Here is a 57,671-nt window from a genome sequence, read left to right as displayed (position 1 = left end):
AAATCCGGCGAGCCGCAGCCATTCGCAATATGGCCTGTCGTCCCTGCTGAAGCGGCTGAAGCTCACGCGCGCCGACATCGCGCTGCTCGACCGACCCGAAGCCGATCTCGACCGGCGTGCCGAAATCCTGTCACGTGCGCTCACCCCGGCCGAGGCCACCAGCGACTGGGGGGCATGGAAAAACGATCTTCCCGAAGGCGTCCTGTCCTCGGCCTTTGCGGATGTTTCGCTGATCGAAGCCGCCAACGAGCGCGAAGAGGCGACAGCGATTGCCATTGCGCTCCGGCTGGCGCTGGAAAGGCCGGGGCAGGACGGCGATAGCCGGGCAGCGCTCATCACACCGGACCGCAATCTCGCCCGGCGAGTGATGGCAGAGCTTTCCCGCTTCGGCATCCTGGCTGACGATTCGGCCGGCACGCCGCTTGCCGCCTCGCTGCAGGGCACCCTGCTGCAATTGCTCCTGGAGGCGGCGCTGCGGCCGGGCGATCCGGTAGCGATCGTCTCACTGCTCAAACATCCGCTCGCCCGCTTTGGGCTCGAACGCGATGCACTGATCTCCGCCACAGAGGCGCTCGAACTGCTGGCGCTGCGCGGCGGCGTGGCGGAGGTGGATATCAGCGCGCTCGGGCCGCTGCTCGCGCATCAGCTTGCCGAACAGGCCCTAGACAGGCATGCACCGCAATGGCGAAAAACGCTTCCGCCCGAGGCGGCCGATGGCGCATATGAGCTTGCGCGCCGGGTTCGACAGGCGACCACACCGCTCGCTTCGGCGCTGATGCGCCACCGGCCGGAAGATCGTGGTCGGACGGCAAGTTTCACCTTGTCCGAATGGGCGGAGCGTACCGGCCGTTCCCTCGAAGCCGTCGCCGCCGATCCGCAAGGCAATCTCGCCGATCTCTGGTCGAGTGAAGCGGGCGATGCGCTCGCCGCGCTGCTCAGCGAAGTGATCGATACCGAAGGCCAGATGGAGGCCGACGGACTGCAATGGATTGACATCATGGCGGCGCTTGCTGCCGGCCATGCGGTGAAGCCAAGGGCTCTCAGCCATCCCAGGCTCTTCGTTTTCGGCACCCTGGAAGCCCGCCTGCAGAGTGTTGATACTTTGATCCTCGGCGGCCTGAACGAGGGCTCCTGGCCCGGGCAGACCGCCAACAATCCCTTCATTCCCAGGATGATGAAAACGGAGATCGGTCTTGAACCGCCGGAACGGCGCATCGGCCAGCTGGCGCATGATTTCGAGATGGCGAACGGCACGCGCCATCTGATCTATTCGCGCGCGCTCCGCCAAGGCTCGACGCCGACCGTCGGCTCACGCTGGCTGCAGCGGCTTTTGGCGCTGGGCGGAGAGGCGTTCGAAGCGGAGTTGAAGGGACGCGGCAACCGGTACCTGCAATGGGCCGGTCTCATCGATCAGGGAGAGGCTCAGGCACCGGCGCAGCGACCCTCACCAAAGCCGCCGCTCGAACTACAGCCGAAATCCTATTCCTTCAGCGAAGTCGGCCGGCTGCGCCGTGACCCCTATACCATCTATGCCCGCCGCGTCCTCAGGCTCGACCCGGTTGATCCGTTCAATCGTGATCCGGGAGCGGCCGAACGCGGTACGCTCTACCACAAAATCATCGACCGGTTCATTCGCGAGGCGCATATCGCCGGCACGCCTGATGCGGCAGCAGCGATGGAGCGTATCCTTTCCGAGCTTTTCGACATGGAGCAGCTGCCGCCGCATATCGATGCCGTGTGGCGGCCGCGCTTTCGCGAGGTCGCCCGCGCCTTCCTCGAATGGGAGGCAGGCCGGCGGCCGGGCATCCGCAAAACGCTGACGGAGGTACGGGGCGGCGTCGAACTGGAGCCGATCAATATCCGGCTCAATGGTGTCGCGGACCGGATCGACATAACAGGTCCCAACGCCGCCGATATCATCGACTACAAGACCGGTTACAATCCTTCGCCGACCCAGGCGCGCGCGCTTCTCGACCCGCAGCTTGCGCTGGAAGCCGCGGCGCTCAGCGCCGGCGCCTTCCGCGATGCCGGCAGCCTCGTGCCGCAGGACCTGCTCTATGTCCGCCTGCGCCCGGGGCGGCGCTTCCAGGTCGATACCGTCAATAACGAGAATTCGGCACGCAGCGACCAGGCGAAATCGGCGATGGATCTCGCCGAGGAATCGATCGATCAGCTGGTCAAATTCGTGGGATTGCTGCAATCCGGTGAAAAGGGTTTCACCTCTCGGCTCATTCCGGCCCAGCAATTCGATTTCGGCGGCGATTACGATCATCTTGCCCGCGTCTCGGAATGGTCGACGGCCGAGACCGAGGAGGGCGGCGATGAATGATGCGACCGAGCTTCCCGATGATGACGATCCCGGCGCCTGGATCGGCTGGACGACGATTCAGCAGGCAATCGCATCCGACCCCGTGCGGTCGGCATGGGTTTCCGCCAATGCCGGTTCCGGCAAGACCCATGTCCTGACGCAGCGTGTCATCCGGCTTCTGCTCGCCGGAGCGCGGCCTTCGGCCATTCTCTGCCTGACTTACACCAAGGCTGCGGCTTCCGAAATGTCGAACCGCGTCTTTGAACGGCTGTCCGACTGGGTCGTGCTCGACGACGATGACCTTAGCCGGCGGATCACCCAGATTGAAGGTGCGGCGCCCGACAGAATCAAACTTGCCGAGGCTCGTCGGCTGTTTGCCAAGGCGTTGGAAACGCCAGGCGGATTGAAGATCCAGACGATCCACGCCTTCTGCGAAGCGCTGCTGCACCAGTTCCCGTTGGAGGCCAATGTCGCGGGACATTTCTCGGTTCTCGACGATCGCGCGGCGGCCGCGCTGCTGTCCGATGCGCGCCGGGCACTGCTGACAGCAACCGCACCGGCCGGAGACAGCGCGCTTGCCGAGGCATTTGCCTATGTGCTCAACCTCGGCGACGAATCCGGTCTCGAGAACCTGCTCGGCGACATCGTCGCCAATCGCAATGCCATTCGCCGTTTCACAGCGGCGGCCAACCAGCTCGGTGGCGTCGAGATGGTGCTGCGCAAAAGGCTTGGCCTCACATCAGACGACACGGAAAGAGGGATCGCGGCGCAATATTGGCCGCTGCCGGGGCTTTCCGGCAGCACCCTGGAGCTTTATCTCTCGCTTGCTGACCAAAAGGGCGGCGCGAAGGCGCATGAGGTTGCCTTTGGCCTTCGGCTCGCCGCTCGGGAGCGCGATGAGGCACGACGTGCCGAAATGCTCGAAAAGATCTTTCTGACGGCCGCAAAGGGCGAACCGAAGTCGGATTCGCAATTCTTCGTCAAAGCCATGCTCGCCGAAGCGCCTGAGTTGGCTGACGCCATCACCGCTGCCCGCGCCCATGTCGCTTCGAGCCGCGACCGGCTGAAACTCATGCGGATGTACGGCGCCACGCATGCCGCGCTCGTGCTCGCCGACCGGCTGAACCAGGATTACGAGGAGCTGAAGAAGCAGCGCAGCCAGCTCGATTTCGAGGACCTGATCACCCGCACCGCCGATCTGCTGACGAAAGGTGGGGTCGGACCCTGGATCCATTACAAGCTCGACCGCGGCATCGACCATATCCTGGTCGACGAGGCGCAGGATACCAGCCCGATCCAGTGGAGCGTCATCCAGTCGCTGGCGGAAGATTTCTTCTCCGGCGAAAGCGCCCGGCCGATCGTGCGCACCCTCTTTGCCGTCGGCGACGAAAAGCAGTCGATCTATTCCTTCCAGGGAGCGCGACCCGAGCGTTTTTCCGAGGAGAGCGACCGAACGCGCCGGCGCGTTTCCGACAGCGGGCAGAGCTTTTCCTCCATCCGGCTGCCGCTCTCCTTCCGCTCCACCGCCGACGTGCTCGAAGCCGTCGACCATATCTTCAAAGAGCCGGATAATGCGCGCGGCCTCAGCGCGCTCGGTGAACCCGTCGTGCATCGTTCGAGCCGGATCGGGCATCCAGGCGCCGTCGACTTCTGGGAAATGGTGGCGCCGGAAGCGGTGGTTAAGGAGGAAGACTGGACCGCGCCCTTCGACGCCACGCCGGAAAGCGCACCCGCTGCTATCCTGGCGCGGCGGATCGCACATTCGATCGGCATGCTCGTCGGCCGCGAAACCATCGTCGAAAAGGGCAAAGAACGGCTGATCGAGGCCGGCGACATTCTTGTGCTGGTGCGCAAGCGCGACGCCTTCGTCAACGCCTTGACGCGCGCGCTGAAGCGGCGCGGCGACATTCCTGTCGCCGGCGCCGACAGGCTGATGCTGACCAGCCATGTCGCTGTGCAGGATCTGCTGGCGCTCGGCCGTTTTCTGCTTCTGCCGGAAGACGACCTTTCGCTCGCCGCCGTGCTCAAGAGCCCGCTTTTCGATCTCTCCGAGGAGGACATCTTTTCGATCGCGGCACTCCGCGGCGACAACGAGAGCGTCTGGAGCCATCTCAGGAAATTCGCCGCCGACGGCACCGAGCGTTTCCGGGCGACAGTCGAAAAGCTCGAACTGTTCTTGCGGCAGTCCAGGAGCCTGTCGGTTCATGATTTCTATGCGCGTGTGTTGGGCAGCCATGGCGGGCGGCGGCAATTCCTGGCGCGTCTCGGCACCGAGGTCAGCGATATTCTCGACGAATTCCTGACTTTCACTCTCGACCACGAGAGTTCCGGCCTTCCCGGGCTGCAATCCTTTATCTCGACCCTGGAGCTCGAAGCGCCCGAGGTGAAGCGCGAGCAGGACAAGGGACGCAACGAGGTGCGGATCATGACCGTGCATGCCTCCAAAGGTCTTGAAGCGCCGATCGTTTTCCTCGTCGACGGCGGTTCCAAGGCTTTCACGCATACGCATATGCCGAAGCTTCGGCTGATCGAATCGGCGTCCGGCGAGCCGCCGATGCCTGTTTGGGTTCCCGTCTCAGACCTTGCCAATTCGCTGACGCAGAGCGATGCGGCGCGTGTCCAGAGACTGGCGGAAGAAGAATATCGCCGGCTGCTCTATGTCGCCATGACGCGCGCCGCCGACCGCCTGGTCGTCTGCGGCTATCGCGGGGTGCGGGAGAATAGCGACACCTGGCATAAGATGATCTCGACAGCGCTGCGTGAAGATCATCCCTATGTCGAGGCGGCCACGTTCTCAGGTCCGGACGGCGAATGGCCGGGCACGAGGTGGCGTGTGCCGCGGGTGGAACGCAGCTTCGAACGTCTCGACCGCAGCCAACACCACGAAAGCCAGGAAGCGCTGCCGGACGGGCTGTTGCGGCCGCTGCCGCCGCAGGCCGAGCTGCCCCGGCCGCTCAGCCCCTCCGGCGCCGGGACGATCGTCGACGAAGACGAAGGCGGTCTGCTCATCACTTCGCCGTTGTTCGCTGAGAAGGAGCGCAGCGATCGGTCGCTGGAGAAAGGCAGGCTGATCCACCGGATGCTGCAGGCTCTTCCCGACATTCCACCTGCCGAACGGCCGGATGCCGCGAAGCGTTATGCCGAGCGGGCGGCACGGTTCTGGCCCGAGGCTGAACGGCTGAGACTCATCGATTCGGTTCTGAAACTATTGGACGAGGAGGGTCTGCAACACATCCTCGGCCGAGAGGCGCGGCCCGAGGTCTCGATCATGGGCACATTGACCGTCGACGGCAGACGCTATGCCGTTTCCGGTCGCATCGACCGGCTCGCCGTGCTCGCCGATCGCGTCGTCATTCTCGACTACAAGACCAATCGCGTGCCGCCGGTGACCGAAGAGGCAATCCCCTTTGCGCATAAGGCGCAGCTCGCGATCTATCGCGAGATCCTGGCGCCGCTCTATCCGGGCAAGCGCATCGACTGCATGCTTGTCTATACCGAGAATGCTTCGCTCTACACGTTGGGCGAAAAGGCGCTCGGTTTGGCGCTTGCAGGACTCAAGACAAAGTGAAATACCGGACATTGAAAATTCGGCACCGCACCATCACATGTGGTTCAACACCAAATTCCGTTAAAGGAGCAGCCTATGGCTACCGTGAAAGTCGATATCAATAACTTCCAGTCGGAAGTTCTGGAATCTGCAGAACCCGTCGTCGTCGATTTCTGGGCTGAATGGTGCGGCCCGTGCAAGATGATTGCTCCGAGCCTCGAAGAAATCGCCGTCGAGATGGAAGGCAAGGTCAAGGTCGCCAAGCTCAATATCGACGAGAACCCGGAACTCGCCGCCCAGTTCGGCGTGCGCTCCATTCCGACGCTCGCAATCTTCAAGGGCGGCGAAGTGGCCGATATCTCGGTCGGCGCCAAGCCGAAGACGGCTCTTTCGAACTGGATTTCGAACGCCGCCTGATTGGTATCGCATACCTGAAAAAGCCCGGCTTCGACCGGGCTTTTTTCATTTCACATTTCTTCACTTCGCCCGCTTCACTTCGGAGGCGTGCCGTTGTCGGCAAGCACATCGCCGACGAGATAGAGGGAACCGCCGATCAGAATGCGCGGCGGCAGCGCTTCTGGATCGAGCGCGGATTTTATCGCTTCCAGCGCATCCCCGACCGTCGACATCGGTTCGGCGACCAGGCCGGCATCATAGGCGGCATTCGACAGGATCACCGGGTCGATTACCGCATCGCTGCCACGGATCGGCACGCAGAAAACCTTCTCGACCAGGCCTGCGAAGGCCTTGAAATAACCGATCGGATCCTTGGTGTTGATCATACCGGTGATCAAGAACAGCGGCCGTGGCTGGCGCTCTTCGAAATTGGCCATGGCTTCGGCGATCACTTCGCCGGCACCGGGATTATGCCCGCCATCGACCCAGATCTCGGCGCCGGCGGGCGCATGCTGCATCAGCCGGCCCTCGCTCAGGCGCTGCAGCCGGCCCGGCCATTCCACGCAATTCATCGCCTTTTCCATCATCGTCTCGGTGACATTGAAGCCGGCCGCCTTGACGGCGCGAATGGCAGCGGCGGCATTGGCATATTGATGACGGCCGGGAAGGCGCGGCAGCGGCAGGTCGGCAAGCCCGTACTCATCTTGATAGACGAGCCGGCCGTATTCCTCATGCGCCATGAAATCCTGCCCGAAGACGGCGCTCGGGCAATGCAGCCGCTCGGCCGTCGACATCAGCACGTCAAGCGCGGCATCATATTCCTGGTGGCCGATGACGACGGGCAGCCCCGGCTTCATGATGCCCGCCTTTTCGGCTGCGATCAGCTCGACCCTGTCGCCGAGATAGGGCTGGTGATCCAGCGAGATCGGCATGATGACCGAAACGGCCGGATCGGAAATGACATTCGTGGCGTCGAAGCGGCCGCCGAGACCAACTTCGATGATCGCGGCATCGGCCGGATGTTCGGAAAACAGAATAAAGGTGACCGCCGTCAGGATTTCGAAGACGGTGATGTGCTGCCCGGCATTGGCTTCGGCGACTCGGCGCACCGCCTCGGCAAAAACGGCGTCTTCCACGAGCTGCCCGCGTCCGCCCGCCACGCCGATGCGATAACGTTCGTGCCAATTGACGAGATGCGGCGAGGTATGGACATGGGCGCTGTAGCCGCCGGCCTCGAGCAAGGCGCGGCAGAAGGCTGTGACGGAACCCTTGCCGTTGGTGCCGGCGACATGGATCACCGGCGGCAGTTTCCTGTGCGGATTGCCGAGCACATCAAGAAGACGGGTGATGCGATCGAGAGACAGATCGAACCCCTTGGGATGCAATCCCATGAGTTTTTCGATCTCTTGCGCTGCCTCACTCACCGCGGTTTGGCCTCTGGGTATCATTTCGGCACCCCGCCTGCTTGTCGGTTATCAGGCGCTCGCCGCCAGAGCGATAGCGCCGCCATTCACGTCATTTGCCGCAGAAACGGGCTTCTTCGTCAGAATCTTCAGAAGACGCGCCAGCGTCTCCGGGATGTCGTGACGTTTGACGACCATGTCGACCATACCATGTTCCAGCAGGTATTCGGAGGTCTGGAAGCCTTCCGGCAGCTTTTCACGCAGCGTCTGCTCGATCACGCGCTTGCCGGCAAAGCCGATTTCGGCGCCGGGTTCTGCCAGGTGGATATCGCCGAGCATGGCATAGGAGGCCGTGACGCCACCGGTCGTCGGATTGGTCAGAACGACGACATAAGGCTGGCCGGATTCCTTGAGCAAATCGACGGCAACAGTCGTGCGCGGCAGCTGCATCAGCGAGAGAATGCCTTCCTGCATGCGCGCGCCGCCGGAGGCGGGGAACATGACCAGCGGGCACTTTTCGGAGGTCGCGCGCTCGAAAGCCTTGACGATCGCTTCGCCGGCGGCAATGCCGAGCGAACCGCCGATGAAGTTGAATTCATGCACGACGGCAACGAGCTTCAAACCTTGCACCTTTCCGACGCCGGCGAGGATCGTATCCTCTTGTTCGGTCTTCAGGCGGCTGTCGCGCAGACGATCGATGTACTTCTTCGAGTCGCGGAACTTCAGCGGATCCTGGGCGACCTTCGGCTGCGGCAGCGATTCGTACTCACCATTATCGAAAAGATCGGCAAGGCGGGCCTTGGCCGGCATCTTCATGTGATAACCGGACGCAGGAATGACCCATTTGTTGGATTCCAGATCCTTATGGAAGACCATCTCACCCGTTTCCGGGCACTTGATCCAGAGGTTCTCCGGCACTTCGCGACGGCCCAGCATGGAATTGATCCGCGGGCGAACGTAGTTGGTGATCCAGTTCAACTCGAATTCTCCTGGTTGAATAGCGCCAATGTGGGAAAACTATTCGGCAGCAACAAGGCGCGCCGAGCGTGTTCCCGAGGAAAGGCCGCGCACCAGCGTTGCGACCGCCTGAACCGTGTCTGCCGTCGCCTTGCCGTCTTTCGTCAAGCTCGTGGCGACCTGATTGACGATGGCGGTGCCGACGACGACGCCGTCGGCCGAACCGCCGATGACCTTCGCATGCTCCGCCGTCTTGACGCCGAAGCCGACACAGACCGGCAGCTCCGTATGCTGTTTGATGCGCTGGACGGCGCCCGACACCAGCGACGGATCGGGCAGCGCCGAGCCAGTAATACCGTTCATCGACACGTAGTAGACGAAGCCGGAGGTGTTTTTGAGTACGGCGGGCAGGCGCTTCTCGTCCGTGGTCGGCGTCGCCAGGCGGATGAAGTTGATACCTTTGCGGATTGCCGGAATGCAGAGCTCGTCATCCATCTCAGGCGGCAGGTCGACGACGATCAGGCCGTCAATGCCGGCGGCGATCGCGTCGTCGAGGAATTTCTCGACGCCGTAGATGTAGATCGGATTGTAGTAGCCCATCATCAAGATCGGCGTCGCATTGTCAGCCTTGCGGAAATCGGCCGCCAGCTGCAGCGTCTTCTTGAGCGTCTGGCCGCCTTTCAGCGCACGCTGGCCGGCCAGCTGGATCGCCGGGCCATCTGCCATCGGATCGGAAAAGGGCATGCCGAGCTCGATGATGTCGGAGCCGGCTTCCGGCAGTGCCTTCATGATGCCGAGAGAGGTATCGTAATCAGGATCGCCGCCCATGAAATAGGTCACAAGCGCCGGACGGCCCTCGGCCTTCAGCTCGGCAAAGCGTTTGTCCATGCGTGCGGTCATGTCTTACAGTCCCATTCCCAGAATCTTGCCGACGGTGAAGATATCCTTGTCGCCGCGGCCGGAGAGGTTCATCAAAATGATCTCGTCCTTGCCCATCTTCGGGGCGCGCTTGATGACCTCGGCGATCGCATGCGCAGCCTCGAGCGCCGGGATGATGCCTTCGAGACGGGTCAGGGTCTGGAAGGCCTCGAGCGCTTCATGATCCATGATCGGCACGTAATCGACGCGGCCGATATCGCTCAGCCAGGAATGTTCGGGGCCGATGCCGGGATAATCGAGGCCGGCCGAAATCGAATGACCTTCCTTGATCTGGCCATCACCATCCTGCAGCAGGTAGGTGCGGTTGCCATGCAGCACACCGGGTGTTCCGGCAGTGATCGAAGCGCAATGTTCGTCACCCTGCAGTCCCTTGCCACCGGCTTCGACGCCGACGATCTTCACCGAAGAATCGTCAAGGAAGGGGTGGAAGATGCCGATCGCATTCGAGCCACCGCCAACGGCAGCGACAACGAGATCGGGAAGACGGCCTTCGGCGGCCAGCATCTGTTCTTTCGCTTCCGTACCGATCACCGACTGGAAATCACGGACCATTTCCGGATAGGGATGCGGGCCAGCCGCCGTTCCGATTAGATAATAGGTATCCTCGACATTGGTGACCCAGTCGCGGAGCGCCTCGTTCATGGCGTCCTTCAGAGTGCCGCTGCCTGCCGTTACCGGCTTCACTTCCGCGCCGAGCAGCTTCATGCGGAAAACGTTCGGCGCCTGACGCTCGACGTCGGTTGCGCCCATATAGACGACGCAGGGAAGGCCGAAGCGAGCGGCAACGGTAGCCGAGGCGACGCCATGCTGGCCGGCACCGGTTTCGGCGATGATCCGGGTCTTGCCCATGCGCTTGGCGAGCAGGATCTGGCCGATGCAGTTGTTGATCTTGTGCGAGCCGGTGTGGTTCAGCTCCTCGCGCTTGAAATAGATCTTCGCGCCGCCAAGCTCGGCCGTCAGCCGCTCGGCGAAATAGAGCGGGCTCGGGCGGCCGATATAATGGGCGCCGAGATGTTTCAATTCCGCCTGGAATGCCGGATCGCTCTTTGCCCTGTTCCATTCGTCCTGCAGATCGAGGATCAGCGGCATCAACGTTTCGGCAACGAAACGACCGCCGTAGATGCCGAAACGGCCATCTTCATCGGGTCCGGAACGGAAGGAATTCGGTTTAGGCGTTTCGTTCACTCTCAACTCCCTGAGGCCATGGCAGGCGCATCCGCCTTTTCGACCGCATCGAAAAATTCATCGATCATCGCGACGCTCTTCACGCCGGGCGCGCTTTCGACGCCCGAAGAGACGTCAATACCAGGCGCTTTGGTGATCAATAGCGCGTCCGCGACATTGTCCTTATTCAGCCCGCCGGAAAGCATGTAGTCGATGCTGCCGTCGAGCCAGCTCAAAAGACTCCAGTCGAAGGAAATCCCGTTGCCGCCGGGCAGTTCCGAACCCTTCGGCGCTTTCGCGTCGAAGAGGAAACGGTCGGCGATGCCGATATAGGCTTCGACGCGCTTCAGATCGTCGGCCGTGCGCACGGAAAAGACTTTCATGACCGGCAGGCCATAGAGCGCCTTGATCGTCAGCACATGTTCGGGGCTTTCGTTGCCGTGAAGCTGCAGAATATCCGGCTTCAACAGCGATACGATCTCGTCCAGGTCGTCATTGGTGGGATCAACGACGACGGCGACGATCTTCGCCTTGCCGCGGGCGGGTTCGGCAAGTTTTGCCGCAATATCCGGTTCGACGTAACGCGGGCTCTTTTCGAAGAAGATAAAACCGATATGGGTCGCGCCGCGTTTCAGCGCACGATCGATCGCTTCGGGCGTCTTCAAGCCACAGATCTTGATATCGGGTTTCATGGCAGCGAAGTGACACGAAATGCAGCAAGAGTCGAGCCAATTTGCGTGGAACGCTGCATTTAGGGGACGCTCATCTAATCGAAATCAATGGCGTGCAATTGGCTGCCGTGCCGCTTCAGCCAGGATTTCGCTTCCTCCATGCCGGGGCAAAGCTTCTTGCAAAGCGCCCAGAAGCGGGGTCCGTGATTCATCTCCTTAAGATGGGCGACTTCATGAGCGGCGAGGTAATCGATCACCGAAGGCGGCGCCATGACGATGCGCCAGGAAAAGCTCAAGTTTCCCTCCGATGAGCAGGAACCCCACCGGCTGCGGGTATCCTTCATCGAAATCGAGCGGATCGGCGCCCGGATTGTTGCAGCATGCATCGCCGCCAGTCGCTCGAGATCGGCGCGCGCTTCCTTCTTGAGGAAGGCGGCGATGCGCCGTCCGACATGTTCCGGCATGCCGCTGACGCGCACCACAGGGCTGCCGTCCACGGTGACTACTTCCGTCAAGCCGCGCAGGCTGCCGGTGTGCTCGATGCGATGGGAAACGCCGCGCAGGAGAATCTTGCCGCCGTCGCGCAATCCGCTATCGGTCGAGAACTTGGCAAGCCTGGTGAGCAGCCATCCCTGGTGCCGATCGAGGAAGGCATTGACCTCGCGCGCCGCAAGACCTCTCGGCACCGTCATCTTCAAAGCCCGCCCGCCCGGCTCGATGCGCAGCGTGATGCGGGTCGCCTGATCGTGCTGTTTGATGGTCAGAGGCATGAGCCGGCCGGCGACATCGAGCGTCCGCATTTCGGGCGGAGCCGGCTTTCGCGCCTTTGGCCGTGTCTTCAGAAGCGGAAACATGGGTGTTTTCTATACGATTCGCCGCAGAATCTAAACGATTTGCCCGGCGGCCAGACATGGAAAAACCGGCATCGGTGGGATGCCGGTCATCAATTCATTGCTTGAGCCTTCAGGGCGTCTGAAATTCCGCGACTGGGCCGCCATTGTCGTCGCGCTTGGCATTCTTGCGGTCACGCATGAAGCGGTCGAACTCTTCCTGATCCTTGGCGCGGCGGAGTTCGCGCAAATAGTCGTCAAATTCCTCGCGCATTTCATCGAGTTTGCGGCGCTCTTCCTCGATCCGGTCGAGCTCGGCCTTGCGCCAATCGTCGAAGGCGACGTTGCCGGTCGAGAAATGCGGGCGATGACGGCCATGCGGGCGGCGGCAAGAGGCAAAGAAGCCATCGGTCGCCTGGTTGACGTCGCGCTTGAAGCCGCGCAGACGCTCGCCGAAGATGATGTAGGCAAGCATGGCCAGACCCAGAGGCCAGAAAACCATGAAGCCGAGAATCATCAGGGCAATGGTAGCCGGAGTCCAATCCGGTCGAAGCAATGCTGACTGGTTCATCGTGCGGGTATCCTTGCTTTCCGCGCCCGGCAAGATGCCGAACGCTGAAATCGATGTGGTTACCGCAATAGGCGCCTTCAAGACGATTGCCCACGAAATCGGACAAGGCCTTGAATCCGTTTTTCTAATTCAGCTGTCGCTTACTCAGGCGGTTCGACCGCCCTTGATGACGCGCGGGATCGTCGGCTTGACGACGGAACGGGAATGCTGGCGGACAAAGTTGACGATGCGCGGCGCGATCTCACGGCGGAAACGCGAGCCGTTGAAAACGCCGTAATGACCGACATCCGGCTGGAGATAGTGCAGGCGCATATCTTCGGGAATGTTCACACAGATGGTCTGCGCCGCCTTGGTCTGGCCGACGCCCGAGATGTCATCGTTCTCGCCTTCGACGGTCAGAAGCGCCACCTTGCGGATCGCCCCCGGGTCGACCCGTTTGCCGCGGTGCATCAATTCGCCCTTCGGCAGGGAGTGCTTCATGAAGACCTGCTCCACCGTCTGCAGATAGAATTCGGCGGTCAGATCCATGACGGCGAGATATTCGTCGTAGAAGTCGCGATGTTTTTCCGGCTCGCCGTCGTTCTTCACGAGATGCATGAAGAATTCCTTGTGGGCGACAAGGTGGCGGTCCAGGTTCATCGACATGAAGCCCGAAAGCTGCAGGAAGCCCGGATAGACCGGGCGCATGAAGCCCGGCTGCGGCCAGGGCACGTTCATGACGACATTGTCGGAGAACCACTGCAGCGAGCGTTCCTGAGCAAGCTTGTTGACCGCCGTCGGATTGATGCGCGTGTCGATCGGGCCGCCCATCAACGTCATCGACGAGGGCGACAGCGGATCATTGGCTTCTTCCATCACGGCAGCGGCCGCCAGCACCGGAACAGAAGGCTGACAGACGGCGATGACATGGGTGTCATGGCCGAGGAAATGCAGCATCTCGATAACGTAATCGACATAATCGTCGAAATCGAAGGTGCCTTCGGTCATCGGCACCATGCGGGCGTCGATCCAGTCGGTGATGTAGACATCGGCGCTCGGCAGCAGCGCCTCGACCGTACCGCGCAGCAGCGTCGCATAGTGGCCGGACATCGGCGCGACGATCAGGATACGAGGGTCGCTGGCGCGGCCGGGCGGAACGTTTCGCGCGAAATGCAAGAGGTTGCAGAAGGATCGCGACCAGACGATCTCTTCACGGACGGAAACCGTCTGATCGCCGATCGTCGTGTGCTTTAATCCGAATTCCGGCTTTCCGTAGCGGCGTGTCGTGCGCTCGAACATTTCGAGACTTGCCGCCATCGTCCGGCCAAAAGGGGTCTGGGAGAATGGGTTCAGCGGATTGGCATAGGCAAATCGCATGATGTCTGCCGCGGCGCGAAACGGCGCCATGGCGGCATGATTCAATTCATAAAGCTGATAGAACATAAACGGCGCCACCTTTCTCTATCGAAAAGATGACGTCGATTGATAGACATCGAATCTTTCCGCACGCTGGCCCACAACGCAGACTAACAGGTTTTTGTTGCACAGCAACATGGACGTGCCGGACCTGAACAAGAAATGCCAGAGTGTTGATCTCTGGCATCACCATAGAACCGAAAGCTTAAGGTTCGGCTGAGGTAGCGTCGTTAACGATCAGCGACGAAGCTCTGCTTCTGGCTGCCAAGACCTTCGATGCCGAGTTCGACAACGTCGCCATCCCTGAGATAACGCGGCGGTTTCATGCCCATGCCGACGCCGGGAGGCGTTCCGGTCGAGATGACGTCGCCGGGATGGAGGGACATGAACTGGCTGAGGTAGGAAACGATGTGAGCGACCCCATAGACCATGGTTCTCGACGAGCCGTTCTGCATCGTCTGACCGTTGACCTTCAGCCACATGCCGAGGTTCTGCGGATCGGCGATCTCATCCTTCGTCACAAGCCAAGGACCGATCGGCCCGAAGGTATCGCAGGACTTGCCCTTGGTCCACTGGCCGGCGCGCTCCGTCTGGAAGGCACGCTCGGATACGTCGTGCGACACGCAGTAACCGGCAACGTAGTCGAGTGCGTCGGCTTCGCTGACATATTTCGCCGTCTTGCCGATGACGACGCCGAGTTCGACTTCCCAATCAGTCTTTTCCGAGCCGCGCGGGATGAGCACGGTGTCGTTCGGACCAACGATCGCCGACGTCGCCTTCATGAAGATCACCGGCTCGGGCGGCACGGTGGCGCCGGTTTCGGCTGCATGATCGGAGAAATTGAGGCCGATGCAGATGAATTTGCCGGTGCCGGCCACGCAGGCGCCGATGCGACCAGGAGCGAGTTCCGGAAGGCTCTTCGGATCGATCGCCGCTATCCGCGCAAGGCCCGCCGGCGAGATCGCCTCGCCGCCGATATCGGCGACGTGACCGGAAAGATCGCGGATCTTGCCCTCGGAATCGAGAAGCGCCGGTTTTTCACGGCCTGCTTCGCCAACACGCATCAGCTTCATGGAATGCCTCCTCATCGAAAACGGATTTGCAGCCACCTATGAACGAATTATTCATCGGTGTCATTACGGCTTTGTCGAGAAGCGGACGGCCTTCTAGAAAATTTCCGAGAGAATCGGCCCGGCAGGCACGATTTTCGTGGGGTTGAGGCTTTCGATCGAATAGTATCCGCGCCTGATGTGGTCGAGATTCACCGTTTCGGCGATGCCCGGCCAATCCAGCATGCGGCGGCAAAAGGCGCGCAACGCGGCATAATCCGAAAGGCGGCGCAGATTGCATTTGAAGATGCCGTGATAGGCGGCATCGAAACGCACGAGCGTGACGAAAAGCCGGATATCGCTTTCCGTGGGATGATCGGCAAAGAGGAAAGGCCGACCTTCAAGCTGCGGCTGGAGCCAATCGAGGCAGGAGAAGACATCAGCGAAGGCTTCCTCATAAGCGATCTGTGTGGTGGCGAAACCGGCGCGATAGACCCCATTGTTGAGAGCTGGGTAGATGCGCTCGTTGAAAGCATCGATCTCGGCGCGCCTTTCCATGGGATAAAGATCGATCGGATTTTTGGCCAGCGCGCCGAAGCCGCTGTTAAGCATCCGCAAAATATCGGCGGATTCGTTGTTGACGATGGTCTGCCTTTGCTTGTCCCAGAGAACCGGCACGGTGGCGCGGCCGGTGAAATCCGATGCTGCGCGTGTATAGATTTCATGCATGTAGACAGCGCCGTTGACGTGATCCGGCGTTGCTCCCGGATAGTCGCCGAAGCGCCAGCCCTGCTTCGTCAGCACCGGTTCGACGACCGAGACGGAAATGACATCTTCCAGGCCCTTGAGCTTGAGGCCGATCAGGGTTCGCGAGGCCCAGGGGCAGATATAGGCGACATAGAGATGGTAGCGGCCGGGGCTGGCTTCATAGCCGCCCTCACCCGTCGGCCCGGCCCCGCCATCCGGCGTCACCCAGTTGCGAAATCTGGAGACCTGCCTGACGAAGCCGCCCTTTTCATCCTTTGCCTGAACGGGCTGCCAGTCTTCCGTCCATTTTCCATTCACCAGCATGCGCAACTCTCCGATCGCTTTATCGAGGCAGTTCATTAGCCTGCTTCGACGCGCGCGTGAGGCCGCTTTTATGGCGACAGTCTGTACACTTGAAATGCGACGACGCTGCGCTTGCCAAGACTGCGAAGCAGGAAATATGACTGCGCTGCAGTCCAAGATGAAATGGAGTTCGACATGCACCTCTCCAAGGCCGTCGTGCGCACCGAACATGCAAGCCGCTATCTACAGCAGCTCTGCAAACATTGGAGCCACAAGTTCAGCGTCGATTTCGATCCGCACAAGGGTCGAGTGCCGTTCAGCGAAGCGGCCGAGGTGACATTTACCGCCGACGGCGCGGCGCTGACCATGACGCTTTCCGTTGCCGATCCCGCGCAGCAGGCAAGAATGCAAGGCGTCATCGACGATCATCTGAAGCGTTTCGCCTTCCGCGAGGAACTCGACATCGTCTGGACGGACTAGCCTCAACGATTTTTATATCTCAACCTCTGGAACAAGCATGACGAAGAGCAATAACCGCGAATCCGAATATTCGATTGATCCGATGTTTCTCGACCGCTGGTCGCCGCGCGCCTTCACCGGCGAAACCATCGAGGAAGCACAACTGCTCAGCCTGCTCGACGCCGCCCACTGGGCGCCCTCCTCCTCCAATCAACAGCCCTGGCGCTTCATCTATGCCCTCAAGGGCGCGGAGCATTGGGAGAAATTCGTCGCATTGCTCGTCGATGCCAACCAGGAATGGGCAAAGAACGCATCCGCGCTGATCTTCGTCGTGTCGCGCGCCTTCACCGGCGCTGCCGGTTCCGGCGAGGAAAAGCCGAGCTACACCCATTCCTTCGATGCCGGTGCGGCCTGGGGCTATCTGGCGCTCCAGGCGCGTCTTTCCGGTTTCTATGCCCATGGCATGGGCGGCATCAAACATGAGGAAATCAGCAAGACATTCGGCATTCCGGAGGGGTACCGTGTCGAGGCCGGCGTTGCCGTCGGCCGCCTCGCCGACAAAAGCGTCCTTTCCGAACGCTACCAGGCGCGCGAATTCCCGAGCCAACGCAAGCCGCTCTCCGAACTCGCCTTCAACGGCCGTTTCGTCGCGAACTGAGTGAGGTCAGAACAAGCGAAAGCCCCGCCATCCCAGGATGGCGGGGCTTTTTTGGGAGAGATACCGGTCAAATATCGAGATTGGCGACGCTGAGCGCGTTGTCCTGGATGAATTCGCGCCGGGGCTCGACTTCATCACCCATCAGGCGGGCGAAGAGGCCGTCGGCATCGGTGGCGTCGGCGACCTTGACCTGCAGCAGCGAGCGCACATTCGGATCGAGGGTCGTTTCCCAGAGCTGCTCGGCATTCATTTCGCCAAGGCCTTTGTAGCGCTGCATGCTGAGGCCCTTGCGGCCGCTGGCGAAGATCGCGTCGAGCAGGGCGCGCGGGCCTGAAATCTCGATATCGCCTTCGCGTCGGTGCAGCGACGGCGGCGTCTGATAGATTTCCTTGAGTCGCGATGTCAGCTGGTCGATATGCCGGGCATCCGAAGAACCGATCAGCGCCATGTCGAGAACGACGATTTCCTTGACGCCGCGTACCATGCGCTCGAGACGCAAGCCACCCTCGCTCGTCAGGTCGCCCTGCCACCCTCGCTCGGTCTCCTCGGCGATGATGTCAAGGCGTCCGGCCACTTCGTTCGTCAGCGTCAGCGCCCTTGCCTGATCGCTGACGAGTTCGGCGTTGAGGGCGCCGGCAATCGCCGCCTGCTCGACGACGGCGCGGTTGTAGCGTGAATGGAGATTGTCGAGCAGCGCGCGCATGCGCAGCGCATCGAGGATGACCTCGCGCAGATCCTGGCCGGTGCGGACCTCGCCGCTGCCAAGCTTCAACGCTGCGTCCTCAAGGCCCTGGGCGATGAGATATTCCTCGAGCGCCTTCTCGTCCTTCAGATATTGCACCGACTTGCCGCGCGCAACCTTATAGAGCGGCGGCTGGGCGATGTAGAGATGGCCCCGCTCGATCAGCTCCGGCATCTGCCGGAAGAAGAAGGTGAGCAGTAGGGTGCGGATATGCGCGCCGTCGACGTCGGCATCCGTCATGATGATGATCTTGTGATAACGCAGCTTTTCCGCGTTGAACTCGTCCTTGCCAATGCCGGTGCCGAGTGCGGTGATCAGCGTGCCGATTTCCTGGCTCGACAGCATCTTGTCGAAACGGGCGCGCTCGACGTTCAGGATCTTGCCGCGCAGAGGCAGGATTGCCTGGTTTTCGCGCGAACGGCCTTGCTTGGCCGAGCCGCCGGCGGAATCACCCTCGACCAGGAAAACTTCGGACTTGGCCGGATCGCGTTCGGAACAGTCGGCAAGCTTGCCGGGCAGCGAAGCGATATCGAGCGCACCCTTTCGGCGGGTCAATTCGCGCGCCTTGCGGGCCGCTTCGCGCGCAGCGGCCGCCTCGACGACCTTGCCGACCAGGATCTTGGCTTCACTCGGATGTTCTTCGAACCAGGTGCTCAGCGCCTCGTTGACGAGGCTTTCGACAACGGGACGGACTTCCGAGGAAACGAGCTTATCCTTTGTCTGCGAGGAGAATTTCGGATCAGGCACCTTGACCGACAGCACCGCCGTCAGGCCTTCGCGGCAATCCTCACCCTGCAGCGTCACCTTTTCCTTCTTGGTGATGCCGGAATTGTCGGCGTAGGAAACCACCTGGCGCGTCAGAGCCGCGCGGAAGCCAGCCATATGAGTGCCGCCGTCGCGCTGGGGAATGTTGTTGGTAAAGCAGAGCACGTTCTCGTGGTAGCTGTCGTTCCACCACATCGCCACTTCGACCGTGATGCCATCCTTTTCGCCGCGGATGGCGACCGGCTTGTCGACGAGCGGCTTCTTGGCCCGGTCGAGATAGGAAACGAAAGCCTCGAGGCCGCCATCGTAACGCATCTCTTCCTGCTTGATATCCGAGTGGCGCTTGTCGCTCAGAAGGATGCGCACGCCGGAGTTCAGGAAGGCGAGCTCGCGCAGGCGATGCTCCAGCGTGCCATAGTCGAACTCCGTCATGGTGAAGGTTTCGCTGCTCGGCATGAAGCTCACTTCCGTGCCGGTTACGTCAGGGGCATCGCCCGTGACCTTCAGGGGAGCGTCAGCCACACCATGGGTGAAGCTCATCTCATGGATCTTGCCATGGCGGCGGATCTTCAGCTTCAGCCAGACGGAAAGCGCATTGACGACGGAAACGCCGACGCCATGCAGACCGCCGGAGACCTTGTAGGAATTCTGGTCAAACTTACCGCCGGCATGGAGCTGCGTCATGATGACTTCTGCCGCCGATACCCCTTCGCCGGTATGGATGTCCGTCGGGATGCCGCGGCCGTTATCGGTGACCGTGACCGAACCATCCGGATTGAGAGTGACGGTGACGATGTCGGCATGGCCGGCGAGCGCTTCGTCGATCGCGTTGTCGACGACTTCGTAGACCATGTGGTGAAGGCCGGAGCCGTCGTCAGTGTCGCCGATATACATGCCGGGGCGCTTGCGCACGGCATCGAGGCCCTTCAGGACCTTGATGGAATCTGCGCCATATTCGGTGCTTACGCCGTTTTCCGTCGCGGATGTATCGCTCATTCTGTCGAGATTTTCCCTGTTGTCGTGAAGCGGCGGCGGTCCTTGCGAATCACCGGCTTTCTTCACTTTCGTATATAGGTTTTTTGACGTGAGTTCCCAATGGCAAGTCCCCTGAACAAGGCATAAAACAGGGGATTATGACGCTTTTCCGTCGCCTTTGGCGCCATTTTCGAGAAGAGCGGATAACCGGGCGATCTCGGCGCCGTCAAGGCTGCGAATCTGGCGGGCCAGCCGGTTGGCGAATTCGGTATATTCCGGCGGCAGGCCTGACGTATCGATGACGACGCGCGGGTCGGATGAGCGGGCAAGCAGGAACAGTTCCTCGGCCTCGTCCCAGATGATGTTGAAATAGCCGGCGATGCGCTGCAGCAGGTCGAATGTCGGCAGGCCGCGCTTTCCATGTTCGAGCGCCGAAAGATAGGCGGGCGAGACATTCAGCGCCTGCGCCATCTCCTTCTGCGAGACGCCCTTGCGGGCTCTCAACCTGCGGACCGCCTCTCCGAAGGGTGTCATGGCCTTTCCCCATGCCGCCGGGACAGGCGGATATAGAGCGCGCCCTCACCGCCATGGTGATGCGCGGCCGGCTCATAGGAGGAGATCAAGTAGCGGAATTCCGGCTTCGAGAACCAGAGGGGCACGGCTCGTTTCAAGGCCCCCTCGCTGCCCATCGAACTGCCCTTGCCCGTTATGACGAGCACATGGCGCATGCCGCGCTCGTGGGCGCGGATCAGGAAATCGAGAAGGATGACATGGGCTTCGCTCTGCACCAGCCCGTGCAGGTCGATGCGCGCCTCGAGCGCGAGCCGGCCCTTGGCGATCTTGCGCTTGACCGGCCGTTCCAGCGGCTGATGCATTCCACCCGGCCGTTTCGACGCCGAGGGTGCTGCCGGCTGTTCCGGCGCGGACAGGGCAGGCATCTGCTTTTCGGCTTTCTCCCGTTCGGCTGTCGCTTCGGTCTCGACGAGAAAGGCATCGAGTTCGCTGAGCTCACCGGCTTTGCCGGGCATCGGCCGCGTGCTGCGGGCCACCTTGCCCCAGAGTATCCTCTCATCCGCGCTGAGCTTGCGATCCCTGGCCATCAGTCGAATTGTCCGGCGGCGGCGTTGGGAATGAGGATGACGAAATCGGCATCGTTGCGGACGGTGCCGGCGCTTTCTCCCGCCGCGTCCCCCGAGCCGGTGAAGATATCGCCACGCGCCGGGCCGACGATCGCCGAGCCGGTATCGAGCGCCAGCATCAGCCGACGGAAGGGCCGGCCGTGATCGAGATGGGTAAGGCTCTCGGCACGGATGAAGAAAGGAAAGCCGAAGGTATGGATCAACCGGTCGACCGCGAGCGAGCGGCCGGCGAGAAGCGGTACCTTGGCGGCCGCGACTGGGCCGGCTTCAGAATCGGCGGTTCGCAGGCTGATAGCCCGCGAGGGCGTTTCCCTGAAGAAAATATAGGAGCGATTGTGCCACAGCACCTCGTCCACGCGCTCGGGATTGCGTGCCAGCCAGGCGCGGATCGACTGCATCGAAATCTCGGCCCGGTCGATTTCCCCGCGCTCGATCAGCAATTTGCCGATCGCTGAGAAAGCATGGCCAGCCTTCGCCGCATAGGTGATGCGGCCGATGCGGCCATCCCTGTAGCGGAGGCGCGCGGCGCCCTGGACATGCACGAAGAAGACATCGATCTTTGATTTCGCCCAGGCGATTTCGAGGCCGCGACCGTCAAGAAAACCCTCATCGATCGCGCGGCGATCCGGATAAGCGCTGATGCGACCTTGATGCAGACGGCCGAAGGCATAGCTCCCGTCGAGCTCGGCGGGACGATTGGCGTCATTGAGATCGATCAGATCGTCGGGACGGCGGTAGAAAGGAAACCGGAAAATCTCATCCGGCTCTTCCGACACCTCGATCTCCGGTTCGTAGAAGGCGGTAACGAAGCCCGGATTTCCATCCTTTCGACGGATCAGAAAGGGCCGACAGTGCGTCTCGAAAAAGGCGCGCGCCGATGCCGGCGACGAGGGAGTGAAATCTTCGGCGGCGGCCAACAGCGGAAGCAGGTCTTCCGAACTCAGACCGAGCGAGCCCGTACGATAGGGTTTGACATCGGTGATCTGCCGCCGGCAGTTTCGCATGACTTCAAAAAGGCCGGAGGGATCGTCATCCTTCCAGCCTTCCAAAGTGTCGAAACTTAGAGCCTGCAGGACGAAGCCCGATGCCTGATCACTCATGTTCCGATTCGGTCGCCACAAGTTTCCAGTTCGGGTCACGCGAGCGGGTGTCGCGGGCGAAGGTCCAGAGATCGTTGACCTCGGCGACATTCTCGGCGTCGCCCTCAATCAGCGCGTCTGCCTTGTCATAGGTGGCCGATATCAGCTGGCTGGCGATACGAACGGTGATCTGGGCCTCGCTGCCCTTCGTTTCCGCGTGAGTGATTTCGGCTTTTTCGATGCCGACGAAGGTGGACTTCACCTTCTCCCCGCGAGTTTCGCGCTCGCCGATGGCCGCTTCGAACCCGTCATAGACTTCGCGGGACAAAAGGTTCTTCAACGTTTTCCGATCGCCATCGGCATAGGCCATGACGATCATCTCGTAAGCCATACGAGCACCGTTCAGAAATTCCTTGGGATTGAACGAGGAATCGGCCTTGTTCAGCGCGCGCAGCGATTCGTTGAGCGGGGTTCCGGGTGCAGCGACGGCATCGATGGCGGAGAAGCGATCCTCATCCTCGGCCGTCGAGTCGCGCCGGGGCAGCGTCACGACCTTGCCGGCATCGGCAGCTTCGGCCGGAGCCGCATCCCGCGGCGTATAGAGATCGCGTGGCGGCTTCTCATTTCCCGTGCGGCGTCCGAGGACGGAGCGAAGCTGAAAGAAAATCAGCACCGCCGCCACCAGGAAGAATAAAGTGATGAAGTCGTTCGAACTCATATCGTATCGCAACCGCCGTTAACATCTCTGATTTGTACTCCCATATAGTCCGCCTATACAGATGATTCAAATGATGGCTGGCATCTTCGCCCGCCAGAGAGGAGACCGGCAAAGCCCGGGGAAATGACGACGATGCGTTTTTCGATTCTGCCAGCTTTCGTCCTGCTGCTGCCACTCGCCGAAATTGCCGGTTTCGTCGTCGTCGGGAGGGCGATCGGCTTGGCGCTGACGCTTGCGCTGGTCATGGCGAGCTTCGTCATCGGCGTGATCCTGCTGCGCCAGCAGGGCATCGGCATCCTGCGGCGCATGTCGGCCGAGGGACGAAATGGCGTGATGCCGGGCCGCGAGCTGCTGCAGCCGGCAATGAAGGTCATCGCTTCGCTGCTTCTGATCATTCCCGGCTTCCTCTCCGATATCGTCGCGATCCTCATTCTCATTCCACCGGTGCGCGACCTCCTCTGGCGGGTGATCGCCAAGCGCTTCGTCGTCGTCAATGCGGAAGGCGGCTCTTCTCGCGGCCCGCAAGGCGACTTCCGCGACCGCAAACCGAATTCGAAGGTGGTCGATCTCGACGAGGAGGATTATCATAGGGAGCCGAACCCCAACTCGCCCTGGTCCGGCAAACATCTCGGCGATTAAGGCTCTGCGGCGGATCAGCCGCGCCCAGCGCCCAGGGTTGTAACCCCTTGGCTGAAATGGTAGATGGCGGCACCATTCCATGCCCTTTGAGGAAAAGCCAATGGCAGACGATAACAACAACGGTGCGACCAGCCCCACTCTTTCGATCCTTGCGCAATACACCAAGGACCTCTCCTTCGAAAATCCGGGCGCGCCGCGTTCGCTGCAGGCCCGCGACAAGGCGCCGACGATCAACATCAATGTGAACGTCAACGCCAATCCGCTTTCCGATACCGATTTCGACGTCGTGCTGTCGCTGAATGCCGAAGCCAAGGACGGCGACAAGACGGTCTTCCATACTGAGCTCGTCTATGGCGGCGTCTTCCGCGTTGCCGGTTTCCCGCAGGAGCACATGCTGCCGGTCCTCTTCATCGAGTGCCCGCGCATGCTCTTCCCGTTCGCCCGTCAGATTATCGCCGACGTTACCCGCAACGGCGGTTTCCCGCCGCTAATGATCGACCCGATCGACTTCACGCAGATGTTCGCTCAGCGTGTTGCCGAAGAACAGGCCCGCGCCAAGGTTCAAGCCGTTCCGAACTGATCGAATCTTTCAGGTTTGAAATACGGATGCCCGGGCAAGTCCCGGGCATTTTCAATTGGAGGTAACTCAATTGGGATTGGCGTATTTCGCCCAGATGCCTTTTTCGCCGAGCTTGGCGACCAGCGCCTCGTGCGCCTGCGCTTCGGTCTGGCTGATGCGGGGCGCGAGCGGGCGCGGGCGCTGAAGCACCGCTGGCATCACCGCATCGTCGTCGCTCGCCGTTTCGCCGCGAGCCCCCTGGCCGGATTGACCTGACATGCCGAGGCCGAGGGCTGCCTGCCTGCCGCCGATCATCTCGATATAGACCTCGGCAAGCAGTTCGGAGTCGAGCAACGCGCCGTGTTTGGTACGGTGCGAATTATCGATGCCGTAACGTCGGCAGAGCGCGTCGAGCGAATTCGGCCCCATCGGATGTTTGCGCCGCGCCATCGAGAGGGTATCGACCACTCGTTCCGGCAGAATCGGCGGCAAGCCGATGCGTGCGAATTCGGCGTTGATGAAGCCCATGTCGAAGGTGGCGTTATGAGCAATCCACTTCGCGTCACCGAAAAAGGTGAGGATCTTTTCGGCCACCTCCGCGAAAGGCTGCTTGTCCTTCAGGAATTCATCGGTGATTCCATGCACCGCAAGTGCATCCGGGTGGACCTTTTGGTCTCCTGGATTGATGAAGATATGGATCGTGTTGCCGGTTGGGAAATGGTTGAAGAGTTCGATGCCGCCGATTTCGATGATGCGGTCCGTCCGGTTGTCGAGGCCGGTGGTTTCCGTATCGAAAATGATCTCACGCATTCCGGAAATCTCCCTTGGCAATCCGCAATTTCAGCTCGGCGATGATTTCGAGCACTCGTTCCCTCGTCTCAGCAATGCTGTGACTGGTATCGATCAGATAATCGGCACGGCGTCGCTTTTCCGCGTCCGGCGTCTGGCGGGAAAGAATCATGTCGAATTTTTCCTCGGTCATGTCTTCTCGCGCAAGCACCCTCTGACGCTGAATCTGTGGATCGGTGCTGACGACGACGATGACATCCACTCTTTCCCAGGCGCCAGTTTCGAAGAGCAAGGGAATATCGAGCAGAACCATCTCGGCGCCGGCAGCGCGCTGCCGGGCCAGAAATTCCTCTTCGCGTTTGCGGACCAGCGGGTGAACGATCGATTCCAGGCGTTTGAAACCGTCGGGATCGAGGGCGAGCTGGCGGCCGAGTTCATGCCGGTCGACCGCTCCATCCTTCATCGTGCCTGGGAAGGCGGCATCCACCAATGGCGCTGCCTCGCCGGCATAGAGGTCGTGAACCACGGCATCGGAGTCGTTCAACGGAATTCCGGCATCGGCGAAAAGTTTTCCCGCCGTCGATTTTCCCATGCCGATGGAGCCGGTGAGGCCAATCCTCAACATCTCAATGTGCTTCCATATCTGCGACGATGAGCGCGCGGAGCGCCGCATCGACCACCGGGCGCTTTCCGAACCATTTCTCGAAGCCAGGCACCGCCTGATGCAGCAGCATGCCGAGACCGTCGACGATGGAAAAGCCCTGCTCCTCCGCCTGCGTCAGGATGGGCGTCTTCAACGGGACATAGACGATATCGGTGACGACGGCATCTGCTGCAAGGGTCGTAAAATCAAGTTGCGGCGCAGCCTCGCCGTCCATGCCGAGCGAGGTGGTATTGATGAAAAGGCCAGCACCACTCATGACTTCGCCAAGCGCCCCGACCGGGTGAGCGCGAATTCTGGGTCCGAAGCGATCGGCCAGTTCGCGTGCGCGTTCGACGGTGCGGTTGACAACATGGATCTCCTTGAAGCCGCGATCGCGAACCGCCTGGATGATCGCACGGCTGGCGCCGCCGGCGCCGAAGACGACGGCGGTATCATGCCGATCCCAACTGGGGTGGCGTTCGTCGAGATTGGCGGTGAAGCCACGACCATCGGTATTGGTCGCGTGCAGGAGCCCGTCTTCCAGCCAGAGGGTGTTGGAAGCGCCGAGCTCGCGCGACAGCTGATCGGGCCGATCGGCAAGTCGAAACGCCATTTCCTTGTGAGGGATGGTGACATTGCCGCCGACAAAACCGGAACGGCCGTCCTTGAGCGAGGCAATGAAATCCGCAAAAGCATCCGGCGCCACCTCATGGGCGCGATAGCTGCCCGGCAGGCCGAGCGTCTTCAGCCAGTATCCATGGATCAGAGGCGAGCGCGAATGCTTGATGGGAAAGCCGGTGACAAACGCCTTCGGCCCGAGTGTTTCACGTGAATCATCCATCGATTGCCCCGAGATCTCGCAGTTCTTTCAGAAGCGGCAGCATCGGCAGACCGAGAATCGTGAAATAGTCGCCTTCGATTTTCTCGAACAGCTGAATGCCCTCCCCTTCCAATTGATAGGCGCCGACGCTGGAAAGCGCTCGTTCGCCGACCCGTGCGAGATGCCCGGCAATGAAATCCGCGGTCAACGCCCGCATCGTCAACTCCGCATGGGCAAGATGTTCCCACACGACCACGCCATCGCGGACGATCGCAACGGCGCTGTTCAATCGATGGGTTGCCCCCGAAAGAGTCACAAGATGGTTTGCAGCCTCGGCCATGTCCTTCGGCTTGTGGAAGACTCGCTCACCGAGCGACATCGTCTGATCAGAGCCGATGACCAGGCTGTCGGGAAAACGGCTACTGACCTCCTCGGCTTTGGCCTTGGCCAGGACGAGTGCGACCGCATCTGGCTCGGCTCCGGCATTTTCCATCGGGGCTTCCACTGCCCTTTCATCGATCCGGGCAGCGTGTGCCTCGAAGGACAGTCCGGCATTTTCCATCAGTGCCCGTCGAAAGGGGCTCGACGATGCAAGGATGAGTTTTATTGTCATGGGCTCCTCGGCGTGCCGGCGTTTCGTCAGCGCTTAGCGCAGCTTCGGGCGCAGAGCAACAATTGCCGCCGCCGTTTCCTCGATCGAGCGGCGGGTGACGTCGATCAGCGGCCAGTTGTGGCGGGAGCAGATCGAACGGGCATATTTCAACTCCTCGGAGATCGCGGCGCGATCCGTATAATGTTCGCGGTCGAAGCCTTGCGTCGTTCCGAGGATGCGGTTTTCCCGGACCTGGGAGATGCGGTCGGTGGTGGCGATGAGACAGACGATCAGCGGTTTCGTTGCAGCAAACAGGCTCTCCGGCAGGGGTACGCCATAGACGATCGGAATGTTCGCCGTCTTGATGCCGCGGTTGGCAAGGTAGATGCTGGTCGGCGTCTTCGAGGTGCGGCTGATCCCGATGATAACGACATCGGCGTCATTATAATCGTCCGGCATCTGACCGTCGTCGTGATCCATGGTGAAATTCAGCGCTTCGATGCGCGCGAAATAACCGGCATTCATCACGTGCTGCGCCCCGACGCGACGGCGCGACGGCGCACCGAGATAAATCTGGAACGCGCCCATGACAGGCTCCAGCACATTGACCGAAGCAACACCCATTTCAGCGCAACGCTCGTCGATGAGGTTCGCAAGCTCTCGATCGACGATCGTGTAGAGCACGATGCCGGGTGCTTCATCGATCGCCTGCAAAACCGGCAGCAGCTGCTTGCGATTGCGGATCAGGGGATAGACATGCTCGATCGGCTGGGCGGATCTGAATTGAGCCGATGCGGCGCGGCCGGCCGAGATGAGAGTCTCTCCCGTCGAGTCAGAAATCAGATGCAGATGAAAGAAGTTCGTTCTGTTCTCCACGCTATTTTCCGCTGCCTGTTGAAAAGACTGGATGATGGGGAGCTAAGGCGCCGGGTCGGTCCCGGGCAAGGGAAAACATGCCGCCTTATCCACATTTGGAATTTTGCAGATCGGTTTCATCGGGCCCTGTGGATGATGGGGAACAGCTCAGCTTCTTTAGATCAGGTCCACAGCCTATCCACAAGCAGGAACAAAATCATTCGTCCCGAAGAGGCTGGAATCATTTTCGGATTCGGCTTCTCCCCAAACTTTGCGTGCAACTGGCGAATCCTTTCGCCGATCTCTGCGCGCGCGCGACAAATGGCATCGGCGGTGGATGGATTTTAATCCTTGATAGACACCGACTCTAAGAAATAGAAACCTTTTAAATATCTTTGATTTTTTATAGGGAAGAAGCGCTTGAGCGACACGCGCCGAAAGATCATGAGGGTTCTCGATGGCGAAAACCTCTCCCCGCCTCCTCTCTGGCTGATGAGACAGGCAGGACGTTATCTCCCAGAATACAGAGAGACGCGGGCAAAGGCTGGGAGCTTTCTTGATCTCTGCTACACCCCCGATTACGCCGTCGAAGTGACATTGCAGCCGATCCGCCGCTACGGTTTCGATGCGGCGATCCTGTTTTCCGATATTCTCGTCATTCCCGATGCGATGAAGCGGAACGTTCGTTTCACAGAGGGGCATGGCCCTGAAATGGATCCGATCGACGAAGCCGGCATTGGAAGATTGGATGGAGAAGGGATCGTTGATTACCTCCAGCCCGTTCTGGAAACGGTGCGGCGGTTGCGCGATGCGCTGCCTGGGGAGACGACGCTGCTCGGCTTCTGCGGTGCGCCCTGGACGGTTGCGACCTATATGATCGCCGGTCACGGTACGCCGGATCAGGCTCCTGCCCGCCTCTTCGCCTACAAGCGCCCAAGGGCCTTCGAGCATCTTTTGATGCTGCTGGCGGATGTGTCGGCTGATTATCTCGTCGCTCAGATCGATGCCGGCGCCGATGCGGTGCAGATCTTCGATTCGTGGGCTGGCGTTCTTGGCGAGAAGGAATTCGAGGCGTTCGCAATCAGGCCGGTCGCGCGGATGATTGCTTCGATCAAATCGCGGCGGCCGCATGCCCGCATCATCGCTTTTGCGAAAGGTGCAGGTTACCAGCTGAAAACCTACCGACAAAAGACAGGCGCGGATGCGATCGGCCTCGATTGGTCGGTCCCACTGGCTTTTGCTGCCGAGCTTCAGAAGGACGGGCCAGTTCAGGGCAATCTCGACCCGATGCGCGTCGTTGCCGGCGGTCGGGCGATGGAAGAAGGTATCGACGACATTCTCCAGCATCTCGGCAATGGTCCGCTTATCTTCAATCTCGGTCACGGCATCACGCCGCAGGCGGACCCGGAGCATGTGCGTGTGCTGGTCGATCGCGTACGAGGCCTGAAGTGACGATGGAAAAGCAGACGGACCGGAAACAAGGCGCCTATGCCCGACGGCGCGCCCATTTTGCGCTGGCCTTCTTCGCGCTGATAGCGGTCGGACTTTTCGCCTGGAACCCTGACAATCTCTATCTCTGGATCAAGGCGCTGCACATCATTGCGGTCATCTCCTGGATGGCCGGTTTGTTCTATATGCCGCGGCTCTTCATCTACCACACCGATGCCGAGCCAGGATCGGTGCAATCGGAAACGTTCAAGGTGATGGAGCGCCGGTTGCTGCGGATCATCATGACGCCGGCGATGATGCTGACCTGGATTTTCGGTCTCTACCTCGCCTGGTCGGTCTATGGATTTCACGGCGGCTGGCTGCATGCGAAAATTGGCCTCGTCGTACTGCTGACCGGTGTTCATATGTTTTTCAGCCGTGCCGTCAGGGCGTTTGAACGAGATGAAAATCGCCGCTCCGCGCGCTATTGGCGATTCATGAACGAGGCCCCGACTTTGCTGATGATCCTGATCGTTATCCTCGTCGTGGTGAAGCCGTTCTGAGGGCAAATCGTCCTCAGGTTAAATTTGCTTCATTTTAAGCAGCCCCCTTGCGGCAGCGATAACGAGTCGCTATTTTCCGCGCATCTCATCTTCGTGGCATGTGTGTAGAGTTCAGTCGTCTGCGAGCCCCTTTCGCAGTACCGAAAACGACCCAACATCGCCTTTCCCCTTCGAAATTGAAAAGAGTATTGGTCACTTCATGGCTGAAATGAAGCTTCAGGAACTTAAGAGCAAATCCCCGACGGATCTTCTGGCTTTCGCCGAATCGCTCGAGGTCGAAAATGCGAGCACCATGCGCAAGCAGGAGCTGATGTTTGCGATCCTCAAGATGCTTGCCAGCCAAGATGTTGAAATCATCGGCGAAGGCGTCGTCGAAGTGCTGCAGGATGGGTTCGGTTTTCTGCGTTCCGCCAATGCCAACTACCTGCCGGGTCCGGACGATATCTATATCTCCCCGTCGCAGATCCGCCGTTTCTCGCTGAAGACGGGCGATACGGTCGAAGGGCCGATCCGCGGTCCGAAGGAAGGCGAGCGTTATTTCGCGCTGCTCAAGGTCAACACCATCAATTTCGACGATCCGGAAAAGATCCGTCACAAGGTTCATTTCGACAATCTGACGCCGCTCTATCCGAACGAGCGCTTCAAGATGGAACTCGATATTCCGACATCCAAGGATCTGTCGCCGCGCGTGATCGATCTCGTGGCGCCGCTCGGCAAGGGTCAGCGCGGATTGATCGTGGCACCGCCGCGCACCGGTAAGACTGTGCTCCTGCAGAACATCGCGCATTCGATCACGGCGAACCATCCGGAGTGCTATCTCATCGTTCTCCTCATCGACGAGCGTCCCGAGGAAGTGACTGATATGCAGCGCTCGGTTCGAGGCGAGGTTATCTCCTCGACCTTTGACGAACCGGCCGTGCGTCACGTCCAGGTGGCTGAAATGGTCATCGAAAAAGCGAAGCGACTGGTCGAGCATGGGCGCGACGTTGTCATCCTGCTCGATTCGATCACACGCCTCGGCCGCGCCTACAACACGGTCGTTCCCTCTTCCGGCAAGGTGCTGACCGGTGGTGTCGACGCCAATGCGCTTCAACGCCCGAAGCGCTTCTTCGGTGCCGCCCGTAATATCGAGGAAGGCGGTTCTCTGACGATCATTGCGACGGCGCTGATCGACACCGGCAGCCGCATGGATGAAGTCATCTTCGAAGAGTTCAAGGGTACCGGCAACTCGGAAATCGTCCTCGACCGCAAGGTTGCCGACAAGCGTATCTTCCCGGCCATGGATATTCTCAAGTCCGGCACGCGTAAGGAAGATCTCCTCGTTCCACGCCAGGATCTGCAGAAGATCTTCGTGCTCCGCCGCATCCTTGCGCCGATGGGCACGACCGATGCGATCGAATTCCTCATCGACAAGCTCAAGCAGACGAAGAACAATTCCGACTTCTTCGATTCTATGAACACGTAATCCTTAGCCGGATTCAATTATTGCAAGCTGGTGGCGTCGTCGTGATGCCGCCAGCTTTTCTATTTAAGAGAGACCGATTCGGACCCGAACCGACAGATCAGATGGCATGGCCATGATGAATGACACCATATATGCCCTTTCCAGCGGCGCGCCGCCCTCGGGTGTTTCGGTTGTTCGCATCAGCGGACCACTGACCGGAGAGGTATTGGCGAGCCTTATCGGCTCTGTTCCCGTCGGTCGAACGGCCGCCTATCGAACGATTCGGACTCGTAACAACCAGCCGATAGACAGTGGTCTGGCATTGTTTTTTCCCGCGCCCAACTCATTTACCGGCGAGGATGTTGCCGAATTGCAGATCCATGGCAGCAAGGCCGTGCTGGCAGCGTTGTTTCACGCGCTCGACGATATTCCGGGAGTTCGAATGGCCGTCGAGGGAGAATTCTCCCGCCGAGCCTTCGAGAACGGCAAGCTCGACCTCGTTGAGGTTGAAGGGCTTGCTGATCTCATTGGCGCGGAGACTGAAATGCAGCGCCGGCTGGCCGTCGAGCATAGTGCAGGCGGGCTTTCGGCAATTTACGATTCGTGGGCGGAACGATTGACGCGAGCCCGCGCTCTGATCGAGGCGGAGCTTGATTTCGCCGATGAGGACGATATTCCAGGTTCGGTATCGGACCTGGTCTGGGACGATATGGAAAAGCTCTGCCGCGATATCGAACAGCATTTGCAGGCCGCTTCGACGGGAGAGATCATCAGGGATGGTTTCAAGGTCGTCATCGCCGGTGCGCCAAATGCCGGCAAATCTAGCCTTCTCAACGCCCTGGCGCGTCGTGATGTGGCGATTGTAACCGATATCGCAGGAACCACACGCGACGTGCTGCAGGTGGACCTCGACATAGATGGCTACCTGATCAAGCTCTATGATACCGCTGGCCTTAGAGACGCGGACGACAGGGTTGAGATGGAAGGGGTGCGGCGCGCCCGTGTTGCGCTTCGCGACGCCGATCTTGTTCTGTTGCTCATTGATATGACTCGCCCCGAGATGCCTGCCGACTTGGAGGCTAGTTCTCACCATGTTACTGTTGGGACGAAGAGTGATCTCATCGATAGCGCCTCGGATCAATATGACCTGCAAATTTCGGCGACGACCGGTGAGGGTTTAGAGGAACTGCGGCAGCTGATCGGCGGCATCGTTGCACAGCGTTTCGGCGGCTTGTCCCTGGCGATCCCCAGCCGGCAACGTCATAAAGATTCGCTGGCGAAATGTTTAGCCGCGGTAAAAGCGGCAGTTTCACAAACGGATCTGAATCTTGAATTGCGGACTGAACAGCTTCGAATTGCCGCCGACTATCTCGGAAGAATTACCGGACGGGTGGATGTTGAACAGCTGCTTGGAGTGATCTTCTCGGAGTTTTGTATCGGCAAATGATTCACGTGAAACCTTTTGGCTCAGGCCACCTATAGGTTTCACGTGAAACGCCGGCCGGATCTGGAGTCTTGAAATGACCGATAAAGTCTATGATGTCATCGTGATTGGTGGCGGCCACGCGGGGTCCGAGGCCGCCAGTGCCGCCGCGCGTCTTGGTGCAAGAACGGCCCTGGTTACACATAGACGTGACACGATCGGCGTCATGTCCTGCAATCCTGCCATTGGCGGCCTTGGAAAAGGTCATCTCGTTCGCGAGATCGATGCCATGGGCGGCCTGATGGGCCGTATCGCGGATGCCGCGGGTATTCAATTCAGAATGCTGAACAAGAAGAAAGGCGCAGCCGTCCGGGGACCGCGGACGCAGGCTGACAGAAAGCTTTACCGTTTGGCGATGCTGGCGGCGATCGAGGCAACACCGGGGTTGGATATTATAGAAGGTGATGCATTCGACCTGGACGTCGTCGATGGTCGTGTCGCCGGAGTGATCATGAAGGATGGCCGTACGTTCAAGACGCCGGCGGTGGTTCTGACGACGGGAACATTTCTTCGAGGTCTCATTCATATCGGCTCGGACAAGACGCCAGCCGGCCGTGTGGGGGAAGCACCTTCGCTCGGATTGTCTTCCACCCTCGCGCGACTTGGTTTGCGGTTGGGTCGTTTGAAGACCGGCACCCCTGCCCGGCTGGACGGGAAGACGATCGATTGGCAATCTGTCGGCAGACAAGGCGCCGACGAAGAACTTGTTCCCTTCTCGTTTATGACAGATGCGATTACAACCCCACAGATCGAATGCGGTGTGACCCGGACGACTGAAGCGACACATCGCATCATTGTCGACAATATTATGCGTTCGGCGATGTATTCCGGACAGATCGAGGGCGTCGGGCCGAGATATTGTCCTTCGATCGAGGATAAGCTGGTCAAGTTCGGAGAGCGGGATGGACACCAGGTCTTTCTTGAACCGGAGGGGCTGGATGACGACACGGTTTACCCGAATGGGATTTCAACCTCGTTGCCGGCAGATGTTCAAGCCGACTTCATCCGGACCATCCCGGGTCTCGAGGCCGCAAGAATTCTGCAGCCGGGCTATGCGATCGAATATGATCATGTCGATCCGAGAGAATTGACGCCGTCGCTAGAGGTCAAGCGGCTGAAGGGGCTGTTTCTGGCTGGTCAAATTAACGGCACCACCGGCTACGAAGAAGCCGGGGCACAGGGGCTTGCAGCAGGCTTGAATGCTGCATTGCAAAGTAGCGATTCGGATCCGTTCCATTTCAGTCGGACGAATTCCTATATCGGCGTGATGATCGACGACTTGATTTCCCGAGGTGTTACGGAACCGTATCGGATGTTTACATCGCGAGCCGAGTACCGGCTGACCCTGCGTGCAGATAATGCCGACATGCGATTGACGCCGCTGGCGATGCAGCTTGGCTGCGTGAGCGAAGAGCGCGCACAGCGATTCACATCCTATCAGGCGGAAGTTGGAGCTGGTCGCGCGCTCTTGAAGTCGCTGACGGTGACCCCGAACCAGGCGCGGCATGCCGGCCTGAATATCAACCTGGATGGGCAACGCCGTAGCGCTTACGATCTCCTGTCTTATCCAAACTACGATTTTGCGGAGCTTCAACGGGTTTGGCCGGAGGTTCTTGGACCAGTTACGCCAAAGGTCGCGGAGGCATTGGAGATCGAGGCGGGTTATTCGGTCTATATGGATCGGCAGGCCACAGCGATCGCCGACCAGCAGCGTGACGAGCAGCGGCAGATTCCGCCAGACTTTAATTATGGCGCCCTCTCCGGGCTCTCCAACGAGCTGAAGGCCAAGCTTGACGCAGCCCGACCCTTTAATATCTCCCAGGCGGCCGTTGTGGAGGGCATGACACCCGCGGCGATTGCGTTGTTGCTGGTGCATTTGCGTCGACTAAACGCCTCCGACCGGCAGAGCGCCTGATACAAAATTTGAGAGTCCGTCATAATGGAATTAAACGGTTTGCGTGTTTCACGTGAAACACAAGAGCGACTTCAGCATTTCGCAGCGCTCTTTCAAAAATGGGCGAAAACGATCAATCTGGTGGCTCCGTCCACCCTCGACGATTTATGGCGCCGGCATATGGCCGATAGCAGCCAGATCTTCCAGATCTATCCGGAGCCGGTTACTTGGGTCGATCTGGGAAGCGGCGGTGGTTTTCCCGGCGTCATTACAGCTATTTTTCTGGCTGAGCTGCAGGGCGGATGGGTGCATCTGGTCGAGAGCAACCATAAGAAGGCGGCCTTTCTGCGGACAGCGCTACGAGAGACCGATGCGCGAGGCAGCGTGCACGCCGTTCGAATCGAAGATGCCCATGCCCAAATCGGCGAATGCGCGGCGATCTCGGCACGCGCGCTGGCCGATCTCGAGGGGCTCATTGGATATTCAGCGCCCTGGATGCTTGGCAAGGAAAATTGTCGTGCCTTCTTTCATAAAGGCCGGGATTACCTGAGGGAAATCGACAAAGCACGTGGTCGGTGGGAATTCGATCTGTTAGAACATAAGAGCGCCGTCGAGCAGGAATCTGTCATTTTGGAAATATCAAATCTCCGGCGCTTGGTTTAACAGATCGGATATTGCGGCAATGGCTGGCGAACGACATCGGATTATCACCATCGCAAATCAGAAGGGTGGGGTTGGAAAAACGACCACCGCCATCAACCTGGCAACGGCGCTGGCCGCCATTGGCGAGCGTGTCCTGATCGTGGATCTCGATCCCCAGGGCAATGCCAGCACCGGCCTCGGTATTGACCGCCGCAATCGCAAACTCTCTTCCTATGATCTGATGGTTGGTGATCACGGCATCAGCGATGTCACGCTGGAAACCGCCGTGCCTAACCTCTTCATCATTCCGTCGACGATGGATCTGCTTGGCGTGGAGATGGAGATCGCGCAGCAGAGCGATCGTGTTTTCAAGCTGCGGAAAGCATTGTCCTCTCCCGAAGCGATGGCATTTTCCTACATCCTTCTGGATTGCCCGCCCTCGTTCAATCTGCTGACGATGAACGCCATGGCCGCCGCCCACTCGGTGCTGGTGCCGTTGCAATGTGAATTCTTTGCGCTGGAAGGTTTGAGCCAACTACTGGAGACCGTCAGCCAGGTTCGCCGGACTGTCAATCCGAGGCTGGATATTCAGGGCATCGTCTTGACGATGTTCGATGCACGCAACAACCTTGCTCAGCAGGTGGTCAATGATGTGCGCACCCATCTCGGGGAGAAGGTTTATCATACGTTAATTCCGCGCAACGTTCGGGTTTCGGAGGCGCCGTCCTACGGCAAGCCTGCTATTCTTTATGATCTGAAATGTGCGGGCAGTCAGGCCTATCTGCAGCTGGCCTCCGAAGTCATCCAGCGGGAACGCCAGAGGCTGGCGGCCTGATATCATTGCATGAAGTGTAGGGTTTAGGTCATGAATGACGATGTATCGAAAAGACGCCTGGGGCGCGGCCTTGCGGCGCTGATCGGCGAAATGGATCAACCGGTTCCGGTGGAGGCCGAGCGGGCTGTCAGCGCCGACAGGATGATCCCGATCGAATTCGTCAGCCGCAACCCTCGCAATCCCCGTCGTTTCTTCGATGACACGGAACTCCACGATCTTGCCAGTTCTATTCGCCAGCACGGGATCGTTCAGCCGATCGTGGTGCGGACGATGTCGCGAGATCAATATGAAATCATTGCCGGTGAGCGACGCTGGCGCGCAGCCCAGCTTGCCGGGCTGATCGAGATCCCGGTCATTATCCGCGACGTCGATGACAAGACGGCACTCGAAATCGCCATTGTCGAAAACGTTCAACGAGCCGACCTCAATCCCCTCGAAGAGGCTTTGGGATATGACCAGCTGATCGCGGAATATGGTTATACCCAGAACGATCTCGGTGAAATTATCGGCAAAAGCCGGAGTCATGTCGCCAACTCTTTGCGCCTGTTGAAGTTGCCCGATCCGGTTCGCGATCTGCTTGCTGCGGGGAGCCTGTCGGCGGGCCACGCCCGTGCGCTTGTTTCAACACCGGATCCTGTTAGCCTGGCCCGCACGATCGTTGCCAAGGGCATGTCGGTACGCGACGCCGAAAAGCTCGCGCAGAACAACATCAAGGCGCAATCGGAACCCCAGCAGTCGGCCTTGCGGCGGGATCAGAAGGATTCCGACACGCTTGCTTTGGAGCGCACTCTTTCCGACGCACTCGGTCTTGACGTTGCGATCAATCACAAGGCAAGCGGCGGCCAGATTAAAATTTCCTACAAATCCCTTGAGCAGCTCGAAGAGATCTGCCGTTTGCTAGAAAGACGGTAATCAGGCTGATCTGCGGCCGGATTGAAGGGTGGTGGAAAGTAGCGTTTGCATCGCAACGCTATCTTCCAGCACCTGCCGCCGCCGGCTTTGCAGAATTGCCGCCTGCAGGCGATTGGATTCACGCGCAATGCTCTCGGCGGTCCAGTGGCGCAGCGCCTGCTCGATGATCGGCTTACGGCGGAAGTGAAGATGCCGGCCCATCGTCTGCATGATTTGCGGCACCTGTACGCGTTTTTCTTCCATTTCAGCGCGCATCATATCCAGTAGCTGGAATTGCTTCAGACATGCCTGCAGCACAAGAAAGATCGCGGTTTTTGAGCTGCTTATCTTCTGCATAGCGTGCAGAAAAGCGTTTAGGTCACCACCGAGAATAGCGTCCACAGCGTCATCGACCGAGATTGCGCTAGCGTCGCCAATTATTTCGGTAACGTGATGTTCCTCGATCGTGTTGAGACCGCGGCAATAAAGCGCAAGCTTTCGCACTTCGTTGCGGGAGGCGATCCGGTCGCCGCCGATCAATGCCACCAACGCCTGACGCGCGGCTGGTGTTATGGCAAGCTTTTCGGCGCCAAGTTCGGCGTCGATCAAGCCGTTCAGCGCGCGGCTGTCATCGGCATAAGAGGGGATCGTCATGATGGAGCGTGCCGCTTCTGCGGCCTTGCGAAGCAGGGAACCCTTCTTGAGGTCGCCCGCCTCGACGATCAGATAGGCGGCTTCGAGCGGCTTGTCGGCTAGCAGCGTGAGCGAATCGACTAGATATTTTTCGTTGGCGGCGCCGCGGACCCAAATCAACTTCTCGCCACCGAACAGACCGATCGATTGGGCTTCGTCGACCAGCCGCCCCGGATCCTTCTGCAAATCGCTAATGTCGAGTTTCGTCAGTGAGAACGGGTCATCCAGAGCGACGCCGGTCTTGCCGGCGAGCAGGCCCGCGCGTTCGGATACGAGGCCGCGATCCGGGCCGTAAATGACGAAGATCCGATAGTTCTGCGCGGATTTCTGCAGAAAGCTTTCGAATTCGTGGGATTTTATCTCTGCCACATCCCCGCCCTCAGCGGCTGAGGGCGGCGGCGATATCGGCTCCTACGAATTCCGCGGCCTGGTCCGCAGCGCGGTTTTCCGCATCGCGGATCGCCCTTTGCTTGGCGAATCGCTGTTCGGAGAAATCCACGAGCGCCGTGGCCTGGCGGCTGCCGGCTTTGATCACGTGTCCGTCGGTCGTGGCATGCAGCGTGTAGATGACGTTGACAGTCACGCGACCGGCTTTCGACGTATCGCCCGATTTCGCCAGCAGCGTTTCGGCCACAGCGGAAGCGGCGCGCAGCTCGACCTGATATTGCGGGTTGACCGCTTCGCCGGCGCCACGTGAGGCGAGGAAGATTAGCCGGTTGCGAACCTGCTGCTCGACCCGGCTTGTTGCCTCGGAAAACCCGACCGAGGAAAGCTTCTCAACGACGCCGGAGCTTTCGGAGTAAAGCGGCCGAACCTGGCAGGCAGAGAGAAAAGCCGCGGAGGCAAGGATCATGGCGATGCCGGCATTGCGGGCCAGCTTGCAAGCGATATCAGACGACAATGTTCACAATCCTTTGGGGAACCACGATGATTTTCTTCGGTGCCTGCCCATTCAGCGCGTTCTTCACCGCCTCCAGATCCAGCACGGCGTTGGTGACGGCATTCTGATCTGCGTCGCGAGAAATTGTCAATTCAGCGCGCTTCTTGCCGTTGATCTGCACGGGCAGGACGACGTCGTTTTCCATCACGAGCGTCTCGTCGTAGCGCGGCCAGCCAGTGCGGGCGAGCAGCCCGTCGTTGCCGAGTGCTGCCCAGCACTCTTCCGCAAGATGCGGGGTCATCGGTGCGACGAGCTGGATCAGGATTTCCGCGGCATCTCGCGCCGCCGCGCGATAGGCGGCATCACCCTCGCCGGCAGCGACCTTCGTCAGCGGCGCGGCGAGCGCATTGACCAGTTCATAAATGCGGGCAACGGCCTTGTTGAACCAGAGCTTGTCGTAGTCGTTCTGGACAGCCTTCAGAGTCTTGTGGGCGGCCTGGGAGATCGCCAGCGCTTCCCCTTCACCAGCAGGCGCCGGCGCAACAGCAGACAAGGCTTCCGCCGCTTCGGAAATCAGACGCCACAGGCGCTGGGTGAAACGATGGGCGCCCTCTACGCCAGCTTCCGACCAGATGACGTCGCGCTCCGGCGGCGAGTCGGAGAGAACGAAGAAGCGGGCGGTATCGGCGCCGTAGGAGGCGATGATGTCGTCGGGATCGACGACATTCTTCTTCGATTTCGACATCTTCTCGATCGAACCGATCGAGACTTCCTCATTGGTCGCCAGCAGGAAAGCGCGGCGTTTGCCGTCGATTTCTTCGATGCGGATGTCGGCAGGCGCTACCCAGTCACGGCTGGAGCCAGCGCCACGGCTGTAAGTCTCGTGGACCACCATGCCCTGGGTGAAAAGACCCTTGAAAGGCTCGGTAGCGGCTACATGCCCGGTCTCGCGCATGGCGCGGGTAAAGAAGCGGGAATAGAGCAGGTGCAGGATCGCATGCTCGATGCCGCCAATATATTGATCGACCGGCAGCCAACGGTTAGCCGCCTCAGGATCGGTCGGCTTTCCTTCCCAGGGCGCGGTGAAGCGAGTGAAATACCAGCTCGAATCGACGAACGTGTCCATCGTGTCCGTCTCGCGGCGGGCATCCTTGCCGCAGTTCGGGCAGGAGACATGACGCCAGGTCGGATGGCGGTCGAGCGGATTGCCGGGCTGGTCGAAGGTCACGTCTTCAGGCAGCTTGACCGGAAGATCCTTCTTCGGCACCGGTACGACGCCGCAAGCATCGCAGTGAATGACCGGGATCGGGCAGCCCCAATAACGCTGGCGCGAAATACCCCAATCGCGCAGGCGGAAATTGGTCTTCCGCTCGCCCTGCGGCGTATTGCCGAGCGAGGCGGCCGACAGCTGGTCGGCGACGATATTGAAGGCCTCCTCGGTCGTCTTGCCGTCGAGGAAGCGCGAATTGATCATCACGCCATCACCGTCATAGGCGGTGTCGCCCACGGCAAAGCTTGCGGCATCGCCATCACTCGGCATGACGACGGGCACGACCGGCAAGCCGTATTTCCGGGCAAAGTCGAGGTCGCGCTGGTCGCCGGAGGGGCAGCCGAAGATCGCGCCCGTGCCGTAATCCATCAGGACGAAATTGGCGATGTATACGGGCAGCTCCCAGGAGGGGTCGAGCGGATGCCGGACGCGGATGCCGGTATCCAGGCCCTTCTTTTCGGCGGTCTCGAGTGCAGCGAGCGACGTGCCGGCGCGGCGGCATTCCTCGCAGAAGGCTTCGATCTCAGGGGTCTTCGCCGCGGCATCCTTTGCCAGCGGATGATCGGCTGAAATCGCCAGGAAGGAGGCGCCGAACAGCGTATCCGGCCGGGTCGTATAGACCGTGATTTCGGCCTCGCCAGCAGGCGCCGTTTCCGGCACGATCTCCCAGCGGATCGTCAAGCCTTCCGAGCGGCCGATCCAGTTCTTCTGCATCAGGCGCACTTTTTCCGGCCACTGATCGAGCGTGTCGAGCGCGTCCAGCAGATCCTGGCTGAAATCGGTGATCTTGAAGAACCACTGCGTCAGCTCACGCTGTTCGACCAGCGCGCCGGAACGCCAGCCGCGGCCGTCGATCACCTGCTCGTTGGCGAGCACGGTATTGTCGACAGGATCCCAGTTCACCTTCGACTGCTTGCGGTAGACCAGTCCCTTCTCCAGGAAATCCAGGAACAGATGCTGCTGATGCTGGTAATATTCGACATCGCAGGTGGCGAATTCGCGGCTCCAGTCCAGCGAAAGGCCCATGGCCTTCAGCTGCGCCTTCATCGAGGCGATGTTCTGATAGGTCCAGGAGGCGGGATGAACGCCGCGCTCCATTGCGGCGTTTTCCGCCGGCATGCCGAAGGCGTCCCAGCCCATCGGATGCAGGACGTTGTAGCCGCGGGCGCGCTTGTAGCGGGCGACGACGTCGCCCATGGCGTAGTTGCGGACATGGCCCATGTGGATGCGCCCCGACGGATAGGGGAACATTTCGAGGACGTAGTATTTTTCGCGCGGATCGGCGTTGTCTGTCTCAAAGACCTTGTCTTCGTTCCATTTCTGCTGCCAGCGGGGCTCGGCATCGCGCGGATTATAACGTTCGGTGGCCATGGTATTCGAAATTCCGGAAAATCAGGGGAGTTGGCCGAGACCTTCACCATGAAACCACCGTAGCGTCAAGTTTTGCAGGCGCCGCAGGCGTCCGATCTCAATACTGGCCGGGCGATTTCGCCAAAGGCGGGTCTTGGCAAGCACAGAAGGGACGGTTAGTTCATTGCCAATTCTTTCATGCAGGTATGTCGAGACGAAACGATGGAACTTCAAGAGCGCTTGAACGAGGTATGGTCGCGGATTGCGGCAGGCGAACGCGCGGCAGGCCGCCCGGCTGGCTCCGTTCAGCTCGTCGCCGTGTCGAAGACCTTCGAGGCGGATGCGATCCACCCGGCGATCGACGCCGGCCAGCGCGTCTTCGGCGAGAACCGGGTGCAGGAAAGCCAGGGCAAATGGCCTGATCTGAAGGCTGAGCATCCTGACATAGAGCTGCACCTGATCGGGCCGCTGCAATCGAACAAGGCGGCGGATGCGGTGGCGCTTTTCGACGTGATCGAGACAGTGGACAGGGAAAAGATCGCCCGCGCGCTTGCCGAGGAGATGAAGCGGCAGGGCAAAACGCCGCGGCTTTACGTCCAGGTCAATACCGGGCTCGAGCCGCAGAAGGCGGGCATCGCTCCGGCCGATACGCCCGATTTCGTCGCTCTTTGCCGCAAAGTGCTTGGCCTATCCATCGACGGGTTGATGTGCATTCCGCCGGCCGAGGAAAATCCCGGGCCGCATTTCGCACTGCTGGCAAAGCTTGCCCGCAAATGCGGCGTCGAAAAACTCTCCATGGGCATGTCGGGCGACTACGAGACAGCGATCGCATTCGGCGCCACCAGCGTGCGTGTCGGATCCGCGATTTTCGGCGCGCGCTGATACCTGCTTTGGTCGGGCTTCCCGTCCTCCCCCACCCCGTCTAAATTGATATCGACGTTTGCGATGTCCTGGGGAGGAGCAGATGCAGAACGGTTATCATCAGGCCTATGCCGCCTGGAAACGTGATCCGGAAGCATTCTGGCGCGAAGCCGCCGCCGAAATCGACTGGTTCACGCCGCCGGAGCGGATATTCTCGCCTGAAGAGGGCGTCTATGGCCGATGGTTTCCAGAGGCCGAGACCAATACCTGCGCCAACTGCCTGGACCGGCATGTGATTTCAGGACGCGGTAGCGAAACGGCGATCATCTTCGACAGCGCGATGACCGGCGAGAAACGCCGTTACACTTATGACGAGGCGCTCGCCGAGGTGAGGGCCATCGCTGCGGTATTGCTCGAGCTTGGTATCGGCAAGGGTGATCGTGTGATCCTCTATATGCCGATGGTGCCGCAGGCGGTGTTCTCCATGCTCGCATGCGCCCGCATCGGCGCGGTTCATTCCGTCGTTTTCGGCGGTTTTGCCGCTAGTGAGCTTGCGGCGCGCATCGACGACAGCGGCGCCAAGCTGGTGATCACCGCGAGTTGCGGGCTCGAGCCCGGCCGCGTCGTTGCCTACAAGCCGCTGGTTGACCAGGCGATCGAGATCGCGCGGGTAAAGCCGGTGCACTGCCTGGTGCTGCAGCGGCCGCAGCTTCAGGCCGATCTCGTCAGCGGCCGCGATCAGGATTTCGAGATGGCGGTCGCGCGCCATCGCGGCGCAGAGGTCGCCTGCGTTCCCGTCAAGGCGACCGATCCGCTCTACATCCTCTACACCTCCGGCACGACCGGCCAGCCGAAGGGCGTCGTGCGCGACAATGGCGGTCATATGGTCGCGCTCAGCTGGTCGATGCGGAATATTTACGGCCTGACGCCGGGCGAGGTCTTCTGGACGGCTTCCGATATCGGCTGGGTCGTCGGTCATTCCTATATCGTCTATGCCCCGCTGATCGCGGGTGTGACGACACTGATCTTCGAGGGAAAGCCGGTCGGCACTCCCGATGCCGGTGCGTTCTGGCGGATCGTTTCGGAATACAAGGTGCGCGTGCTCTTCACGGCGCCGACCGCGTTCCGCGCCATCCGGCGGGAAGACGGTGAAGGCGAACTGCTGCGGAATTATCCCATGCCGGATTTCCGGGCACTGTTTCTCGCCGGCGAAAGGGCCGATCCCGAGACGCTGAAATGGGCGGAGCGCATGCTTGGCGTACCGGTCATCGATCATTGGTGGCAGACGGAGACCGGCTGGCCGATCGCAGCAAATCCGCTCGGTCTCGGCGCCCTTCCCGTCAAACACGGATCGCCGACGCTGCCAATGCCCGGTTACGAGATTATGGTATTCGACGATGCCGGCCATCCGATCGAGGCGGGAACGCTCGGCAATATCGTCGTGAAGTTGCCGCTGCCGCCCGGCTGCCTGCCCACCCTCTGGGAGGCGGACGATCGCTTCCGATCGGCCTATCTCAACGAGTTTCCCGGCTACTACAAGACGGCCGACGCCGGCTATGTCGATGAGGACGGCTACCTCTTCATCATGTCGCGCACTGACGACATCATCAATTGCGCTGGTCATCGGCTTTCGACCGGAGCGATGGAGGAGGTCTGCGCGCGCCATCCCGATGTCGCCGAATGCGCGGTCATCGGCGTGAATGACCCGCTGAAGGGGCAGGCACCCTGCGGTTTCCTAGTACTGAAACGGCATGTTTCCCGTGAAACGGCGGCGGTCGAATCAGAGGTCGTCGCGATGATTCGCGAATCAATCGGGCCTGTCGCAGCCTTCAAAACCGCCATCACCGTTAACAGATTGCCGAAAACGCGCTCCGGCAAAATCCTGCGCGGCACGATGCAGAAAATTGCCGACGGCATACCCTGGAAAATGCCTGCAACCATTGACGATCCGGCGATTCTGGAGGAGATCGCCGAGGCGCTTCGCAGGCGTGGTTTCGGCTCCCTGCCAATGTGAAATTAAGCTTTCGATAAGCCTGATTGAGAAATTGTTAACCATCTTGCGCAAGGATTTGTTAACGGCGATGGCTTGCATAGCAGGCTTTGCATGATGCAGTCGCCGTTACCGGCCTAGTCCGGAATGCCCCTTTCTCTCAGACTGTGGAACGGATCATGACAAGCATCCTCACAAACAACGCTGCCATGGCAGCGCTGCAGACTTTGCGCGGTGTAAACGATAGCCTCAAGGACACCCAGGGTCGCGTTTCCTCCGGTTATCGTGTCGAAAAAGCAGCCGACAACGCCGCCTACTGGTCGATCGCAACGACCATGCGCTCCGACAACAAGGCGCTTTCGGCAGTCTCCGATGCTCTCGGCCTCGGCGCAGCCAAGGTCGATACCGCCTATTCAGCCATGAGCAGCGCGATCGACGTCGTCAGCGAAATCAAGGCGAAGATCGTTGCCGCCACCGAAAAGGGCGTCGACAAGACGAAGATCCAGCAGGAAATCAGCCAGCTGCAGCAGCAGCTGCTGAGCATCGCCCAATCGGCTTCCTTCTCCGGCGAAAACTGGGTCGCCGGTGCTTCCGGCACCAAGAGCGTCGTCTCGTCCTTCGTTCGCGACGGCAGCAATGCTGTATCGGTCAAGATGACCGATTACGTACTGGATTCAGGAACACTCGGAAACGTGCTCTTCGGCATGACCTCCACCGGCGCGATCGAGACCACCAGCGGCATCATCGGTACGGCATTCAACGGAACCTACGGCGGCGTCGCAATCGTCATGCCGTCAATCTATGCCCTCGACATCAGCACTTTCACGCAGGGTCAGCTTGATGGAGCCTTGACCGGCGTCGAACTTGTTTTTGGCGCCATGACAGCGGCCGGCTCGGCTCTCGGTTCGATCTCGACCCGGATACAGCTGCAGGAAAACTTCGTCAGCGGCCTTCATAATTCGATCGATTCAGGCGTCGGTCGTCTCGTCGATGCCGATATGGAAGAGGAATCGAGCAAGCTCTCGGCGCTGCAGACGCAACAGCAGCTCGCCGTCCAGTCGCTCTCGATCGCCAATAGCTCCGCACAGAACATCCTCACCCTGTTCCGCAGCTAATTCGAAGCAGGCAACCCCAACAAAAAACCCCGCCGGTTCGGCGGGGTTTTGACGAGATGGCTGGTATCTCAGTACTGATCGTCTTCTTCTTCGTCCTTCGGGGCCGAACGCAGCGAGCTCAGCTTGCGGAAGACGGCGTCGGCGTCGATTTCCTTTTCCTCTTCGCGCTCGTAGCTCGGGGTCAGGCGTTCCGTCTCCTGAGCCGATTGCAGCGTTGCGCCGAGTTCGGCGGCGGTGGGCAGCGGACGGCCCTTGGATGCCTTTTCCACTTCCATATCGAGATCGATCTGGCTGCAGAGGCCGAGTGTCACCGGATCCATCGGCGCCAGATTGGCGGAGTTCCAGTGGGTGCGCTCGCGGATCTGCTCGATCGTCGATTTCGTCGTTCCGACGAGGCGGGAAATCTGCGCGTCCTTCAGTTCCGGGTGGTTGCGGACGAGCCAGAGAATGGCGTTCGGGCGATCCTGGCGCTTGGAAACCGGCGTATAACGTGGGCCGCGGCGCTTGGATTCCGGTACGCGCACCTTCGGCTCGGAAAGCTTGAGCTTGTGGTTCGGGTTGGCTTCGGCACGGGCAATCTCGTCGCGCGAAAGCTGGCCGGTCGAGATCGGGTCGAGGCCCTTGATGCCCTGCGCCGCTTCGCCGTCGGCGATCGCCTTGACTTCGAGCGGATGCAGTTTGCAGAACTGCGCGATCTGATCGAAAGACAGTGCCGTGTTGTCGACGAGCCAGATGGCGGTCGCCTTCGGCATGAGCAGTGTTTGAGCCATGGATATAGTCCTTCTATCGTCCGCGCCGGTCGCGGTCCGTGGATTGTCACCACAATGTCCGGGAAATATGCCGCTATATAACCGTACTGTCGCAGAATTGCAATTCTTCCGAAATGAAATGACCTTCGTCTAATTGCCGTGTCGATGCGACCTGCTATGAATTGCCCTGATTTGAATCCGGGCCTCATAGATCGCTTGGCCCGTCGCATGTCCTATGAGGAGGAGTTCCATGTCGGAGAAGATCTATCCGGTGCAGAAGCCGGTGAAGGCGCGTGCCCTGATCGATAAGGATAAGTACCTGAAATGGTACGAGGAAAGCGTCGAGAACCCGGACAAGTTCTGGGGCAAGCACGGCAAGCGGATCGACTGGTTCAAGCCCTATACCAAGGTCAAGAACACGTCTTTTACCGGCAAGGTCTCGATCAAGTGGTTTGAGGACGGCCAGACGAACGTCTCCTATAATTGCATCGACCGCCATCTGAAAACCAATGGCGACCAGGTGGCGATCATCTGGGAAGGCGACAACCCCTACGTCGACAACAAGGTCACCTATAACGAGCTCTACGAGCATGTCTGCCGAATGGCGAACGTCTTGAAGAAGCACGGCGTCAAGAAGGGCGATCGCGTCACCATCTACATGCCGATGATCCCGGAGGCGGCCTATGCGATGCTTGCCTGCGCCCGCATCGGCGCGGTGCATTCGGTCGTCTTCGGCGGTTTCTCGCCCGAAGCGCTGGCCGGGCGCATCGTCGACTGCGAGTCCACCTTCGTCATCACCTGCGACGAAGGCGTGCGTGGCGGCAAGCCGGTGCCGCTGAAGGACAATACCGATACTGCAATTCATATTGCAGCACGCCAGCACGTGATCGTGGAGAAGGTTCTGGTCGTTCGCCGCACCGGCGGCAAGACCGGCTGGGCGCCCGGCCGCGACCTCTGGTATCATCAGGAGGTCGCCAGCGTGAAGGCGGAATGCCCGCCGGTGAAGATGAAAGCGGAAGATCCGCTCTTCATCCTTTATACGTCGGGCTCGACAGGCAAGCCGAAGGGCGTGCTGCACACCACGGGCGGCTACCTCGTCTATGCCTCGATGACGCATGAATATGTCTTCGACTACCATCACGGCGACGTCTACTGGTGCACGGCCGATGTCGGCTGGGTCACCGGCCACTCCTATATCGTCTATGGGCCGCTTGCGAATTGCGCAACGACGCTGATGTTCGAGGGCGTGCCGAATTTCCCCGACCAGGGCCGGTTCTGGGAAGTCATCGACAAACACAAGGTCAATATCTTCTATACCGCGCCGACGGCGATCCGCTCGCTTATGGGTGCAGGCGACGAATTCGTCACGCGGTCCTCGCGCTCCTCGCTGCGCCTGCTCGGCACTGTGGGCGAACCGATCAACCCGGAAGCCTGGGAATGGTACTACAACGTCGTCGGCGACAAGCGCTGCCCCGTCATCGATACCTGGTGGCAGACGGAAACCGGCGGCCATATGATCACGCCGCTGCCGGGCGCCACCGATCTGAAGCCCGGTTCGGCGACGACACCGTTCTTCGGCGTCAAGCCGCAGCTGGTCGACAATGAAGGCAAGGTGCTGGAGGGTGCCGCCGACGGCAATCTCTGCATCACCGACAGCTGGCCGGGCCAGATGCGCACGGTCTATGGCGATCACGAGCGCTTCATCCAGACCTATTTTTCCACCTACAAGGGGAAATATTTCACCGGCGACGGCTGCCGGCGCGATGCCGACGGCTATTACTGGATCACCGGCCGCGTCGACGACGTGCTCAACGTCTCCGGCCACCGGCTGGGGACCGCGGAAGTGGAATCGGCGCTCGTCTCGCACAATCTGGTTTCGGAAGCGGCCGTCGTCGGTTATCCGCATCCGATCAAGGGCCAGGGCATCTATTGCTATGTGACTTTGATGGCCGGCCACGAAGGCACCGATACGCTTCGCCAGGAGCTGGTGAAACATGTCCGCGCCGAAATCGGGCCGATCGCTGCCCCCGATAAGATCCAGTTCGCGCCGGGCCTGCCGAAGACCCGTTCCGGCAAGATCATGCGCCGCATCCTGCGCAAGATCGCCGAAGACGATTTCGGCGCTCTCGGCGACACTTCGACGCTCGCCGATCCCGCTGTCGTCGACGATCTGATCGCCAACCGGCAGAACAAGGTGACTGCTTAAACGACAAGGCCGCTCCCTCTTGTCGGAGCGGCCTTATTTTTCCGCGCGGGAAATGCCGCTGCTTTTAAGCGGCGCTTTGGCTCCCCGAGCCGAATCAAAAATCGATCGCCCGGCCATTGATCTCATAGTCCCCGAAGCGCGCCGGTTCAGCTCCCCCGCGGCCGCCGGTTTCCGGCGGCAATTCGAGAGGCTTCTGGTTCTTCCGCCGTTCCTCGGCTTCGGCAAGGGCACGTTTGGCAGCCGGCGACAGCATCTTGCGCGGCGGCTCCGATCCCTCGGTTGCCGCGGTTTCGCTATTGTCGTTATCGGCTTCCTGCATTGGCTTCTCCTGCCGGAAAACATTGAAAATGGCCGGCGAATAACCAAATCATAATGCGCCGGCGCCGGGATTTAAAGCTTCTGACGCCGAAATCGGAGATGGAGATCAGCAATGAACCTCGTTCGCACTGCCATGTTGCTTGCCTTCATGACGGCGCTTTTCATGTTTGTCGGCTTCCTGATCGGCGGCCGGGCAGGCATGATGATTGCATTCCTCATTGCCGCCGGCATGAATTTCTTCTCCTACTGGAACTCCGATCGTTTGGTGCTTTCGGCCTATCGCGCCCAGGAGGTCGATGAGCGCAATGCGCCGGAATTCTTCCGGATCGTGCGCGATCTCGTCCGCAATGCCGGGCTGCCGATGCCGAAGGTCTATCTCTATGATAGCCCGCAGCCGAACGCGTTTGCTACCGGCCGTAATCCTGAAAACGCCGCGGTCGCTGCCTCGACAGGTCTTCTAAGGGCATTGTCTCCCGAGGAAGTTGCCGGCGTGATGGCGCATGAGCTTGCCCACATCCAGAACCGCGACACGCTGACCATGACGATCACCGCAACGCTTGCCGGCGCGATCTCGATGCTCGGCAACTTCGCCTTCTTCTTCGGCGGCAACCGCGAGAACAACAACAATCCGCTCGGCTTCGTCGGGGTCCTCGTCGCCATGATCGTGGCGCCGCTCGCCGCCATGCTGGTGCAGATGGCGATCAGCCGCACCCGCGAATATTCGGCGGACCGACGCGGCGCCGAGATCTGCGGCAATCCGCTCTGGCTCGCCTCGGCGCTCGGGAAGATTGCGCGGGGTGCCGCCCAGGTGCCAAACGAAGATGCCGAGCGCAATCCGGCGACGGCGCATATGTTCATCATCAATCCGCTCTCCGGGGAGCGCATGGACAACCTGTTTTCGACCCATCCGAACACGGAAAACCGCATCGCCGCGCTGCAGGAGATGGCACAGGGTGGCATGAATGTCTCGACGGGACCGGTTCGTGCTGCTAATCCGTCGCGCAAATCGCGCTCTGTTCCGAATACGGGTCGCGGTGGTTCGCAACCGCCAAAAGGTCCGTGGTCTTGAATTCAGACGGCACGAAGAAGCCATTCCGCAAACAGAAGCCCTCCGCTCCACGATCGGCGCCAGCCAAGCCCGGCCTGCAGGCGCGGGCCGCGGCGGCGAAAATCCTGGCGGCGGTCGTCGACCGCAAGCTGCCGCTCGATGGTGCGCTCGATCATGAGCATGGCAATCCGGCCTATAAGGCGCTCGGCGAAGGCGACCGGGCGCTTGTTCGCGCCATGCTGAACACGACGCTGCGCCATCTGCCGCGCATCGATGCGGCAATTGCCGCGCTCTTGGATTCGCCGCTGCCGGAAGGCGCGCGGGCGCTGCACCACGTTCTCGCGATCGGCGCGGCGCAGATCCTCTATCTCGACGTGCCCGATCATTCGGCCGTCGACCTTGCCGTCGAACAGGCCAATCAGGATCCGCGCAATCGCCGTTTTGCCAAGCTGGTCAATGCTATCCTCCGTCGTCTCGGCCGCGAAAAGGATGCGGTGCTGGAAGAGATCGGCAAGGTCGCGCCGATGCCGGCCTGGTTCATTGCGAGGCTGGAAAAGGCCTATGGCCGCGAAGTGGCGCTGGCGATTTCGGAGTCCCAGCTCGAGCCGGCGGCGATCGATCTGACCGTCAAATCCGATCCCGAAGATTGGGCAAAACGGCTGAACGGGGTTGTCCTGCCGACCGGCGGGGTGCGTCTTGCGACCTTTGAGGGCGGCATTCCTTCGCTCGAGGGCTTCGACGAGGGCGCATGGTGGGTGCAGGATGCGGCGGCGAGCATTCCGGCCAAGCTTTTCGGTGATCTCTCCGGCAAGAGAGCCGCCGATCTCTGTGCTGCGCCTGGCGGCAAGACGGCGCAGGTCATCCTTGCCGGCGCCACCGTCACCGCCCTCGATCAATCGGAAAGCCGGCTCAGACGGCTGCGATCGAATCTCGACCGGCTCGGCCTGAAGGCGGAGACGATCGCGGCGGATCTCACGAAATTCGAACCGGCGCAGCGCTTCGACGCGATCCTGCTGGATGCCCCCTGCTCCTCAACCGGGACGACCCGGCGCCATCCCGACGTGCTCTGGACCAAAGGTCCCGAGGACATTGCCAGGCTGGCCGCGCTGCAGGAGCGGCTGCTGCGTCACGCGCTGACATTGCTGAAACCGGGCGGCACGCTGGTTTTCTCGAATTGCTCTCTCGACCCCGCCGAGGGCGAGGAGGTCGTCGCCCGCGTTCTTTCCGATACGGAGGGGCTTGAGCGTGTGGCGATCGGCGCTGGCGACTGGCCCGGTCTTGAAGCGGCGATCACGCCGCTCGGCGAGTTCCGCACGCTTCCCACGATGCTGAAAATGCCTGACGGTTTTGCCTCCGGCCTCGACGGCTTCTATGCAGCCGTGCTGCGACGAACAGCCTAATCGCAGCTTCCAGTACCGCCGCATAATTTCCGGCGGTGCGCATGAATTTGAGTATATTCGAACCTTGTCACGAATTAATTCATTGCGGGCGATGAAATCGGCCACTTTTCACCTATTCTTAACCACGAGGGTCAATAGACAATAGAATATGCAGTCCGGTCGGCGTTTTGCGAGCATGTATGTTCGGGAAGCTTGGCGGCGCGCCTTGCGCCGCGTCGCGTTGCTGCGCCTGAAGCTCTCCCGCCATTCGATCAAGCCGCCCGAGCGCCTGATCGTCGCGCCGACCGACCTTCGCAGCATCGACCCGCATGTGGCCGACGAGATCCTCAACGGACGTTTTCTGCTCGCCGGGCGCATGCTCGAAACCGGCGGGAAATCACCCTTTACCTTCACCCTGCCCTCGCGCCCTTTCGCGATCCGCCTGCACAGCTTCGGCTGGCTGCGGCACATGCGGGCGAACAAGACGGAGCGCAGTTCGGCCGCCGCCCGCGCGATCGTCGACAGCTGGCTTTCCATCCATGCCGGCCGCATGGAAGGGATTGCCTGGGAAATCGATGTGACCGCTCAGCGCGTCATTGCGTGGTTGTCGCATTCGCCCGTCGTGCTGCAGAACGCCGATCGCGGCTTTTATCGCCGCTTCATGAAATCGCTGGCGTTCCAGGTCCGGTTCCTGCACCGCGTGGCGCCGTATACACTGGGTGGGCTGGAACTGTTTCGGCTGCGCATCGCGCTCGCCATGGCTTCCGTCGCCATGCCGACCCGCGCATCCACGCTCAAAAGGGCGGCACAGGCGCTCGACCGCGAATTCGATAGCCAGATTCTGGCCGATGGCGGCCATGTCTCGCGCAATCCGCGCGTCGGTCTGGAATTGCTGCTCGATCTGCTGCCGCTGCGGCAAACCTACGTCAATCTCGGCCATGACCTGCCGCAGAAACTGATCTCCGGCATCGACCGCATGTATCCGGCATTGCGGTTCTTTCGCCATCAGGACGGGGATCTGGCGCTCTTCAACGGAGCGACTTCGACGCTCGCAAACGAGCTGATGTCCGTGCTCAGATATGATGAGACTGCCGGCCAGCCGTTCAAGGCTCTGCCGCATTCGCGCTATCAGCGGCTGGCCGGGGGAAAGACGGTGATCATCGCCGATACGGGCACGCCGCCTTCGGGAGGCGCGCGGCGCACGGCGCATGCCGGCAGCCTCTCCTTCGAAATGTCGTCCGGCCGCCATCGCTTCATCGTCAATTCCGGCTCGCCGAAATTCGCCGGGCACCGTTACATCCAGATGGCGCGCACGACGGCGGCGCATTCGACCGTCATTCTCAACGACACGTCCTCCAGTCGTTTTTCGCCCTCGCCCTTCCTCGGTCACGCGATCATCGAGCCGGTCAAATCAGTCGCCGTCGAGCGGGCCGAAACCGAGGACGGACGCGATGGCATCAAGCTCAGTCATGACGGTTATCTGAGGGCGTTCGGCGTGCTGCACGAGCGGGAGCTGACCCTCAATGCCACCGGCTCGATCGTGACGGGCCGCGACCGGCTTGTCGTCCAGGATGGATATCAGAATGACGAGCCGCTGAAGGCAGTCGCCCGCTTTCATATCCATCCCGCGATCGTCTTGCAGCAGAGCGACAGCGAGTCCGTGCTGCTGATGGCGCCGGACGGCGAAAGCTGGCTGTTCTCCGCGCCCGGCAACGAAGTGCTGATCACCGAAGACATCTTCTTTGCCGATAGCTCCGGCATTTGCGGTTCGGACCAGATCGAGATCGACTTCGATCTCGCCGATAAGACGGAAATCCGCTGGTTCTTGTCCCGCAAAGGCTAGATCATATGCTGAGGCCTGTTTGCGCGGCGGCAAAGCTGTGCTAACGCGGCGCCAGCGTATAGACGTCCGTTGTGACGTCTCCCGAAGCCCGAACGGAGAAGGTTTCATGGCCGTCATTTCCAAGAAGATCCCCGCCCCCGACAAGGTCGAAATCAAGACCGCCCTCCTCTCCGTCTTCGACAAGACCGGGGTCGTCGAACTTGCGCGCTCATTGTCGGAGCGAGGTGTGCGGCTGCTGTCGACCGGCGGTACCTATAAGGCGATCGCCGCTGCCGGCCTTGCCGTCACCGATGTCTCCGAAATTACCGGTTTTCCCGAAATCATGGACGGGCGCGTCAAGACGCTGCATCCGACGGTGCATGGCGGCCTGCTGGCGATCCGCGACGACAACGAGCACCAGGAGGCGATGAAAAAGCACGGCATCGAGGGTATCGATCTCGCCGTCATCAACCTTTACCCCTTCGAAGAAGTGCGCGCGGCCGGTGGCGACTACCCCACGACCTTGGAGAATATCGATATCGGCGGTCCGGCGATGATCCGCGCATCGGCCAAGAACCATGCCTATGTGACGATCCTGACCGATCCGGCCGATTATGCCGAGTTCCTGGAGCAGCTCTCCGCTGGCGACGGCAAGACCGCCTATGCCTTCCGCCAGCGCATGGCCGCCAAGGCCTATGCACGCACCGCGGCCTATGACGCGATGATTTCCAACTGGTTTGCCGAGGCGCTGTCGATCGACACGCCGCGTCACCGCGTCATCGGCGGCGCGCTCAAGGAGGAGATGCGCTACGGCGAAAACCCGCACCAGAAGGCGGCCTTCTATGTGACCGGCGAGAAGCGCCCGGGCGTTTCCACGGCTGCGCTTCTCCAGGGCAAGCAGCTCTCCTACAACAATATCAATGACACCGATGCCGCTTACGAACTCGTTGCCGAGTTCCTGCCGGAGAAGGCGCCGGCCTGCGCCATCATCAAACATGCCAACCCTTGCGGCGTTGCCACCGGATCGAGCCTGGTCGAGGCCTATCGGCGGGCGCTCGCCTGCGATTCCGTTTCGGCCTTCGGCGGCATCATCGCACTGAACCAGATTCTGGATGCCGAAACGGCCGAGGAGATCGTCAAGCTGTTCACCGAAGTCATCATCGCGCCCGATGTAACCGAAGAGGCGAAGGCGATCGTCGCCCGCAAGCCGAACCTGCGGCTTCTGTCGGCCGGCGGTCTGCCCGATCCGCGCGCTGCGGGCCTGACGGCGAAGACCGTTTCCGGCGGCTTGCTCGTCCAGAGCCGTGACAATGGCATGGTCGAGGACCTGGAACTCAAGGTTGTCACCAAGCGTGCGCCGACGGCGCAGGAACTTGATGATATGAAGTTCGCCTTCAAGGTCGGCAAGCATGTGAAATCGAATGCCGTGGTCTATGCCAAGGACGGCCAGACGGCTGGCATCGGCGCTGGTCAGATGAGCCGGGTCGATTCCGCCCGCATCGCCGCGTTGAAGGCCGAAGAGGCCGCCAAGGCGCTCGGCCTTGCGGTTCCGATGACAAAGGGCTCGGCGGTCGCTTCCGAAGCCTTCCTGCCGTTCGCCGACGGCCTTCTGTCGATGATCGCCGCAGGCGCGACTGCGGTCATTCAGCCCGGCGGTTCGATGCGCGACCAGGACGTTATTGATGCCGCCAACGAACACGGCGTCGCCATGGTCTTCACCGGCATGCGCCATTTCCGGCACTGACCCGATACTTCATCACCTCCGGCCGTGCGTAGCGTTTTCTACGCGCGGTCGGCCGGATAGGGCGTGCGGACCAGCAGCACCAGGCCGCCGGCGAGGAACAGGATCAGCGTCGCCATTCCGAGCCGCGGCGATCCGCTCAGATAAGTTACCAGCGAGAAGAGCAGCGTCGCCATGAAACTCGTGGCGCGGCCCGAAAGCGCGTAGATGCCGAAATAGCGGCCGGCCTCCTCCAGGCTGACGCTGCGGGCGAGATAGGATCGCGACGAAGCCTGCACCGGCCCGAAAGCGAGCCCGATCAGCAGGCCGTAGAGGATATAGGCTTTTTCCGCCGCGGTGCCGAAGAGACCGCCGGAATCCGCTGTCGGCAGTGGCATCAGGCCGAAGAGGGTATAACCCGGTCCTGTCGAAATGATGCCGAGGGTGGCGAGAAGCAGCATGGTGAGGCTGATGACGACGGTCGTCTTCGAGCCCACAGCCTTGTCGATGCGGCCGGCCAGCAGGCAGCCGAGGATCGCGACGATATTCAGGATGATGCCATAGATGCCGATTTCGATCGTCGCCCAGCCGAACATGCCGGCGGCGAAAACGCCGCCGAGGATCAGCAGGCCGTTGACGCCGTCCTGGTAGATCATCCGGGCGATGAGGAATCTTAAGATCCCGCGGCGCTCCTTGAGTTCGCCGAGCGTGTTTCTCAGTTCCCGCAGGCCGAAGCGCACGGCACTGATGAAGGGAAGACCCCGGCGAACATCCGGTGTAAAGAAGAACATCGGAAGGATGAAGATCAGGTACCAGACAGCCGAGATCGGCCCGGTGATGCGCGCATCCTCGCCGGTCTTGGGATCAAGGCCGAAAAGCGGATCGAGACCGAGGATGGTCTTGCCGCTCTCGGGGTTTGCCGCCAAGAGCGTCACGACGGCGATGAGCACGATCATGCCGCCGAGATAGCCGAGCCCCCACGCCGTATTGGATAGCCTGCCGATCTCCTCCTTGGGGACAAGGCGCGGCATCATCGAATCGTTGAAGACGATCGAAAACTCGGCCGAGATCGAGGCGAGGATCATGAAGATCGCGGGATAAATGACCGGAGAACCGGGGGCTGCGAACCACAAGCAGAAAAGGCTCGCGATCTTGATGATGGCGAAAAAGCCGATCCAGGGTTTTCGGGAGCCGGACTGGTCGGCGATCGAGCCGAGAACGGGCGAGAGCAAGGCGATAATCACCGAAGAGATCGTCGCCATGTTGCTCCACGTCGTCTGGGCGGAAACCGGGTCAGCGGTCAGGCGCGAGACGAAGTAGGGCCCGAAGATGAAGGTCGTGACCACCGTGAAAAAAGGCTGGGCCGCCCAGTCGAAGAACATCCACCCCCAGATGCCCTTCTCCGTGGCTTTCGGGGGCTGTGTTCCTGTCCAGTCGATACGATTCAACATCCGCTCCTTTTTTCGCGGACTGTCTCACCTCGCCCGGTCGCGCGCAAGATCGGTCAGTATACCTGCGGCAACGGTGATCCGGGCAAGGTTGGGATCGCCGCCGTCGCTGAGGCTCGAAAGTTCCTCGACGATGCGGTTGATCCGGATGCGATCCTGCGCATGCCAGGCCTGGACGGGAAGCTTCTCCTTGCCGTGATCGGAAAGGGCGGAGATGACGATATCGCGTCTCGCGCTGGCGATCTGGTCGATGCTGCGGGCAAGCGCCAGGTTTTCGTAGTGATCGGAAGTGAGGATCCGCCCGCCGGCAGCCAGCAGCCTGGCAATACGGAAGGTCTGCGAAACCGCGAAGTAGTTTTCGGCGGCGCGCACCAATGGCTCACCGGTGCGCTCTGCGATCTGCATGATCTCGGGCACCAGCGCGAAGCTCGGGAGATTGGCGATCTCGGCGGCGAGTTTTTCCGGCACGCCGGCCTGGCTCAATTCCGCCTGTCGCGCGGCGGCGTCGCCGGCCGATTGTTCGGCGAAAGCGGGCTTGAGTTTCTTTAGCGCCGCCTGCAGCCGGCTAATCACTTCCGCCATATCGGCCTTGCCCATGCCGGTCTTCAGAAGCAGGCGCGTCAGTACGATGAAGCTATGGCTGATCTCCTCGTAGATGCGGTTCTGCATCTCACCGGAAACCTTGCCGTCGAGGCCATCCGTTTCGCTCCAAAGTCGGGTCAGGTCGAAACCGTCGCGGGCGACGATCGCGGCGCGCACCACTTCCGGCGCAGACGCCGCCGTCGCATCCATCATGGTGACGATGAAACTCGGTCCGCCGCGGTTGATAGCTTCGTTGGCAAGCACGGTCGCGATGATTTCCCGCCTCAGCCTATGGCTGGCGATATCGCCGCCATTCGACTTCTGCATCTTCACAGGGAAATAGTTCGAAAGCGTTGCGATGAAATAGGGATCGTCAGGAAGGTCGCTTGCGGCCAGAGCATCGAAGAGCACGATCTTGGCATAGGACAGTAGCACGCCGATTTCCGGCCGGGTCAGTGGCTTGCCGGCGGCATAGCGCTCGGAAAGCGTTGAGTCGTCAGGCAGGGTCTCGACCTTGCGGTTCAACTGTTTGGCGCCTTCGAGAACGGTCATGAAGCGCGCTAGCTCCAGGCCGTTTGCCGTACCCTTGCGCGATGTCAGCGAGATCGCCAGCGACTGCAGGTAGTTGTTGCGCAGCACGAGGACCGCCACTTCGTCGGTCATCGACGAAAGAAGCTGGTCACGTTTTGCGCGCGTCAGGCGCCCGTCATGCATGGCGGCCGCCAGCGCGATCTTGATGTTGACTTCGACGTCCGAGGTGTTGACGCCGGCCGAATTGTCGATGGCGTCGGAGTTGCAGCGTCCGCCGTTGAGGCCGTAGGCGATGCGGCCCTTCTGGGTGACGCCAAGGTTTGCGCCTTCGCCGATCACCTTGGCGCGGACCTCCGTCGCGGTAACACGGATCGGGTCGTTGGCGCGGTCGCCGACTTCGGCATCGGTTTCCGAGGGAGCCTTCACATAGGTGCCGATGCCGCCGAACCACAGCAGATCGACCGGGCTCTTCAGGATCGCCGTCATGATCTCGAAGGGCGTGGCGACCGCCTTGTCGATGCCGATCGCGGCAACCGCTTCGGGTGTCAGCGTGACCGATTTCGCCGAGCGGGAAATGATCATCGCCCCTTTCGAAAGCACGCCCTTGTCGAAATCCTGCCAGCTCGAACGCGGCAGGTTGAAGAGACGCTGCCGCTCGGCAAGCGTCTTTTCCATGTCCGGATCGGGATCGATGACGATGTCACGGTGATCGAAGGCAGCAATGAGCCGGATCTTGGGAGAAAGCAGCATGCCGTTGCCGAAGACGTCGCCCGACATGTCGCCGACGCCGGCGACGGTGAAGGGCGTCGTCTGAATG

50 protein-coding genes (2 of these 50 only partly in view) are annotated in these 57,671 nt (G+C 60.6%); 23 read left to right on the top strand and 27 right to left on the bottom strand.

What is annotated here, in order from left to right; all coding sequences use genetic code 11:
• The 3 genes from addB to trxA form a co-directional block, all read left to right on the top strand.
• Window positions 1-2,329 carry the 3' portion of a double-strand break repair protein AddB gene (addB, locus tag NE852_RS21905; protein WP_258156090.1) on the top strand. It extends 863 nt beyond the left edge of the window, so the window shows 2,329 of its 3,192 coding nt (coding positions 864-3,192); its start codon lies off the left edge, out of view; it ends in the stop codon at window positions 2,327-2,329.
• A complete protein-coding gene (gene addA, locus NE852_RS21900; protein ID WP_008528749.1) occupies window positions 2,322-5,876 on the top strand; it encodes a double-strand break repair helicase AddA in 3,555 nt (1,184 codons plus the stop codon). The genes addB and addA overlap by 8 nt, the downstream gene beginning before the upstream one ends.
• 75 nt (window positions 5,877-5,951) lie before the next feature.
• The gene (trxA, locus tag NE852_RS21895; RefSeq protein WP_008528748.1) at window positions 5,952-6,272 is read left to right on the top strand and encodes a thioredoxin; all 321 of its coding nucleotides are present in this window, start codon (window positions 5,952-5,954) and stop codon (window positions 6,270-6,272) included.
• 74 nt (window positions 6,273-6,346) lie between these two features.
• Here the strand turns inward: trxA and NE852_RS21890 are convergent, their stop codons facing one another.
• The 10 genes from NE852_RS21890 to NE852_RS21845 form a co-directional block, all read right to left on the bottom strand.
• Window positions 6,347-7,699, bottom strand: coding sequence for a folylpolyglutamate synthase/dihydrofolate synthase family protein (locus NE852_RS21890; RefSeq protein WP_258156089.1), 1,353 nt, complete (start codon window positions 7,697-7,699; stop codon window positions 6,347-6,349).
• 27 nt (window positions 7,700-7,726) lie between these two features.
• Window positions 7,727-8,632 carry an acetyl-CoA carboxylase, carboxyltransferase subunit beta gene (gene accD, locus NE852_RS21885; RefSeq protein ID WP_008528746.1) on the bottom strand — a complete coding sequence of 302 codons (906 nt, stop codon included), beginning with the start codon at window positions 8,630-8,632 and terminating at the stop codon, window positions 7,727-7,729.
• Between the two features lie 39 nt (window positions 8,633-8,671).
• Window positions 8,672-9,511, bottom strand: a complete 840-nt coding sequence (gene trpA / locus NE852_RS21880) for a tryptophan synthase subunit alpha (RefSeq protein WP_008528745.1) — start codon at window positions 9,509-9,511, stop codon at window positions 8,672-8,674.
• A 3-nt stretch (window positions 9,512-9,514) separates the two neighbouring features.
• Window positions 9,515-10,735, bottom strand: coding sequence for a tryptophan synthase subunit beta (gene trpB / locus NE852_RS21875; RefSeq protein ID WP_258156088.1), 1,221 nt, complete (start codon window positions 10,733-10,735; stop codon window positions 9,515-9,517).
• A 2-nt stretch (window positions 10,736-10,737) separates the two neighbouring features.
• The gene (locus tag NE852_RS21870) at window positions 10,738-11,406 is read right to left on the bottom strand and encodes a phosphoribosylanthranilate isomerase (protein WP_008528740.1); all 669 of its coding nucleotides are present in this window, start codon (window positions 11,404-11,406) and stop codon (window positions 10,738-10,740) included.
• A 74-nt stretch (window positions 11,407-11,480) separates the two neighbouring features.
• Window positions 11,481-12,239 (bottom strand): M48 family metallopeptidase, encoded by a 759-nt coding sequence (locus tag NE852_RS21865; RefSeq protein WP_258156087.1) that lies wholly within the window; start codon window positions 12,237-12,239, stop codon window positions 11,481-11,483.
• Window positions 12,240-12,348: 109 nt separating this feature from the next.
• On the bottom strand, window positions 12,349-12,786 hold the full coding sequence (locus NE852_RS21860) for a DUF2852 domain-containing protein (RefSeq protein ID WP_008528736.1): 438 nt from the start codon (window positions 12,784-12,786) through the stop codon (window positions 12,349-12,351).
• 144 nt (window positions 12,787-12,930) lie between these two features.
• Entirely contained in the window at window positions 12,931-14,208 is a 1,278-nt protein-coding gene (locus NE852_RS21855; protein ID WP_008528735.1) for a polyhydroxyalkanoate depolymerase, read from the bottom strand.
• A 203-nt stretch (window positions 14,209-14,411) separates the two neighbouring features.
• Window positions 14,412-15,254, bottom strand: a complete 843-nt coding sequence (locus NE852_RS21850) for a fumarylacetoacetate hydrolase family protein (RefSeq protein WP_008528734.1) — start codon at window positions 15,252-15,254, stop codon at window positions 14,412-14,414.
• 93 nt (window positions 15,255-15,347) lie between these two features.
• Window positions 15,348-16,301, bottom strand: coding sequence for a glutathione S-transferase family protein (locus NE852_RS21845; RefSeq protein ID WP_008528733.1), 954 nt, complete (start codon window positions 16,299-16,301; stop codon window positions 15,348-15,350).
• A gap of 174 nt (window positions 16,302-16,475) precedes the next feature.
• Between NE852_RS21845 and NE852_RS21840 the strand changes: the two genes are divergently transcribed.
• The gene (locus NE852_RS21840) at window positions 16,476-16,760 is read left to right on the top strand and encodes a DUF2218 domain-containing protein (protein ID WP_037172047.1); all 285 of its coding nucleotides are present in this window, start codon (window positions 16,476-16,478) and stop codon (window positions 16,758-16,760) included.
• 37 nt (window positions 16,761-16,797) lie between these two features.
• Entirely contained in the window at window positions 16,798-17,397 is a 600-nt protein-coding gene (locus NE852_RS21835; protein ID WP_008528730.1) for a nitroreductase family protein, read from the top strand.
• A 67-nt stretch (window positions 17,398-17,464) separates the two neighbouring features.
• Here NE852_RS21835 and gyrB read toward each other — a convergent pair whose 3' ends face one another.
• The 5 genes from gyrB to NE852_RS21810 form a co-directional block, all read right to left on the bottom strand.
• Window positions 17,465-19,900 (bottom strand): DNA topoisomerase (ATP-hydrolyzing) subunit B, encoded by a 2,436-nt coding sequence (gene gyrB, locus NE852_RS21830; protein WP_258156086.1) that lies wholly within the window; start codon window positions 19,898-19,900, stop codon window positions 17,465-17,467.
• Window positions 19,901-20,035: 135 nt separating this feature from the next.
• The gene (locus NE852_RS21825; protein ID WP_008528724.1) at window positions 20,036-20,413 is read right to left on the bottom strand and encodes a helix-turn-helix domain-containing protein; all 378 of its coding nucleotides are present in this window, start codon (window positions 20,411-20,413) and stop codon (window positions 20,036-20,038) included.
• Window positions 20,410-20,979: a Smr/MutS family protein gene (locus NE852_RS21820; protein WP_008528723.1), complete on the bottom strand. Its 570-nt coding sequence runs from the start codon at window positions 20,977-20,979 to the stop codon at window positions 20,410-20,412. The genes NE852_RS21825 and NE852_RS21820 overlap by 4 nt, the downstream gene beginning before the upstream one ends.
• Window positions 20,979-22,118, bottom strand: coding sequence for a murein transglycosylase A (locus NE852_RS21815; protein WP_008528722.1), 1,140 nt, complete (start codon window positions 22,116-22,118; stop codon window positions 20,979-20,981). The genes NE852_RS21820 and NE852_RS21815 overlap by 1 nt, the downstream gene beginning before the upstream one ends.
• Window positions 22,111-22,815 carry a Tim44/TimA family putative adaptor protein gene (locus tag NE852_RS21810; protein ID WP_008528721.1) on the bottom strand — a complete coding sequence of 235 codons (705 nt, stop codon included), beginning with the start codon at window positions 22,813-22,815 and terminating at the stop codon, window positions 22,111-22,113. The genes NE852_RS21815 and NE852_RS21810 overlap by 8 nt, the downstream gene beginning before the upstream one ends.
• 132 nt (window positions 22,816-22,947) lie before the next feature.
• Between NE852_RS21810 and NE852_RS21805 the strand changes: the two genes are divergently transcribed.
• Window positions 22,948-23,454, top strand: a complete 507-nt coding sequence (locus NE852_RS21805; protein ID WP_037172042.1) for an FxsA family protein — start codon at window positions 22,948-22,950, stop codon at window positions 23,452-23,454.
• A gap of 100 nt (window positions 23,455-23,554) precedes the next feature.
• Window positions 23,555-24,034 carry a protein-export chaperone SecB gene (secB, locus tag NE852_RS21800; protein WP_008528719.1) on the top strand — a complete coding sequence of 160 codons (480 nt, stop codon included), beginning with the start codon at window positions 23,555-23,557 and terminating at the stop codon, window positions 24,032-24,034.
• 66 nt (window positions 24,035-24,100) lie between these two features.
• On the opposite strand, the gene dnaQ is transcribed toward secB, so the two are convergent.
• From dnaQ to NE852_RS21775, 5 genes are read right to left on the bottom strand one after another with little or no spacing between them, the layout of a single operon-like run.
• Complete coding sequence (dnaQ, locus tag NE852_RS21795) at window positions 24,101-24,823, bottom strand: DNA polymerase III subunit epsilon (RefSeq protein ID WP_008528717.1); 723 nt, start codon at window positions 24,821-24,823, stop codon at window positions 24,101-24,103.
• Window positions 24,816-25,427, bottom strand: a complete 612-nt coding sequence (gene coaE / locus NE852_RS21790; RefSeq protein WP_008528716.1) for a dephospho-CoA kinase — start codon at window positions 25,425-25,427, stop codon at window positions 24,816-24,818. The genes dnaQ and coaE overlap by 8 nt, the downstream gene beginning before the upstream one ends.
• A gap of 1 nt (window position 25,428) precedes the next feature.
• Window positions 25,429-26,286, bottom strand: a complete 858-nt coding sequence (locus NE852_RS21785; RefSeq protein WP_008528715.1) for a shikimate dehydrogenase — start codon at window positions 26,284-26,286, stop codon at window positions 25,429-25,431.
• Window positions 26,279-26,878 (bottom strand): Maf-like protein, encoded by a 600-nt coding sequence (locus NE852_RS21780; RefSeq protein WP_008528714.1) that lies wholly within the window; start codon window positions 26,876-26,878, stop codon window positions 26,279-26,281. The genes NE852_RS21785 and NE852_RS21780 overlap by 8 nt, the downstream gene beginning before the upstream one ends.
• Window positions 26,879-26,911: 33 nt before the next feature.
• On the bottom strand, window positions 26,912-27,733 hold the full coding sequence (locus NE852_RS21775; protein ID WP_258156085.1) for a pyruvate, water dikinase regulatory protein: 822 nt from the start codon (window positions 27,731-27,733) through the stop codon (window positions 26,912-26,914).
• Window positions 27,734-28,132: 399 nt separating this feature from the next.
• On the opposite strand from NE852_RS21775, the gene hemE reads away from it, so the two are divergent.
• The 8 genes from hemE (at window position 28,133) to NE852_RS21735 (ending at window position 36,913) form a co-directional block, all read left to right on the top strand.
• Window positions 28,133-29,164, top strand: a complete 1,032-nt coding sequence (gene hemE, locus NE852_RS21770; RefSeq protein ID WP_008528708.1) for a uroporphyrinogen decarboxylase — start codon at window positions 28,133-28,135, stop codon at window positions 29,162-29,164.
• Between the two features lie 2 nt (window positions 29,165-29,166).
• Window positions 29,167-29,703: a protoporphyrinogen oxidase HemJ gene (gene hemJ, locus NE852_RS21765; protein WP_037172037.1), complete on the top strand. Its 537-nt coding sequence runs from the start codon at window positions 29,167-29,169 to the stop codon at window positions 29,701-29,703.
• A gap of 199 nt (window positions 29,704-29,902) precedes the next feature.
• Window positions 29,903-31,168: a transcription termination factor Rho gene (gene rho / locus NE852_RS21760; RefSeq protein ID WP_003571435.1), complete on the top strand. Its 1,266-nt coding sequence runs from the start codon at window positions 29,903-29,905 to the stop codon at window positions 31,166-31,168.
• A 106-nt stretch (window positions 31,169-31,274) separates the two neighbouring features.
• Window positions 31,275-32,594, top strand: coding sequence for a tRNA uridine-5-carboxymethylaminomethyl(34) synthesis GTPase MnmE (gene mnmE, locus NE852_RS21755; RefSeq protein ID WP_037172035.1), 1,320 nt, complete (start codon window positions 31,275-31,277; stop codon window positions 32,592-32,594).
• A gap of 73 nt (window positions 32,595-32,667) precedes the next feature.
• A complete protein-coding gene (mnmG, locus tag NE852_RS21750; RefSeq protein WP_008528703.1) occupies window positions 32,668-34,545 on the top strand; it encodes a tRNA uridine-5-carboxymethylaminomethyl(34) synthesis enzyme MnmG in 1,878 nt (625 codons plus the stop codon).
• Window positions 34,546-34,569: 24 nt separating this feature from the next.
• Window positions 34,570-35,187, top strand: coding sequence for a 16S rRNA (guanine(527)-N(7))-methyltransferase RsmG (rsmG, locus tag NE852_RS21745; protein ID WP_008528701.1), 618 nt, complete (start codon window positions 34,570-34,572; stop codon window positions 35,185-35,187).
• A gap of 19 nt (window positions 35,188-35,206) precedes the next feature.
• Complete coding sequence (locus NE852_RS21740; RefSeq protein WP_008528700.1) at window positions 35,207-36,001, top strand: ParA family protein; 795 nt, start codon at window positions 35,207-35,209, stop codon at window positions 35,999-36,001.
• Between the two features lie 30 nt (window positions 36,002-36,031).
• Window positions 36,032-36,913, top strand: a complete 882-nt coding sequence (locus NE852_RS21735) for a ParB/RepB/Spo0J family partition protein (protein ID WP_008528698.1) — start codon at window positions 36,032-36,034, stop codon at window positions 36,911-36,913.
• Here NE852_RS21735 and holA read toward each other — a convergent pair whose 3' ends face one another.
• Genes holA through leuS form a run of 3 tightly spaced genes read right to left on the bottom strand, consistent with a single transcriptional unit; the run spans window position 36,914 to window position 41,106 of the window.
• Window positions 36,914-37,954: a DNA polymerase III subunit delta gene (gene holA, locus NE852_RS21730; protein ID WP_258156084.1), complete on the bottom strand. Its 1,041-nt coding sequence runs from the start codon at window positions 37,952-37,954 to the stop codon at window positions 36,914-36,916.
• 10 nt (window positions 37,955-37,964) lie between these two features.
• Window positions 37,965-38,486 carry an LPS assembly lipoprotein LptE gene (lptE, locus tag NE852_RS21725; RefSeq protein ID WP_008528695.1) on the bottom strand — a complete coding sequence of 174 codons (522 nt, stop codon included), beginning with the start codon at window positions 38,484-38,486 and terminating at the stop codon, window positions 37,965-37,967.
• Window positions 38,476-41,106, bottom strand: a complete 2,631-nt coding sequence (gene leuS / locus NE852_RS21720) for a leucine--tRNA ligase (protein ID WP_258156083.1) — start codon at window positions 41,104-41,106, stop codon at window positions 38,476-38,478. The genes lptE and leuS overlap by 11 nt, the downstream gene beginning before the upstream one ends.
• Window positions 41,107-41,307: 201 nt before the next feature.
• Here leuS and NE852_RS21715 point away from each other — a divergent pair, with 201 nt between their 5' ends.
• From NE852_RS21715 to NE852_RS21705, 3 genes are all read left to right on the top strand, one after another.
• Window positions 41,308-41,967: a YggS family pyridoxal phosphate-dependent enzyme gene (locus NE852_RS21715; RefSeq protein ID WP_008528691.1), complete on the top strand. Its 660-nt coding sequence runs from the start codon at window positions 41,308-41,310 to the stop codon at window positions 41,965-41,967.
• Window positions 41,968-42,049: 82 nt separating this feature from the next.
• Window positions 42,050-43,960: a propionyl-CoA synthetase gene (locus NE852_RS21710; RefSeq protein WP_258156082.1), complete on the top strand. Its 1,911-nt coding sequence runs from the start codon at window positions 42,050-42,052 to the stop codon at window positions 43,958-43,960.
• A 155-nt stretch (window positions 43,961-44,115) separates the two neighbouring features.
• Window positions 44,116-45,051, top strand: coding sequence for a flagellin (locus NE852_RS21705; RefSeq protein WP_008528685.1), 936 nt, complete (start codon window positions 44,116-44,118; stop codon window positions 45,049-45,051).
• A gap of 68 nt (window positions 45,052-45,119) precedes the next feature.
• Here NE852_RS21705 and NE852_RS21700 read toward each other — a convergent pair whose 3' ends face one another.
• Complete coding sequence (locus NE852_RS21700; protein ID WP_258156081.1) at window positions 45,120-45,821, bottom strand: DUF1013 domain-containing protein; 702 nt, start codon at window positions 45,819-45,821, stop codon at window positions 45,120-45,122.
• Between the two features lie 229 nt (window positions 45,822-46,050).
• Between NE852_RS21700 and acs the strand changes: the two genes are divergently transcribed.
• Window positions 46,051-48,006, top strand: a complete 1,956-nt coding sequence (gene acs, locus NE852_RS21695) for an acetate--CoA ligase (RefSeq protein ID WP_258156080.1) — start codon at window positions 46,051-46,053, stop codon at window positions 48,004-48,006.
• A gap of 94 nt (window positions 48,007-48,100) precedes the next feature.
• Here the strand turns inward: acs and NE852_RS21690 are convergent, their stop codons facing one another.
• Window positions 48,101-48,325: a DUF1674 domain-containing protein gene (locus tag NE852_RS21690; protein WP_008528674.1), complete on the bottom strand. Its 225-nt coding sequence runs from the start codon at window positions 48,323-48,325 to the stop codon at window positions 48,101-48,103.
• A gap of 111 nt (window positions 48,326-48,436) precedes the next feature.
• Here NE852_RS21690 and htpX point away from each other — a divergent pair, with 111 nt between their 5' ends.
• The 4 genes from htpX to purH all read left to right on the top strand — a co-directional run bounded on the left by htpX (window position 48,437) and on the right by purH (window position 54,317).
• On the top strand, window positions 48,437-49,393 hold the full coding sequence (gene htpX / locus NE852_RS21685; protein WP_008528673.1) for a zinc metalloprotease HtpX: 957 nt from the start codon (window positions 48,437-48,439) through the stop codon (window positions 49,391-49,393).
• Entirely contained in the window at window positions 49,384-50,772 is a 1,389-nt protein-coding gene (locus tag NE852_RS21680; protein WP_037172022.1) for an RsmB/NOP family class I SAM-dependent RNA methyltransferase, read from the top strand. The genes htpX and NE852_RS21680 overlap by 10 nt, the downstream gene beginning before the upstream one ends.
• Window positions 50,773-50,920: 148 nt before the next feature.
• On the top strand, window positions 50,921-52,594 hold the full coding sequence (locus NE852_RS21675) for a heparinase II/III family protein (protein WP_052034554.1): 1,674 nt from the start codon (window positions 50,921-50,923) through the stop codon (window positions 52,592-52,594).
• A 106-nt stretch (window positions 52,595-52,700) separates the two neighbouring features.
• On the top strand, window positions 52,701-54,317 hold the full coding sequence (gene purH, locus NE852_RS21670) for a bifunctional phosphoribosylaminoimidazolecarboxamide formyltransferase/IMP cyclohydrolase (protein ID WP_258156079.1): 1,617 nt from the start codon (window positions 52,701-52,703) through the stop codon (window positions 54,315-54,317).
• Between the two features lie 38 nt (window positions 54,318-54,355).
• Here purH and NE852_RS21665 read toward each other — a convergent pair whose 3' ends face one another.
• Together NE852_RS21665 and NE852_RS21660 are read right to left on the bottom strand one after the other, a co-directional pair.
• A complete protein-coding gene (locus NE852_RS21665; RefSeq protein WP_258156078.1) occupies window positions 54,356-55,744 on the bottom strand; it encodes an MFS transporter in 1,389 nt (462 codons plus the stop codon).
• A 24-nt stretch (window positions 55,745-55,768) separates the two neighbouring features.
• A protein-coding gene (locus NE852_RS21660) for an NAD-glutamate dehydrogenase (protein ID WP_258156077.1) crosses the window boundary here: on the bottom strand, window positions 55,769-57,671 show its 3' portion. 2,873 nt of this gene lie beyond the right edge of the window; 1,903 of the gene's 4,776 nt are visible here — the last part of the coding sequence; its start codon lies off the right edge, out of view — the gene reads right to left on this strand; its stop codon occupies window positions 55,769-55,771.

Origin of the sequence: Rhizobium sp. Pop5 (genome assembly GCF_024721175.1) — a bacterium.
GTDB lineage: Bacteria > Pseudomonadota > Alphaproteobacteria > Rhizobiales > Rhizobiaceae > Rhizobium.
Note: the sequence above shows the minus strand (reverse complement) of the source record. Positions and strands in the feature narration are given on the sequence as shown.

Bases quoted from the DNA above. Each gene is read 5' to 3' on its own strand.
- addA (WP_008528749.1), top strand. From the start codon at position 2,322: ATGAATGATGCGACCGAGCTTCCCGATGATGACGATCCCGGCGCCTGG.
- trxA (WP_008528748.1), top strand. From the start codon at position 5,952: ATGGCTACCGTGAAAGTCGATATCAATAACTTCCAGTCGGAAGTTCTG.
- NE852_RS21890 (WP_258156089.1), bottom strand. From the start codon at position 7,699: ATGATACCCAGAGGCCAAACCGCGGTGAGTGAGGCAGCGCAAGAGATC.
- trpA (WP_008528745.1), bottom strand. From the start codon at position 9,511: ATGACCGCACGCATGGACAAACGCTTTGCCGAGCTGAAGGCCGAGGGC.
- NE852_RS21870 (WP_008528740.1), bottom strand. From the start codon at position 11,406: ATGAAACCCGATATCAAGATCTGTGGCTTGAAGACGCCCGAAGCGATC.
- NE852_RS21865 (WP_258156087.1), bottom strand. From the start codon at position 12,239: ATGTTTCCGCTTCTGAAGACACGGCCAAAGGCGCGAAAGCCGGCTCCG.
- NE852_RS21860 (WP_008528736.1), bottom strand. From the start codon at position 12,786: ATGAACCAGTCAGCATTGCTTCGACCGGATTGGACTCCGGCTACCATT.
- NE852_RS21855 (WP_008528735.1), bottom strand. From the start codon at position 14,208: ATGTTCTATCAGCTTTATGAATTGAATCATGCCGCCATGGCGCCGTTT.
- NE852_RS21850 (WP_008528734.1), bottom strand. From the start codon at position 15,254: ATGAAGCTGATGCGTGTTGGCGAAGCAGGCCGTGAAAAACCGGCGCTT.
- NE852_RS21845 (WP_008528733.1), bottom strand. From the start codon at position 16,301: ATGCTGGTGAATGGAAAATGGACGGAAGACTGGCAGCCCGTTCAGGCA.
- NE852_RS21840 (WP_037172047.1), top strand. From the start codon at position 16,476: ATGCACCTCTCCAAGGCCGTCGTGCGCACCGAACATGCAAGCCGCTAT.
- NE852_RS21835 (WP_008528730.1), top strand. From the start codon at position 16,798: ATGACGAAGAGCAATAACCGCGAATCCGAATATTCGATTGATCCGATG.
- gyrB (WP_258156086.1), bottom strand. From the start codon at position 19,900: ATGAGCGATACATCCGCGACGGAAAACGGCGTAAGCACCGAATATGGC.
- NE852_RS21825 (WP_008528724.1), bottom strand. From the start codon at position 20,413: ATGACACCCTTCGGAGAGGCGGTCCGCAGGTTGAGAGCCCGCAAGGGC.
- NE852_RS21820 (WP_008528723.1), bottom strand. From the start codon at position 20,979: ATGGCCAGGGATCGCAAGCTCAGCGCGGATGAGAGGATACTCTGGGGC.
- NE852_RS21815 (WP_008528722.1), bottom strand. From the start codon at position 22,118: ATGAGTGATCAGGCATCGGGCTTCGTCCTGCAGGCTCTAAGTTTCGAC.
- NE852_RS21810 (WP_008528721.1), bottom strand. From the start codon at position 22,815: ATGAGTTCGAACGACTTCATCACTTTATTCTTCCTGGTGGCGGCGGTG.
- NE852_RS21805 (WP_037172042.1), top strand. From the start codon at position 22,948: ATGCGTTTTTCGATTCTGCCAGCTTTCGTCCTGCTGCTGCCACTCGCC.
- secB (WP_008528719.1), top strand. From the start codon at position 23,555: ATGGCAGACGATAACAACAACGGTGCGACCAGCCCCACTCTTTCGATC.
- dnaQ (WP_008528717.1), bottom strand. From the start codon at position 24,823: ATGCGTGAGATCATTTTCGATACGGAAACCACCGGCCTCGACAACCGG.
- coaE (WP_008528716.1), bottom strand. From the start codon at position 25,427: ATGTTGAGGATTGGCCTCACCGGCTCCATCGGCATGGGAAAATCGACG.
- NE852_RS21785 (WP_008528715.1), bottom strand. From the start codon at position 26,286: ATGGATGATTCACGTGAAACACTCGGGCCGAAGGCGTTTGTCACCGGC.
- NE852_RS21780 (WP_008528714.1), bottom strand. From the start codon at position 26,878: ATGACAATAAAACTCATCCTTGCATCGTCGAGCCCCTTTCGACGGGCA.
- hemJ (WP_037172037.1), top strand. From the start codon at position 29,167: ATGGAAAAGCAGACGGACCGGAAACAAGGCGCCTATGCCCGACGGCGC.
- rho (WP_003571435.1), top strand. From the start codon at position 29,903: ATGGCTGAAATGAAGCTTCAGGAACTTAAGAGCAAATCCCCGACGGAT.
- mnmE (WP_037172035.1), top strand. From the start codon at position 31,275: ATGGCCATGATGAATGACACCATATATGCCCTTTCCAGCGGCGCGCCG.
- mnmG (WP_008528703.1), top strand. From the start codon at position 32,668: ATGACCGATAAAGTCTATGATGTCATCGTGATTGGTGGCGGCCACGCG.
- rsmG (WP_008528701.1), top strand. From the start codon at position 34,570: ATGGAATTAAACGGTTTGCGTGTTTCACGTGAAACACAAGAGCGACTT.
- NE852_RS21740 (WP_008528700.1), top strand. From the start codon at position 35,207: ATGGCTGGCGAACGACATCGGATTATCACCATCGCAAATCAGAAGGGT.
- NE852_RS21735 (WP_008528698.1), top strand. From the start codon at position 36,032: ATGAATGACGATGTATCGAAAAGACGCCTGGGGCGCGGCCTTGCGGCG.
- leuS (WP_258156083.1), bottom strand. From the start codon at position 41,106: ATGGCCACCGAACGTTATAATCCGCGCGATGCCGAGCCCCGCTGGCAG.
- NE852_RS21715 (WP_008528691.1), top strand. From the start codon at position 41,308: ATGGAACTTCAAGAGCGCTTGAACGAGGTATGGTCGCGGATTGCGGCA.
- NE852_RS21710 (WP_258156082.1), top strand. From the start codon at position 42,050: ATGCAGAACGGTTATCATCAGGCCTATGCCGCCTGGAAACGTGATCCG.
- NE852_RS21705 (WP_008528685.1), top strand. From the start codon at position 44,116: ATGACAAGCATCCTCACAAACAACGCTGCCATGGCAGCGCTGCAGACT.
- NE852_RS21700 (WP_258156081.1), bottom strand. From the start codon at position 45,821: ATGGCTCAAACACTGCTCATGCCGAAGGCGACCGCCATCTGGCTCGTC.
- acs (WP_258156080.1), top strand. From the start codon at position 46,051: ATGTCGGAGAAGATCTATCCGGTGCAGAAGCCGGTGAAGGCGCGTGCC.
- NE852_RS21690 (WP_008528674.1), bottom strand. From the start codon at position 48,325: ATGCAGGAAGCCGATAACGACAATAGCGAAACCGCGGCAACCGAGGGA.
- htpX (WP_008528673.1), top strand. From the start codon at position 48,437: ATGAACCTCGTTCGCACTGCCATGTTGCTTGCCTTCATGACGGCGCTT.
- NE852_RS21675 (WP_052034554.1), top strand. From the start codon at position 50,921: ATGCAGTCCGGTCGGCGTTTTGCGAGCATGTATGTTCGGGAAGCTTGG.
- purH (WP_258156079.1), top strand. From the start codon at position 52,701: ATGGCCGTCATTTCCAAGAAGATCCCCGCCCCCGACAAGGTCGAAATC.
- NE852_RS21665 (WP_258156078.1), bottom strand. From the start codon at position 55,744: ATGTTGAATCGTATCGACTGGACAGGAACACAGCCCCCGAAAGCCACG.